The 56,151-nt window shown below is 65.8% G+C and carries 59 protein-coding genes (1 of these 59 cut by a window edge); 31 read left to right on the forward strand and 28 right to left on the reverse strand.

All coding sequences use genetic code 11. From position 1 onward, the window contains the following. Positions 1–185: 185 nt before the first annotated feature. From A5764_RS05895 to A5764_RS05905, 3 genes are all read right to left on the reverse strand, one after another. Positions 186–1,664 carry an alkaline phosphatase family protein gene (locus tag A5764_RS05895; RefSeq protein WP_067109992.1) on the reverse strand — a complete coding sequence of 493 codons (1,479 nt, stop codon included), beginning with the start codon at positions 1,662–1,664 and terminating at the stop codon, positions 186–188. A 40-nt stretch (positions 1,665–1,704) separates the two neighbouring features. After that, positions 1,705–2,628 carry a histidine phosphatase family protein gene (locus A5764_RS05900; protein WP_231989620.1) on the reverse strand — a complete coding sequence of 308 codons (924 nt, stop codon included), beginning with the start codon at positions 2,626–2,628 and terminating at the stop codon, positions 1,705–1,707. A gap of 70 nt (positions 2,629–2,698) precedes the next feature. Further along, on the reverse strand, positions 2,699–3,061 hold the full coding sequence (locus A5764_RS05905; RefSeq protein ID WP_067109997.1) for a hypothetical protein: 363 nt from the start codon (positions 3,059–3,061) through the stop codon (positions 2,699–2,701). 95 nt (positions 3,062–3,156) lie between these two features. Between A5764_RS05905 and A5764_RS05910 the strand changes: the two genes are divergently transcribed. The 3 genes from A5764_RS05910 (at position 3,157) to A5764_RS05920 (ending at position 5,252) form a co-directional block, all read left to right on the forward strand. Continuing rightward, a complete protein-coding gene (locus A5764_RS05910) occupies positions 3,157–3,834 on the forward strand; it encodes a TetR/AcrR family transcriptional regulator (protein WP_231989621.1) in 678 nt (225 codons plus the stop codon). Between the two features lie 92 nt (positions 3,835–3,926). Continuing rightward, on the forward strand, positions 3,927–4,673 hold the full coding sequence (locus A5764_RS05915) for an MBL fold metallo-hydrolase (protein WP_067110002.1): 747 nt from the start codon (positions 3,927–3,929) through the stop codon (positions 4,671–4,673). A 60-nt stretch (positions 4,674–4,733) separates the two neighbouring features. Beyond that, positions 4,734–5,252 (forward strand): phenolic acid decarboxylase, encoded by a 519-nt coding sequence (locus A5764_RS05920; RefSeq protein ID WP_067110005.1) that lies wholly within the window; start codon positions 4,734–4,736, stop codon positions 5,250–5,252. 27 nt (positions 5,253–5,279) lie between these two features. Here the strand turns inward: A5764_RS05920 and A5764_RS05925 are convergent, their stop codons facing one another. After that, positions 5,280–5,834: a TetR/AcrR family transcriptional regulator gene (locus tag A5764_RS05925; protein ID WP_067110227.1), complete on the reverse strand. Its 555-nt coding sequence runs from the start codon at positions 5,832–5,834 to the stop codon at positions 5,280–5,282. 117 nt (positions 5,835–5,951) lie between these two features. Between A5764_RS05925 and A5764_RS05930 the strand changes: the two genes are divergently transcribed. The 3 genes from A5764_RS05930 to A5764_RS05940 are packed head-to-tail and all read left to right on the forward strand — an operon-like array spanning position 5,952 to position 9,489. Next, the gene (locus A5764_RS05930; protein ID WP_082951520.1) at positions 5,952–7,379 is read left to right on the forward strand and encodes an AarF/ABC1/UbiB kinase family protein; all 1,428 of its coding nucleotides are present in this window, start codon (positions 5,952–5,954) and stop codon (positions 7,377–7,379) included. After that, positions 7,366–8,550 (forward strand): cytochrome P450, encoded by a 1,185-nt coding sequence (locus A5764_RS05935; protein ID WP_067110008.1) that lies wholly within the window; start codon positions 7,366–7,368, stop codon positions 8,548–8,550. Before A5764_RS05930 ends, A5764_RS05935 begins: the two co-directional genes overlap by 14 nt. A 27-nt stretch (positions 8,551–8,577) precedes the next feature. After that, positions 8,578–9,489, forward strand: a complete 912-nt coding sequence (locus A5764_RS05940; RefSeq protein ID WP_067110233.1) for an NAD(P)-dependent oxidoreductase — start codon at positions 8,578–8,580, stop codon at positions 9,487–9,489. 213 nt (positions 9,490–9,702) lie between these two features. Here the strand turns inward: A5764_RS05940 and A5764_RS05945 are convergent, their stop codons facing one another. Both A5764_RS05945 and A5764_RS05950 read right to left on the reverse strand, forming a co-directional pair. After that, complete coding sequence (locus A5764_RS05945) at positions 9,703–10,788, reverse strand: GGDEF domain-containing protein (RefSeq protein ID WP_067110011.1); 1,086 nt, start codon at positions 10,786–10,788, stop codon at positions 9,703–9,705. A 443-nt stretch (positions 10,789–11,231) separates the two neighbouring features. Then, positions 11,232–12,083: a LysR family transcriptional regulator gene (locus A5764_RS05950; protein ID WP_067110014.1), complete on the reverse strand. Its 852-nt coding sequence runs from the start codon at positions 12,081–12,083 to the stop codon at positions 11,232–11,234. Between the two features lie 170 nt (positions 12,084–12,253). On the opposite strand from A5764_RS05950, the gene A5764_RS05955 reads away from it, so the two are divergent. After that, entirely contained in the window at positions 12,254–13,213 is a 960-nt protein-coding gene (locus A5764_RS05955) for a DMT family transporter (protein ID WP_082951533.1), read from the forward strand. A 52-nt stretch (positions 13,214–13,265) separates the two neighbouring features. After that, a complete protein-coding gene (locus A5764_RS05960) occupies positions 13,266–14,759 on the forward strand; it encodes an NAD(P)/FAD-dependent oxidoreductase (protein WP_067110017.1) in 1,494 nt (497 codons plus the stop codon). A 32-nt stretch (positions 14,760–14,791) separates the two neighbouring features. On the opposite strand, the gene A5764_RS05965 is transcribed toward A5764_RS05960, so the two are convergent. After that, positions 14,792–15,481, reverse strand: a complete 690-nt coding sequence (locus A5764_RS05965; protein ID WP_067110020.1) for a class I SAM-dependent methyltransferase — start codon at positions 15,479–15,481, stop codon at positions 14,792–14,794. Between the two features lie 107 nt (positions 15,482–15,588). Between A5764_RS05965 and A5764_RS05970 the strand changes: the two genes are divergently transcribed. Next, positions 15,589–16,035 (forward strand): SRPBCC family protein, encoded by a 447-nt coding sequence (locus A5764_RS05970; protein WP_067110236.1) that lies wholly within the window; start codon positions 15,589–15,591, stop codon positions 16,033–16,035. Continuing rightward, positions 16,019–16,606 carry a TetR/AcrR family transcriptional regulator gene (locus A5764_RS05975; protein WP_067110022.1) on the forward strand — a complete coding sequence of 196 codons (588 nt, stop codon included), beginning with the start codon at positions 16,019–16,021 and terminating at the stop codon, positions 16,604–16,606. The genes A5764_RS05970 and A5764_RS05975 overlap by 17 nt, the downstream gene beginning before the upstream one ends. On the opposite strand, the gene A5764_RS05980 is transcribed toward A5764_RS05975, so the two are convergent. Next, the gene (locus A5764_RS05980) at positions 16,603–17,433 is read right to left on the reverse strand and encodes an LLM class F420-dependent oxidoreductase (RefSeq protein WP_067110025.1); all 831 of its coding nucleotides are present in this window, start codon (positions 17,431–17,433) and stop codon (positions 16,603–16,605) included. The two genes, A5764_RS05975 and A5764_RS05980, sit on opposite strands and share 4 nt — an antisense overlap. 217 nt (positions 17,434–17,650) lie before the next feature. Between A5764_RS05980 and A5764_RS05985 the strand changes: the two genes are divergently transcribed. Further along, positions 17,651–19,114 (forward strand): hypothetical protein, encoded by a 1,464-nt coding sequence (locus A5764_RS05985; RefSeq protein WP_067110028.1) that lies wholly within the window; start codon positions 17,651–17,653, stop codon positions 19,112–19,114. Between the two features lie 50 nt (positions 19,115–19,164). On the opposite strand, the gene A5764_RS05990 is transcribed toward A5764_RS05985, so the two are convergent. From A5764_RS05990 to A5764_RS06005, 4 genes are all read right to left on the reverse strand, one after another. After that, positions 19,165–20,013 carry an oxaloacetate decarboxylase gene (locus A5764_RS05990; protein WP_067110031.1) on the reverse strand — a complete coding sequence of 283 codons (849 nt, stop codon included), beginning with the start codon at positions 20,011–20,013 and terminating at the stop codon, positions 19,165–19,167. Positions 20,014–20,069: 56 nt separating this feature from the next. Next, positions 20,070–21,167, reverse strand: coding sequence for a diguanylate cyclase (locus tag A5764_RS05995; protein WP_197501216.1), 1,098 nt, complete (start codon positions 21,165–21,167; stop codon positions 20,070–20,072). Between the two features lie 231 nt (positions 21,168–21,398). Next, entirely contained in the window at positions 21,399–22,238 is an 840-nt protein-coding gene (locus A5764_RS06000; protein WP_067110037.1) for a mycofactocin-coupled SDR family oxidoreductase, read from the reverse strand. Between the two features lie 141 nt (positions 22,239–22,379). Further along, a complete protein-coding gene (locus A5764_RS06005) occupies positions 22,380–22,937 on the reverse strand; it encodes a TetR/AcrR family transcriptional regulator (RefSeq protein WP_231989629.1) in 558 nt (185 codons plus the stop codon). 221 nt (positions 22,938–23,158) lie between these two features. Here A5764_RS06005 and A5764_RS06010 point away from each other — a divergent pair, with 221 nt between their 5' ends. Further along, positions 23,159–24,439 carry a cytochrome P450 gene (locus tag A5764_RS06010; protein WP_067110043.1) on the forward strand — a complete coding sequence of 427 codons (1,281 nt, stop codon included), beginning with the start codon at positions 23,159–23,161 and terminating at the stop codon, positions 24,437–24,439. On the opposite strand, the gene A5764_RS06015 is transcribed toward A5764_RS06010, so the two are convergent. After that, entirely contained in the window at positions 24,373–25,656 is a 1,284-nt protein-coding gene (locus tag A5764_RS06015; protein WP_082951522.1) for an MFS transporter, read from the reverse strand. The genes A5764_RS06010 and A5764_RS06015 overlap by 67 nt on opposite strands. A 434-nt stretch (positions 25,657–26,090) precedes the next feature. On the opposite strand from A5764_RS06015, the gene A5764_RS06020 reads away from it, so the two are divergent. Further along, entirely contained in the window at positions 26,091–26,516 is a 426-nt protein-coding gene (locus A5764_RS06020) for a nitroreductase family deazaflavin-dependent oxidoreductase (RefSeq protein WP_067110045.1), read from the forward strand. A gap of 277 nt (positions 26,517–26,793) precedes the next feature. Here the strand turns inward: A5764_RS06020 and A5764_RS06030 are convergent, their stop codons facing one another. Beyond that, positions 26,794–27,684 carry a LysR family transcriptional regulator gene (locus A5764_RS06030; protein ID WP_067110239.1) on the reverse strand — a complete coding sequence of 297 codons (891 nt, stop codon included), beginning with the start codon at positions 27,682–27,684 and terminating at the stop codon, positions 26,794–26,796. A 90-nt stretch (positions 27,685–27,774) separates the two neighbouring features. On the opposite strand from A5764_RS06030, the gene A5764_RS06035 reads away from it, so the two are divergent. Beyond that, positions 27,775–29,010, forward strand: coding sequence for an MFS transporter (locus A5764_RS06035; protein ID WP_067110051.1), 1,236 nt, complete (start codon positions 27,775–27,777; stop codon positions 29,008–29,010). Between the two features lie 14 nt (positions 29,011–29,024). Here A5764_RS06035 and A5764_RS28760 read toward each other — a convergent pair whose 3' ends face one another. Next, on the reverse strand, positions 29,025–29,192 hold the full coding sequence (locus tag A5764_RS28760; RefSeq protein ID WP_197501217.1) for a hypothetical protein: 168 nt from the start codon (positions 29,190–29,192) through the stop codon (positions 29,025–29,027). 228 nt (positions 29,193–29,420) lie between these two features. Here A5764_RS28760 and A5764_RS06040 point away from each other — a divergent pair, with 228 nt between their 5' ends. Then, entirely contained in the window at positions 29,421–30,134 is a 714-nt protein-coding gene (locus A5764_RS06040) for a hemolysin III family protein (RefSeq protein ID WP_067110242.1), read from the forward strand. A 19-nt stretch (positions 30,135–30,153) separates the two neighbouring features. Here A5764_RS06040 and A5764_RS06045 read toward each other — a convergent pair whose 3' ends face one another. Further along, complete coding sequence (locus A5764_RS06045; protein ID WP_067110054.1) at positions 30,154–31,011, reverse strand: LLM class F420-dependent oxidoreductase; 858 nt, start codon at positions 31,009–31,011, stop codon at positions 30,154–30,156. A 105-nt stretch (positions 31,012–31,116) separates the two neighbouring features. Here A5764_RS06045 and A5764_RS06050 point away from each other — a divergent pair, with 105 nt between their 5' ends. Then, positions 31,117–32,082, forward strand: a complete 966-nt coding sequence (locus tag A5764_RS06050; protein WP_067110057.1) for a 2-hydroxyacid dehydrogenase — start codon at positions 31,117–31,119, stop codon at positions 32,080–32,082. 174 nt (positions 32,083–32,256) lie between these two features. Then, positions 32,257–32,385: a hypothetical protein gene (locus A5764_RS29665; RefSeq protein ID WP_255361062.1), complete on the forward strand. Its 129-nt coding sequence runs from the start codon at positions 32,257–32,259 to the stop codon at positions 32,383–32,385. 135 nt (positions 32,386–32,520) lie between these two features. Here A5764_RS29665 and A5764_RS06055 read toward each other — a convergent pair whose 3' ends face one another. Next, positions 32,521–33,060, reverse strand: coding sequence for a GNAT family N-acetyltransferase (locus tag A5764_RS06055; RefSeq protein WP_067110060.1), 540 nt, complete (start codon positions 33,058–33,060; stop codon positions 32,521–32,523). A gap of 60 nt (positions 33,061–33,120) precedes the next feature. Further along, complete coding sequence (locus tag A5764_RS06060; RefSeq protein WP_231989622.1) at positions 33,121–33,912, reverse strand: PaaX family transcriptional regulator C-terminal domain-containing protein; 792 nt, start codon at positions 33,910–33,912, stop codon at positions 33,121–33,123. 154 nt (positions 33,913–34,066) lie between these two features. Here A5764_RS06060 and A5764_RS06065 point away from each other — a divergent pair, with 154 nt between their 5' ends. The 4 genes from A5764_RS06065 to A5764_RS06080 all read left to right on the forward strand — a co-directional run bounded on the left by A5764_RS06065 (position 34,067) and on the right by A5764_RS06080 (position 38,058). Further along, the gene (locus A5764_RS06065) at positions 34,067–35,278 is read left to right on the forward strand and encodes an SRPBCC family protein (protein WP_067110062.1); all 1,212 of its coding nucleotides are present in this window, start codon (positions 34,067–34,069) and stop codon (positions 35,276–35,278) included. Continuing rightward, the gene (locus tag A5764_RS06070) at positions 35,268–36,167 is read left to right on the forward strand and encodes a crotonase/enoyl-CoA hydratase family protein (RefSeq protein ID WP_067110065.1); all 900 of its coding nucleotides are present in this window, start codon (positions 35,268–35,270) and stop codon (positions 36,165–36,167) included. Before A5764_RS06065 ends, A5764_RS06070 begins: the two co-directional genes overlap by 11 nt. 43 nt (positions 36,168–36,210) lie before the next feature. Continuing rightward, positions 36,211–37,494 (forward strand): acyl-CoA dehydrogenase family protein, encoded by a 1,284-nt coding sequence (locus tag A5764_RS06075; protein WP_067110068.1) that lies wholly within the window; start codon positions 36,211–36,213, stop codon positions 37,492–37,494. Positions 37,495–37,611: 117 nt separating this feature from the next. Continuing rightward, positions 37,612–38,058: an ATP-binding protein gene (locus tag A5764_RS06080; protein ID WP_067110070.1), complete on the forward strand. Its 447-nt coding sequence runs from the start codon at positions 37,612–37,614 to the stop codon at positions 38,056–38,058. Positions 38,059–38,062: 4 nt separating this feature from the next. On the opposite strand, the gene A5764_RS06085 is transcribed toward A5764_RS06080, so the two are convergent. Beyond that, the gene (locus A5764_RS06085; protein WP_067110073.1) at positions 38,063–39,421 is read right to left on the reverse strand and encodes a wax ester/triacylglycerol synthase family O-acyltransferase; all 1,359 of its coding nucleotides are present in this window, start codon (positions 39,419–39,421) and stop codon (positions 38,063–38,065) included. Positions 39,422–39,641: 220 nt separating this feature from the next. Between A5764_RS06085 and A5764_RS06090 the strand changes: the two genes are divergently transcribed. Then, on the forward strand, positions 39,642–40,526 hold the full coding sequence (locus A5764_RS06090; protein WP_067110076.1) for a cyclopropane mycolic acid synthase family methyltransferase: 885 nt from the start codon (positions 39,642–39,644) through the stop codon (positions 40,524–40,526). A 143-nt stretch (positions 40,527–40,669) separates the two neighbouring features. Further along, positions 40,670–41,185: a hypothetical protein gene (locus A5764_RS06095; RefSeq protein ID WP_067110079.1), complete on the forward strand. Its 516-nt coding sequence runs from the start codon at positions 40,670–40,672 to the stop codon at positions 41,183–41,185. An 8-nt stretch (positions 41,186–41,193) separates the two neighbouring features. On the opposite strand, the gene A5764_RS06100 is transcribed toward A5764_RS06095, so the two are convergent. The 5 genes from A5764_RS06100 to A5764_RS06120 all read right to left on the reverse strand — a co-directional run bounded on the left by A5764_RS06100 (position 41,194) and on the right by A5764_RS06120 (position 44,090). Next, positions 41,194–42,087, reverse strand: a complete 894-nt coding sequence (locus A5764_RS06100; protein WP_067110081.1) for a hypothetical protein — start codon at positions 42,085–42,087, stop codon at positions 41,194–41,196. 26 nt (positions 42,088–42,113) lie between these two features. Next, positions 42,114–42,689 (reverse strand): hemerythrin domain-containing protein, encoded by a 576-nt coding sequence (locus tag A5764_RS06105; protein ID WP_067110085.1) that lies wholly within the window; start codon positions 42,687–42,689, stop codon positions 42,114–42,116. Positions 42,690–42,743: 54 nt separating this feature from the next. After that, on the reverse strand, positions 42,744–43,529 hold the full coding sequence (locus A5764_RS06110; RefSeq protein ID WP_067110088.1) for a PIG-L deacetylase family protein: 786 nt from the start codon (positions 43,527–43,529) through the stop codon (positions 42,744–42,746). A 31-nt stretch (positions 43,530–43,560) separates the two neighbouring features. Next, positions 43,561–43,812, reverse strand: coding sequence for a hypothetical protein (locus A5764_RS06115; protein ID WP_067110091.1), 252 nt, complete (start codon positions 43,810–43,812; stop codon positions 43,561–43,563). Positions 43,813–43,874: 62 nt separating this feature from the next. Continuing rightward, entirely contained in the window at positions 43,875–44,090 is a 216-nt protein-coding gene (locus tag A5764_RS06120) for an acyl carrier protein (protein WP_067110094.1), read from the reverse strand. A gap of 243 nt (positions 44,091–44,333) precedes the next feature. Here A5764_RS06120 and A5764_RS06125 point away from each other — a divergent pair, with 243 nt between their 5' ends. Then, positions 44,334–47,246 carry an aminotransferase class I/II-fold pyridoxal phosphate-dependent enzyme gene (locus A5764_RS06125; RefSeq protein WP_067110096.1) on the forward strand — a complete coding sequence of 971 codons (2,913 nt, stop codon included), beginning with the start codon at positions 44,334–44,336 and terminating at the stop codon, positions 47,244–47,246. Positions 47,247–47,274: 28 nt separating this feature from the next. Here A5764_RS06125 and A5764_RS06130 read toward each other — a convergent pair whose 3' ends face one another. After that, complete coding sequence (locus tag A5764_RS06130; RefSeq protein ID WP_067110249.1) at positions 47,275–47,838, reverse strand: PadR family transcriptional regulator; 564 nt, start codon at positions 47,836–47,838, stop codon at positions 47,275–47,277. Between the two features lie 121 nt (positions 47,839–47,959). On the opposite strand from A5764_RS06130, the gene A5764_RS06135 reads away from it, so the two are divergent. Both A5764_RS06135 and A5764_RS06140 read left to right on the forward strand, forming a co-directional pair. Next, the gene (locus A5764_RS06135) at positions 47,960–48,382 is read left to right on the forward strand and encodes a nuclear transport factor 2 family protein (protein WP_067110099.1); all 423 of its coding nucleotides are present in this window, start codon (positions 47,960–47,962) and stop codon (positions 48,380–48,382) included. Positions 48,383–48,394: 12 nt separating this feature from the next. Beyond that, positions 48,395–49,432, forward strand: a complete 1,038-nt coding sequence (locus A5764_RS06140) for an LLM class F420-dependent oxidoreductase (RefSeq protein WP_067110101.1) — start codon at positions 48,395–48,397, stop codon at positions 49,430–49,432. A gap of 38 nt (positions 49,433–49,470) precedes the next feature. Here the strand turns inward: A5764_RS06140 and A5764_RS06145 are convergent, their stop codons facing one another. Further along, entirely contained in the window at positions 49,471–50,718 is a 1,248-nt protein-coding gene (locus A5764_RS06145; RefSeq protein ID WP_231989623.1) for an MFS transporter, read from the reverse strand. A 233-nt stretch (positions 50,719–50,951) separates the two neighbouring features. On the opposite strand from A5764_RS06145, the gene A5764_RS06150 reads away from it, so the two are divergent. The 5 genes from A5764_RS06150 (at position 50,952) to A5764_RS06170 (ending at position 54,357) form a co-directional block, all read left to right on the forward strand. Further along, positions 50,952–51,230: a hypothetical protein gene (locus tag A5764_RS06150; RefSeq protein WP_067110105.1), complete on the forward strand. Its 279-nt coding sequence runs from the start codon at positions 50,952–50,954 to the stop codon at positions 51,228–51,230. Positions 51,231–51,343: 113 nt separating this feature from the next. Further along, positions 51,344–52,129 carry an ABC transporter ATP-binding protein gene (locus A5764_RS06155; RefSeq protein ID WP_082951526.1) on the forward strand — a complete coding sequence of 262 codons (786 nt, stop codon included), beginning with the start codon at positions 51,344–51,346 and terminating at the stop codon, positions 52,127–52,129. Next, a complete protein-coding gene (locus A5764_RS06160) occupies positions 52,123–53,091 on the forward strand; it encodes an aliphatic sulfonate ABC transporter substrate-binding protein (RefSeq protein ID WP_231989624.1) in 969 nt (322 codons plus the stop codon). Before A5764_RS06155 ends, A5764_RS06160 begins: the two co-directional genes overlap by 7 nt. Before the next feature lie 59 nt (positions 53,092–53,150). After that, entirely contained in the window at positions 53,151–53,861 is a 711-nt protein-coding gene (locus A5764_RS06165; RefSeq protein WP_082951535.1) for an ABC transporter permease, read from the forward strand. A gap of 127 nt (positions 53,862–53,988) precedes the next feature. Continuing rightward, positions 53,989–54,357, forward strand: coding sequence for a nuclear transport factor 2 family protein (locus A5764_RS06170; protein WP_067110111.1), 369 nt, complete (start codon positions 53,989–53,991; stop codon positions 54,355–54,357). Between the two features lie 48 nt (positions 54,358–54,405). Here A5764_RS06170 and A5764_RS06175 read toward each other — a convergent pair whose 3' ends face one another. Beyond that, positions 54,406–55,362 (reverse strand): FAD-binding oxidoreductase, encoded by a 957-nt coding sequence (locus A5764_RS06175; RefSeq protein WP_067110114.1) that lies wholly within the window; start codon positions 55,360–55,362, stop codon positions 54,406–54,408. Between the two features lie 19 nt (positions 55,363–55,381). After that, positions 55,382–56,151: the 3' portion of a GNAT family N-acetyltransferase gene (locus A5764_RS06180; RefSeq protein ID WP_067110118.1), read on the reverse strand. Its footprint extends 448 nt past the window's final position; 770 of the gene's 1,218 nt are visible here — the last part of the coding sequence; its start codon lies beyond the right edge, outside the window — the gene reads right to left on this strand; its stop codon occupies positions 55,382–55,384.

Below are 56,151 nucleotides of genomic sequence, written 5' to 3' on the forward strand. Positions count from 1 at the left end.
GACCGCTATCTGTCACGCCGACACGCGAGATCGCGGACACCGGCGGGGCGGCCACACCGAAATCCCCTCGCCTCAGCTCTCACGCACTGAGATACACGTGCACCTCCCGGCGCATCGTATGGCCGCGGACATCGTTGCGACACAATTGGAATCGTCCTTGCGTGAGGTGATGCTGCTAGGGTTGGTCAGGTGTTGGTGAGCGGTTTTCCCGCAGCTTCCCACGCCTGCAGCCGGTCCTGAATGAAGGCATATTGTTTGGCCGCGGTGGGCAGAGCGGCGACGGTCTGCTCCGGGTTCTCGATCGGTTGGGACGGTACGGGCAGCTTGGCTGCGGCGATGGCCTTGGCTTCGAGGAACGAACTGGGCGCCTCACCGATCGGAGCGGACCCGGCCTGCAGCACTGGATCGGCCGCCGTCGGCGGAGTGACGCCCTTCAATGGGTCGTCGCCGCGAGGCTCGGCCAGGGTGAGCACGGGCCCCAGGTGCGGCGCGATGGCGTCCCGCTCGCCGAGCGGGCCGAGCTTGAAGCGGGCTCGCAGGGTCGCAATGATCGACGTGTGGTCGTAAGGCTGGCCGTCGGCGGGGGCCCGGAAGACGGTTTCGGCAGGAATCAGGGGGGAGACGATGACCGCCGGTACCCGCACTCCGAAGCGGGTGAAGTCGAAGAAGTCCGGTCCCCTGGTGATGTCGTCGGGTGGGGTGGCCCCCGTTTCGGGGGGCACGTGGTCGTAGTTTCCTCCGTGCTCGTCGTAGGTGATGATGAGCAAGCTCTTCTCCCAGACGGCCTGGTTGCTGCGCAGTGCCGTGTAGACGTCGTAGATGAGTTTCTCGCCCACGGCCAGATTTGAGACCGGATGCTGGTCGTTCTCTAGCTGAAAGTTGTGTTTGTCGTGATAGTGGGCCCATTCCGGCTCGATGTAGCTGAAGGCTGCTAATTGTCCGCTGGCGGCGTCGCTCTGGAACTTGTCGAACCCTGACTCCACCTTGCAGCCGGGACCGGGCTGGACGGTATCGGGATAGTCGTTGGCCGTCAGGGGCCGCTTGGAGTAGCCGTAGATCGTCCAGGTCAGGCGGGCCTCGGCGAGCTTTCCGAACACCGAGGGCGTGTTGAACGCAGGTGTGTCGCGGGCCGAGTTGTCGATGTAGCCCAGCGACGTGCCGGCAACGGCGAAGGCCCGATTGGGGAAGGTCTGCGTCGGAACCGATGCGAACCAGCGGTCACAAACGGCAAAGCCCTTGGCCAACCCGCAGAGCACGGGCAGCGTCTCGGGCGAGTACATGCCCATGACGGACGAAGGTTTGGCACCGACGAGCTTGGGGTCGCGCGGATGGGCGGGATGGGCGAGTTCGCGAGCGAAGCTGGTGACGAAGCCGTCGTTGGCCGCTCTCCCGTCGGCGGGCGCGGTGTCGGAACTAAACAGCTGTGCGTTGGTCGCCTTGAACCCTTCGGCGGGGTTCGCCAGCGGGTAGTAGTAGGCGTTTTCTTTGTTCGGTGCGACCGGATAGACGGACACGGCGGTGCCGGCAAGGTCGCGGTTAGATTCCGTGCCGTCCAGTCCATCAAAGTCACCGGATTTGGGGTAGAGGTATCCGAGCATGTGGTCGAACGAACGGTTCTCCAGCATGAGGAGGATTACGTGGTCGATCGACTGCAGTCCAGCCATCAGTGCGCCTTTCGTCCCGTTGATTCTCAGTTGCTCGCAGTTACGCAGGGATTGGTGTCCCGTTCCAATCGACTAGGGTCCACCCGTCCGTGGGGTTTCCGGTCAGCACCACGTGCGCGGTGTTGGGTAGCGGATTGTCGGCGAGGTGCGGGTCGGCGTTCTTGGCGGTCATCAGGACCCAGAACGTGATGGCTTCGCCGTGGGTGAACACGACCGGGTTGGTTTTGCCGCTGTCGTAGATGGCTTTGACCGCGTCGTTGAACCGCGACTCGAATTCGTTGCCGGTGATCGATCCTGGGATGCGCGCGGCCCGATCGCCGTGCAGCCACACCCCCGGCGCGGGGTAGCGCGGCGCCGTGGCCTGGTTCTGTCCTTCGTTGGTGCCAGCTTCGATTTCTCGCAGTCCGGGCAGCACGGTGACGGGCTCGCCAAGTGCTTGGGCAAGTGGTGCGGCCGTTTGTTGGGTTCGGATCATCGTTGACGCGTAGATCCCGTCATACCTGTTGGGGCTGAGTTGATTTGCCACAGCAATGGCCTGTGCATCGCCGATTGCGGTGACGTCGGGGCCGGGAACGGAGGTGTCGATGACACCGGTGGCGTTGGCGGTGGATTCCCCATGGCGTATGAGAGTCAAGATGATGGTGTGGTGGTTGGTGGCGTGCGCAATCGGTGACGGGCCGAGCGGCGAGATGATCACCATAACCGCCGCGAGCGGGATGCCAACGCGAACCACAACATGGCTCGCTTTGTAGTTCCTCGCAACAACCGGCATGCCACTCTCTCCGCTGGCCATGATGTCACAGCGACATCGACCAATCGCCCAAAGCGCCGCGACGACTGCTGTTGGCCTGCAGGCGATTATCCGACCTGGAAAAGACAGTCGCGCATCACATTTTGTCGAACAATAGGCGAACACCGTCCCCGTCAACTCACCGCTAACCGGCAGCACATCTCGTCCAGCCATGGCTCATCGAGCATCGAAGCCGTGCTGTCCCGGCGGTTGCGCCCCAAGAGTCCTGGTTCTCAAAACTCGATCAACTGACTGCGTCGGCTCGACGCCAGGCGAGCAACAAGCTCGCGGCCGCCAGAATCGCCAGCAGCGGGTGCACGATCCGGTCGCGCATGTCGACCGGCACCACCCCAAGCAGGTCGGCGCCGTGGAACGCCTCCAGCCCAGTCGCCACCGCGTACACCGCTCCGACCGTCGCGGCGGCCGGCCACGCCGCACGCGGCTCCGCGGCACCGATCATCAGCAGCACCACCAACGTCAACTGCCAAACCGCCCGCCACCCGTCACCGGGCAGTCCGAAATTTCCACCGGCCGCCAATGTCGACACGGCCCGCACCGCCAGAAACATCCCGACCACGACGCAATACCAGCGCGGCGCACGAACCACGCGAACCCAACCTCCATGCATCCGACACTCCCGCATTTGCGACCGCAACCGTTACTGCCACCATGGCAGTAACAATCGGTGACTATACTGCCACCGTGGCAGTAACGGAAGGTGTTGTCGGCCCAGCCCATCCTCCGACACCGCGACGGCGCCGCGCGCCCGCCGACGCGCACCGCGAAATCATCGACGCCGCAAAGGAATTGCTCGAGCACCACCCCGCGCACGCGGTGTCGGTCGCCGCCGTCATGGCTCGCACGACGCTGTCACGAAAATCGTTCTACGTCTACTTCCGCGACCGAAGCGAACTTCTGGAGGCCCTGGTGCGACCGTTGCGCGCCGACGCCGATGCCGCGCTGCAGCGATGGCGCACTGCTGACGATCCCGTCGCTGCCGGGCGGAAAGCCTTGTCCAGCGCAGCGCGCACCTACCGGCGCCACAGCGCGATCCTGCGGGCGGTTTTCTGGTCGTCGGAGGACGACCCCGACATCGAGGCGGCACGGGCCGGACTGATCGATCCAGTGGTCGCAGTCGCAGAGACCATCATCGACCGCTTGGCGCCCGATCTTCCCGACCCGCACGAGACGGCCCTCGCCCTGGTCACCATGAACATCCACCGGATGCTCACCCTCACACCGGAAAGCAGCGACGCCGACCTCGACACACTCGTCACCACACTGGCGACCATCTGGGAACGGACCATCAACACGGCAGCCGATGCAAAGAAGCCGCCACTGCGCCGAGATGAGTCACGACGCCGATCGCGCAGTGGCTGAATCGTCGATCGCTCTGCGCACCTTGCCGAAGGCTGCGTCGTGTCTTTCGATCGAGACTAGGGCCGGAGCGCCGGCGGACATAGGCTGCGTGTGTGGGCCTGGTAGTCGAGGCGATGCACGAGATCGGTGTCACCCAGCTTTCGCGATGGATCTTCAATTGCTATGTCATCCACAACGACGGTGCCCTAGTTGTCGTCGATGCCGGGTTACCGTCTGCGGCAACGGATCTGACCCCAATCATAGACCGGCTCGGCGGACGCGTTGCGGCGATCGTGGCCACCCATGGACACAGCGATCACCTTGGCGGTGCCGCCGGCCTTGCGGCGAAGTACGAAGCGCCCATCCACCTGCCGGCGGTGACGATGAAGTACTTAACGGGAGAGCGGCCCCGTACACCGAGTGTGGCCCGTGTCGCCCGCATTTGGCCGACCCTGGTCGACCAGCCGATGGACCGCATCGGGGTGGGGGGACTGCTGACGGGCGCCCGGGCTGCTGGCTATGGAACTCCGGCGGGCATGCGTTGGCCGGGGCCAACGCCGGCCGGCACACTCACTGACGGTGAGCCATTGCCCGGTGCAGGCGAGTGGCAGATCGTCGCCACACCCGGCCACACCGACGACAGCATCGCGTTTTGGAATCCGGCAAGCCGCACACTGCTGTCGGGGGACGCCGTTTTGACCGCGCGCGGTTGCGCCTGGCATACACCGGAGACGGTTGACACGCCCGCCGCGCAACGCACCCGTGAGCGGCTGCAGAAGTTGCCGGTTGCCCACCTCCTGCCCGGCCACGGCCGGGCCGTGCACGCCGACACCACGGTCTGGGAGCGACAACGCCGGTAAGGTCTTTCGCGGCCTGATCGATCTCCTTTCTCGACCGCACAGTGAACGGAAACTTCCACCATGACTAACGTCGACAATCCGGTTCCGCCGCAAGACTTGTCGGGCATCGTCGGGCACCGGTTCATCTACACCTACGCCAACGGGTGGCGCTACGAGATGTATGTCAAGAACGACCGCACCATCGACTATCGGATCCATTCGGGTCATGTCGGTGGACGATGGGTCAAGGGCCAAGAAGTCGACCTGGTGCAGCTCGACGATGACAGCTTCAAGATTTCGTGGACTGAGCCGACGGGCACGTCGGTGGCCGTCAACGTCATGCCCGGCAAGCGGCGCATACACGGCGTGATCTTCTTCCCACAGTGGATTCGCGAGCACGGTGAGCGCACGGTGTGCTTCCAGAACGATCACCTCGACGAGATGCGCGCCCACCGTGACGAGGGGCCGACCTATCCGATCTACGTCGTGCCCGAATTCGCCTACATCACGCTGTTCGAACGCGTCGGCGCCGACGACGAGTCGGTGATCGATGTGGCGCCCGGCGAGCTTCCATCCGGATGGGCCGACCGCACGAACTGACACTGCGCCGGCACAGGAGTGACCGGATCAGTGGACTGATTCGATTCGGTCTGCCAGCATGGCGGTCCAGTCGGCGACGTATTGCTCGTCGGATGTGCCTATCTGGGGGTTGTGAAACACGACGCGGGTTGCCTGTTTTCCGAGTAGGGCGTTGATGCCGACGACGGCAATCCGTTTGGCCTCGGGGCGTTTGAGCTTGGGCGCGCAGCCCGTGATCCAGTCGGCGAGTTCGCTGTAGAGCCCGTCAAGCAGTGCGGCGTAGGCATCGTTGAGACGCTTCGAGTCGGCAGCGGGGGTGCGGGCCGCGACTTGGAGGAATTCGCTTTCCCGGTCGAGGACGCTCATCAGGTACCGGCAGAGCAGCGTGAGTTCCGTCCGCAGGTCGCCCTGCCCGGCGAACAGGGCGCTGATGTCATGCATGGCGCGGCGCCGGTCGAGTTGGCGGTCGATCCCCGCACTGAGAAGCGCTTCCTTGGACTTGAAGTGGTTGTAGAGCGCACCGCAACCGGGAACCAGGCCGGCGGCTTTTTCGATTTGGTTGATGCTGGTCGCCCGGTACCCCTGTTCGCTGAACAGCCGCATGGCTTCGCTGACCAGCCGTTCCTTTGTCGAGATCTGCACCCTTGACCGCCTATAAGTAAGTACATATATTTCGTAGTAGGCCACTATACCAAGACGGCCGGGCCCGAGGAGGTCACGATGGCAGATATGGATCGGCCAGTGCCCCACGGCCGGATGCGCCGCACGATGCCGATGGCGGGCTTCACCGCCCGCGCAGCCGGCGGCCGCATGCTGGCCGGTCTGCGCGAAAGGGCCGGTGACACAGGCGCGGTGCAGCGTTTTCATGAACGCACGGCCGAACGCTACGTCGAGTTGCTCGGCCACTCCAAGGGCGTGCTGATGAAGGCGGGACAACTGGCCTCGATGGTCGACGCGGCCGCGGTTGGTGCCGGAGAGCTGTCGCCCTATCAAAAAGCGCTGACGCGATTGCAGGCTGATGCGCCGCCGATGGATTCGGTGCTGGCGCTGGAAGTCTTGGAGGCGGACCTTGGCCGGCCCGCCGGCACGGTGTTCGCCGAGTTCGCCACGGCGCCGATGGCGGCGGCGTCCATCGGGCAAGTGCATCGGGCCGTCCTGCATGACGGCCGCCAGGTTGCGGTCAAGATCCAGTATCCCGGTGTGGCGGAGGCGATCCGGGACGACCTGTCCAACACCGAGTTATTGGCGACCGTCTTCCGGTTCGCCTCGGGTGCGGCCGGGGCGCTGGGCATGGCGCTGCCCGACATCGAGCGCGCCGCCGGCGAGATCACCGCCCGCATCTCCGAGGAAGTCGATTATTGGCGAGAGGCCGCCAATATCACCGCGTTCAGCGAGCTGTATCGCGGGCACCCGTTCATCCGTGTGCCCGAGGTGGTGCGCGAGGCGTCGGCCGGTCAGGTGCTGACGATGACGTACATGTATGGATTGGATTGGGCGGCAGCACAAGACGCTGATCAGAACCTCAAGAACATCTGGGCCGAGGTGATCGCCCGGTTCATCACCGGCTCCTACCGGCACGCCAACCTATTCCACGCCGATCCGCACCCGGGCAACTACCGCTTCGGTGAGGACGGCACGGTCGGATTCGTCGACTTCGGATGTGTCAAAGTCCTCTCCGAGCTGCAGCGCCGCCAGATCGTGGACATGTTGCGCGCCGCCATGACTCGGCGCAAAGACGACCTACGTGAGCTGATGATCGAAAGTGGCTTCCTTACCGCCGATTCCACGCTCAGCCCCGGCGAGACATATCAGTGGTGGGAGGGGATCATCTACGAGTTGCTGGCGCCGCAGCCGGTCACCTACACCGAGCAGGCCTCCGAGCGCGCCATTCAATTCCTGCTCGACGTGCGCTCGGCCGATCACCCCATGCGGAGAATGTCGGTGCCGGCCGACTTCGTCTTCTTCTCGCGGCTCAACTTGTCCATGAACGCTATCTTCACCGCACTGCGGGCCACGATCCATGCCCGGGCGATGCTCGACGACATGGACGGCGTGGCGACTCCGGTCACGGACCTGGGCCGCCGACACGTTGCGTGGGTCCGCGACCGCGGCCTGCCGTTCGGGATGGACCGTCATGATGACGACTGACGTCACAGGCGCCCGCCTGCCCTGGGACGCGGCCAACCCCTACCCCTTCTATGAGGCGCGCCGCGCCGAGGGAGACGTCGTTTGGGACGACACCGCCCAAGCCTGGCTCGTCCTGGGCTACGAGGCCGCCCGGCAGGTGCTCGGCGGCGCCGGATGGACCAGCGACCCACTGGCCAACCCGCTAGCACGCGCGTCCCTGGACGCCGCTGGTCAGGAATTCACCAGGAGCTCAATGCTTTTCGCCGACGGGCCCGATCATCAACGCCTGCGCGGATCGGTTCGTGACGTGTTCACCAGATCATTCGTCGCAAACCTCACCGCAGGCATCGACACGATCGCCACGACGCTGATCGACCGGCAGCCGGCCGACACAGAGTTCGACTTCATGTCCGACATCGCTCTACCGCTGCCCATCGCGGTGATCGGCGCCTGGCTCGACCTCGAACCCGGCAGCGCCCAACTCCTGCGCGAGGTGTCGCCGGTGATCATCCGCATGCTGGGCACGCTCGCCGACCACGACGAAATCACTGCCGGAGCGGCCGCCTCGGCCACGCTGATGGCAGAATTCCTCCCGATGGCCGCCGACCGGCGCACCCACCCGGGAGACGACCTGCTCAGTTTCATCGCCGCCGATCCCGGGCTTTCGCTCGAAGAGGTCGTCATGACCGCCATCCTCATCGCCGTCGCCGGCCACGAAACGACCGCCAATCTCCTTGGGGCCGGACTGATCAGGCTGCTGACACCCGGTACGGACGCAACCTGCATCGCCGACCACATCGACACCACCGATCCCGCGATGGTGACCGAACTGCTCCGAATTGACGGACCGGTGCAGTCCACTTCGCGCACCGCGACCGCCGACCAGTTCGTCGGAGGTGTTGAAATCCATACGGGCCAAAGCGCTCTCGTCGCTGTTGCGGCCGCCAACCGCGACCCCGCCGTGTTCACCGAACCCGCTCGATTCAGGCTCGACCGCAACGCGCCCGCACCCTTGGCCTTCGGTTACGGGGCGCATTACTGCCTGGGCGCCGCTCTGGCGCGACTCGAGTTCTCCATCGCCCTATCCAAAGTTCTTGCCAGGCAACCAGTTCTGGCGGGGCCGGTGAACTGGCGTGACACCCCCGCAATCCGCGGGCCGCTGACCGTCCCGGTGGTCTTCGGCGGCCCATAGCTCGACGGCGTGAAGGGAAAGCGAAGCGTGCGCGTATTCGTCACCGGCGGCACCGGCGCCCTCGGTAGCCGCGCGGTGCCCGCACTCATCAATGCGGGACACACCGTCTCCGCCCTGGCACGCAACGAAGCCAAAGCTCGCGTGCTGCGGGACCAAGGCGCAGCACCGGTGCTGGTATCGCTGTTTGATCGTGAAGGGCTCACCGCGGCGTTTGCCGGTCACGATGCGGTGGTGAACCTGGCCTCGGCCCTGCCGTCGCCGCAACGCTTCGTATTCAAGTCGGCGTGGACCGAATGCCAGCGCATCCGCACCGAGGGATCGGCTGCCGTGACCGATGCGGCGCTTGCGGCGGCGGTTTCGCGGGTAGTGCAGGAATCGGTCGCCATGATCTATCGCGACGGGGCTGACCGATGGATCGACGAGGAGTGGCCGACCGACCACTACCCCATCGCCGCCGGTAACCACTCCGCCGAGGGGAATGCGCGCCGGTTCCACGACGCTGGCGGCACGGCAGTGGTCCTGCGGTTCGGGATCTTCTATGGCCACGGAGCCGCGCACAGCGAGCAGATCATGGCAATGGCGCGGCGCCACATCGGATTCCGAGCCGGCCCGCCGGACAGTTACGTATCGTCCATCCAGCTGGCCGATGCCGCCAACGCGGTCGTAGCGGCCCTTGAGTGTGCCGGGGGCACCTACAACGTGGTCGACGACGAGCCCGTCACCGCACGCGAGAACGCGCTGGCGATGGCCGATGCCGTCGGCGCCAAACCTTGGATCAGCGGGCCCGGCCGGCTCGCGTTGGCGGCGGGGGAGCGCACCACTTCCATGACCCGGTCGTTGCGCGTTCGCAACACCAGGTTCCGCTCGGCGACCAACTGGAAACCCCTGTACCCCAGCGTGCGCGAGGGTTATCTGGCGATGGCCAACACCAACGACTGAGCATTGGCGGGCCAAGAACCACCCGATGGCCGCCATAACTGATCCGGACCACAGTCCAGCTAGGTGGCGGGCGCACCCTCAGCGGGTTGTACACCCTCGCCAGAAGGAAATACCGAACGTTCCCGCCGACGCCGCACTGCTCGCGCTGGCCCTCGTCGTGGCATGGGGCCGGCTTGGACCGTATTCCTTTACCTGGTGACCGAGCAATCGCCCTCAGCGGACGGGTGGTACCGGAAGGTCGGCATGCCGAACCTGGTTCCCGCCAGCACGTTTCGCGTCGTACATCGCCGCATCGGCGGCTTCCACGAGGCCTTCGATAATCTGGCGGTTGAGAACCTCGTCTTCGGACACCAGTCGGATGCCGCTGACACCCAAGCTGGCTGTCACGCCCCACGGTGTAGCCGCGATTGCCAGGCGCATCGCCTCGGCTCTTTGCAGTGCTTGCTGGTCCCCGATGGTCTCTGCGACCAGGAACTCCTCGCCACCGACCCGGGCGATCAGCGTTCCACCGCTGCTGATCCGCCGCAGGTTGTCGGCCACTGCCACCAGGATGCGGTCGCCGGTGGCATGGCCGTAGGTGTCGTTGATGCCCTTGAAATTGTCGAGGTCGACCATCAAGACACTGAGACACAGCGGTCGCTCCTCGATAGTGAGCAGCCTGGACGCCGACCGATAAAAGCCTCGGCGATTGCGCAAGCCAGTGAGCGGATCGGTCGAGGACTTCAGGGCATCTACCGATAACCAGTGAACGAGTATCTGTCCGCAGAACGGTACCGCCAGAATTCCCGCGCTGAGCACCATCAGCTTTGCCGCCGCCATCGATGCGTCACCGGCCGCCGCGATCCTGGCTGCGCACACGACCGCCGTACTTAAGGCGGTGCCCAGGGTAAAGACCAGCAGGCGGGCGGAATGAAAGAACGCAACGTAACCCGCGAGACCACCGAAAGCTGCACACCCCAACATGCCGCTGCGCGGGTCGATCTCAATCAGGCTGAGCACGGCGATGCCCACTGTTCCCGTTACCGAAAAAACCCGGGATTGAATCCGCGTCGGCCAGCACACCAGCCACACCAGTGCGATTCCCGTCAGGATGACCGCGAACGCCACGGCCGCGGCGCGCTGCGCGGTCGTTTGCGGACCCGACGGGCTGGCCAGCATCAGCAACGTCGCCGCAGCCAGAGTTGTCAGGATGGCGACCAGCAAGGAGCGAACAAACGGCTTCAGACCTCGCGCGGCGAGGTAGTCCGACAACCAGTCGTAGTGGTCGGGTTGATGCCACCACACGCCGATCCAGTCCATTTCCCGACGCCCCTGGACCCCTCCTCGACGGCACGGAGGAACGGCGCGACCGGCCGAACCTTCGTCGTATGCTACTGATCACCTACAGGGAGGGGAACATTTCATTTGCAGGGCGCTGAACGGACTGACGGCGTCGCTGTGCGCGCAGCATACTTTGGGTTCCAACCAATTCAGCGGCCCTCCGAAACCTCAACGGCCACAAGATAACGGGACCGCGCCGTCGATACCTCCGTCGAGACGTATCGCAGGCGTATCGTTCGGCCTGCCCAGCACACGTCGCCTGACAGCTAGCCGGGAACCTTCGGCTCGCGATGACTGTTCAGCTCCTGCCTCCGCCCGCCAAGCGTCGAAAACCCAAGCCCGGCAGTCGATTACAGCGATCCGCTGCCCAACCGGCTGACGCGTGGAGGCGCAGCGGCGCCGCGAACGCTAGAAAGCTCGGTTCAGCTTTCGGCGGCCAGCACGTCACGCACCGCGTCGTCCACGGTGCTCAGCAGGTCAGGATCGATGCCGGCGCGGCCGCGAACCAATACCGACGCCTGGTTGGCGGGTGGCAGCCCCTCGGCCGGGCAGAGACCGTCAGGAAGCTTTCCGATCATCGGCAGCAGCGCCACGCCCAGCCCTGACCGCGTGGCCGCGTAGAGCCCCGACAGATCCCCGCACTCGGCGACGATCTCGTAGTCGATGTGGTGATCCTCCAGGATTGCGAAGGCCGGCTCGCGCAAGGTGCACGGCTCAGAGAAAATCACCAGTGGCAGCGGGTTGTGCGTCGAAGCGGAGAACGTGCGCGCGGAAATCCATTGCAACCGAACCAGTCCTGACGCATTCGCGCGATCCAAGCCGGCCCCGTCCAGCATGATCGCCAAGTCGAGGAGGCCGCGTTCGATCGCGTCGGCCAGTGACACGTTGCGGTCAAGCCGGAAGCGCAGCCGCCGGTCGGGAAGTCGGTCACGCAGCGCGCTGGTCAGGCCGGCCAGCATCACGTCTGCGCCGTGCTCGGTGGCCCCGATCGTCAACAGCGCCCGTTCGGTCGCACCAAGATCGTCAAGCGCCGTGTCATGCGCCGCCAATATCGTCCGCGCATGCCGAAGCACTTTTTGACCGACTTCGGTGAACACGATGCCGCGACCCGAGCGCTCGACCACCGGCTCGCCGACCACACCCTCGACCTTGCGCAGATGCTGGCTGACCGCGGACTGGCTGAGGTGGAGCGCCGCGGCGGCACGGTGAAACCCGCCACAATCGGCGACCGCGACGAGGCTGCGCAGCGCTGGGATATCGAGCACTTGGGCCACGCCAGCACCATAGTCTGATTAGCAAAAACGATCAATTGGCCGGCTTGGGTGCTGGTAGTCGCCTCAACCTCGAGTCGATTGATAAGCGCTCGCAATCGCTGGCGATCGTCAATAATCGTTGGACTGCAGGAGTTGATTCGGCCAGCATGGGCTACATGGACCTGCCGCGGATGCCACTGACAACTGCTTCGGCGGTGACATTCTTCTACGCGCTCGGCTACCCGATCGGTGCCATGGCGGTGGCCGCGATGACACCAATGGCCGCGCTGGTGTTGCGCTTCAGCCTGGCCGCATTGATTCTGACCGCCTGGACCCTGCTGGCCAAAGCGCCCTGGCCGCGGGGAGCGCAGTTGGGCCACGTGGTGGTTGCCGGTCTGCTGATCCAAGCCGTGCAGTTCTGTTGCCTCTACGAGGCCCTTCAACTCGGGTCGCCGGCGGTCCTCGGCGCGGTGGCGATCGCGATGAATCCGGTAGCGACGGCGATCCTTGCTGCGGTGTTCCTGCGCGAGCCACTCGGTCTGCAACGAGTGGTCGCGCTTGTGCTCGGCGTCGTCGCGGTGCTCGCGGCGTGCGCCACCAGGTTGATGAACACCCACGGTGTGGACCCCGTGATGGTGCTGCTTGTGGTTGCCCTCCTTGGACTTTCGGCCGGCGGCGTTTACCAGCAGCGGTTCTGCGCGGGTGTCGACTTCCGGGCGATGAGCGCGACGCAGAACGCGGTCGCGCTGATTCCCGCAGCGGCGCTTGCACTACTGACGCCTTTCAGCGTGCATGACGCCGCGAAGGCGACCATCGCAGTCGGCGGCATCGTGCTGTTGAACGCGACGCTGGCGGTAAGCCTCTACGTGCGCGCCATCAATACCCACGGCGCTGCGGCGGTGGCGATGCTTTTTGCCGTCATTCCCGCGGTCGCGGCGGTGCTGGCGTGGCTGATGCTGGGCCAGCGCCCCGATGCAGGTGTGGCGGTCGGCCTGCTCGTCGGAGGGCTCGCATGCTGGCTCAATAGCAGGGCCTCAAGCCGGCGCCGTCGGGCGAAGGTCACCGCGGAACCGACGGTCGCGACCGCTGAGGATGCAGCGTTTGCCGAGCCGAAGCGGGGCGCGGTCGACACGATCAGTTGTTCTACCTAACCCGCTCGCGTCGAGGCGCGACCGGGACAGTAACTCGTGCGAAAGTTGCGGGGTGACCGGAAGCGTCGCCGTGGTCGGTGCCGGACCGAGTGGACTGGTGGCAGCCCGATGGCTGGCGTCGCAGGGGTTCGAGCCCACGCTCTTCGAGCAGGGGTCGACGCTGGGCGGGCAGTGGGCGGCTCTGGACGGTTCTAGCGGCATCTGGCCGAGCATGCACACCAACAGCAGTCGCACCATGACCACCTTTAGCGACCTCGAGCACGACAACGACCGTGTCTACCAACCGAACTGCGAAATCCTCAACTATCTGCATCGCTATGCCGACGCATTTGGGCTGACGCCACGTATCCGGCTGCGCAACCGGGTCGAATTGATCCGACGCGACGGGTCGCGGTGGCTCGTGACGCACGGTGACGGGGACGAGCGCTTCGAGCGAGTGGTGGTGGCGAGTGGCAGGTTCAACCAGCCGGCCATCCCTGCCGTCGACGGGCTGGACACGTTCCGTGGCTCGGCAGGAGCCATGTCGACGTTTCATTATCGGGATGGCATGGCCTACCGCGGCAAGCGCGTTCTGGTTGCCGGCTCTGCAATCAGCGCGCTCGAGATCGCGTCGGAACTGGCTCAGCTCGGTGCGGCGCGCGTCGTCGTGACGCAGCGCCGACAACGGTACGTCGTCCCCAAATTCGTCGCCGGTGTCCCCACCGATCAAGTGCTCTACACGCGATACGGCGCCCTCGCCGACGAATCCCTTCCGGCGGAGGAGATCGATCGGCAGCTGAAAGAGATCGTGGTCGGTGCGGCAGGTAGGCCGGAACACTACGGCGCGCCGCCGGCCGACCCGTCCCTTTTCTCGGCCGGCGTGACTCTCAGTCAGCACTACCTGCCGCTGGTGGCGGAGGGCCGGATTACGGTGCGGCCGTGGATGACGTCCGTCTCGGGGACGACGGTGACTTTTGCCGACGATCACGCCGAGGAATTCGACGGGATTGTGTTCGGGACCGGTTTCACGTTGCGTCTGCCGTTTCTGAGCGCAGACATCCGGGCGACCCTGGACCTTGACGCGGCGCACATGGACGCCGACCGCTATACCTTTCACCCCGGCCTTCCCGGACTGGCCTTCATGGGTATGTGGGACCAGTCGGGCGGATACTTTGTGCCGCTTGAACTTCAGGCCAGGTGGATCGCTTACACATGGGCCGGTGCCATCCCGGCTCTAGACGAGGGCGACCAGCGGCGGGCAATCGTTGCTTATCGCGCTCGTCGTGGAGCCTCACAGAAATCGCGGTTGAACCTGGTGGCTATCGCCTTCGCGCGCGCCGCCGGCGTCGAGCCGTGCCTGGACAACTGGCCGCACTTGCGCCGGGCGCTGTTGTTCGGTCCGCTGACACCGAGTTGTTTTCGGCTCGAGGGGCCCGACGCGCTGCCCGACGCGCCGGAACGGTTCGCGCGCGAGGCAGCGGCATTCGGCGCCATCACCTCGAACGACATGACCGAGCGCGAACAGAACTACTGGTCGCTGCTCCACGGCCGCAATGCGGTTGGGTAGAACCCGACATCGTCGTGGAGTTAGTGGCCTTGTCAGCCGAGATGGGCGGACAGCAGCCAGGCCCCCACCGACTTACGGCCGTCTGCCTCATCGCGGATGTCGGCGCCGGCGAAACCCTCGAACTCCGCCAAAAGGTTCTCGGGCACGTTGGCGTGAATGCGTGCCGGCCGGATCTCGTCGACCACCCAGTACTTCGACACCACCTCCCGTAGCTCGTCCTCGGTGACGGGGTTGACCGGCCCGTCGTCCGGCATGCTGCCGCGGTCGAAGACCAGCACGAAGTAGGAGGCTCCCGGTGCGGCGGCGCGCGCGATCGACTGCTGGTAGCCGTCGCGCAGTTCGATGGGCATCGAGTGGAACAGGGTGCTGTCGACAATGGTGCCGAAGCGACCGTCATAGCCGGTGAAGGCGCTGATGTCCGCGACGTCGAAGGTGGCGTTGGTCAGGCCCCGCCTGGTCGCCTCCTCCCGCGCCAGCGCGATGGCGGTCGGCGACTGGTCCAGTCCCACGGTGGTGAAACCGCGCTCGGCAAGGTACAGCGATACCGCCGCCTCGCCGCAGCCGGCGTCGAGCACGTCGCCGTGAAACTTTCCGGCCGCGATCAGGGCAGCGATCTCCGGTTGCGGTTCCCCGATGCTCCATGGCGGCCGGCCGCCTTGGCTGATGTCGGGCGCCTCGCCCCGGTAGGCGGATTCGAACATCTCTTTCGTCGGCTGAGTCATGCTCCAGAGCATATCAACGAGGTTGATAAGATATCAACCTGATTTACATTCGCTGGCGTGCCTCGTCGCCTTTCGTGGCGGCGGGTTTTTCGTGTACCATCTGGTACATGATTACCGAAAGCAGCGTGGCGATCGACGCGCCGGCGTCCCTGGTGTGGGAGGTCTTCACCGACGTCGAGCGTTGGCCCGAGTGGACCGCCTCGGTCACCGAGCTCGTCGGCCTCGACGGGCCTGAACTCGCCGTAGGCAAGCGTTTCCAGATCAAACAACCCAAGCTGCCTACGCTCGTGTGGCAGGTCACCGACCTGGAACCGGGCGTTTCCTGGTCCTGGGCGCAACGGTCTGCCGGGGGCTCGACGCGCGCTCACCACACGCTGAGTCCGCTCTCCGAAGGCGGCACGCTGGTGCGGCAGACGCTGGACCCGCGTGGTCCGATCGGCGCGATCGTGGGTCGGCTCATGCGCGGCACGACGCGGCGCTACCTGGCGATGGAGGCCCAAGGCCTGAAGGCCCGCAGCGAGGAGCTGCGCCACTCGCATGGCCCGGCCTCCTGATCTCAAGCGGCGCCAGCAGTTGCTCGCCGCGCTCGTCGACGAGTTCGCCGCGGGGGGCATCGGGGACCGCTCGCTGCGTGACGTGGCCGCGGCGGTGGGCACCAGCCACCGCATGCTGCTCCACCACTTCGCCTCGCGCGACGAGCTGCTCCTAGCGATCGTCGATGAGGTCGAGCGCCGCCAGATGACGCTATTGTCCGAACTGCCCACCGAGCCTGCCGAGGCGATGGTCGCCATGTGGGCCAACCTGTGCAGGCCGGAGCTACGTCCGTTCGAGCGCCTGTTCTTCGAGTGCTACGCCCGCGGCGCGCAGGGCGAGCAGCCGTTCGTCCGCATGGTGCCGGGCGCCGTCGATGCGTGGCTGGCCGAGATCGACAGGGCGACCGGCGGGACCGCCGATGCTGCGCTGGCGCGGCTGGGACTCGCTGTCACGCGCGGGCTGCTCCTCGACCTGGTGGCCACGGACGACGACGCGGGCGTCGCGGCGGCGGTCCAGGCCTTTGTGGACCTCATCCGGCGAGCCGGTGTGCCCGCGCCGACGATCGTCCCCGGCGCGGCGACGCGTCACTAGCTGCGGTACCGACTGACCGAGGCGGCGTATTCGTCGAGCACTTTCAGCGATTCGTCGCGTGGCCGCGTGGGCAACAGCAGCGCCACCTGGTCGAAACCCAGGTCTTCGACGGCGCGCCAGTACCCGTGGTCGTCGGGCGTGCCGAACATCGCCAGGGGGACGTCGTGGCCGGCGCCGTCGCGCAACTGGCCGACGCGTTTGGCGAGCTCTTCGACGGGGAGCGGGTTGGATATCCAGCCCGCGTCGTGCCGAATTACCCGCTTGACCGTGGCATCGGAGTTGCCGCCGATGAAGATGGGCGGATGCGGTTGCCGCACCGGCTTGGGGCGACTGTACGACGGCGGGAAGTCAACATATTTGCCGTGATACTCGGCGGGCTCGGCGGTCCAGATCGCCTTGATGGCCTCGATGCGCTCATCCAGCAGCGCCCCGCGTGTCTTTGGGTCGGTGCCATGGTCGCGCATCTCCTCGAGATTCCACCCGGCGCCCACGCCGAACACGAACCGGCCGCCCGAAATCAGGTCGATGCTCGCGGCTTCCTTGGCGGTGGTGATCGGGTCACGCTGAATGAGCAGCGCGATCCCGGTGAACAGCTCGATCTTTGACGTGACCGCCGCCGCGGCGGCCAGCGTGACGAACGGGTCGAGTGTGCGGTAGTAGATCGACGGCAGTTCGCCCCCTAGGGGATATGGCGTTTCTCGGCTGGCCGGGATGTGAGTGTGTTCAGCGATCACCAGCGACTCAAATCCCCGCTCTTCGATCGCACGTGCCAGCGACACCGTGTCGATGCTGTCGTCGTTGACGAACGTGGAGATCCCGAACTTCATGCGCTACCCCTGTCTTTCCCTGTCTGTCGGCTTCGGGTGGCCAAACACCCCCGAACAACCCGTTATTCCGCCGCATGGGGGCGGTGGCGCGGCCGCCGACAAGTCGGGGCGACCGAGGATTGGCGCCAGAGCCTGGGCAGGCACCGTGTGGTTCGATCGGTATCAGCAGGTTGCGCTTGTTCTCGGCCACCGAAGGAAAACAACGCTAAGGAGAAAAGTGACAGCACGGCTCGGCGGGTTCTTCGTGGTCCCGTTCTTCTTGGCGCTGACGGTACTGCTGGCTCCGTCTGTATCGGCGGACACCTACACGGACCAGGTAGTGAGCCGGTTCGACGCCCAGACCCATGTGGTGGCCGACTCGGCCGCGAATCCGCCGCTGCAGAACCCCGACAGACTGAACCGGCAGATCCTCACCAGCCGGTGGACATGGAGCCCGGCACCTCCCGTCTGGGTGGCGGCGGTGGCCCCCAGCCAGACCGGCGTGACGACGGCGGACGCTCTCCACAACGCCTTCCTCGGCCGCGATCCCGGGTTCAGCGGAGTCGTCCTGGTGATCGACTCCAAGGGCTACCACGTGCGCGCCTACAACGTTCCGAAGGTGATCGCGGACAGCGTCGACCCGTTCATGAGTCAGGCGGCCCGCGACCACCGCAACGACCCGTACGGCGCGACCAGTGCGTTCGTCACCAAGCTCGCCGACGTGAGCGTGGCATCCGGTGGGCCGGCGACCACCTCGCCCGTTGCGAACGCCAAGCACACCAGCGGGACGTCGCTGTGGGCAGCGCTGGTCATCATCGGCATCCTTCTTGCGGTGCCTGGCCTGATTTGGTTCCTTGTGCGTCGGAATCGCAAGCGGCGCAAGGACGCCGACGCGCGCGACCAGGTCAAGCAGGAACTGATCGCCGCCGAGTCCGATGCCAGCGACCTCGCGAACGCGGTGTTGAACAACAGCAGCATCGACGTCAGCGCCGAGTCTTTGAAGGCCAACTCGAGCCTGTACGACGCCCGCAAGGCATACGAGGCGGGTGATTACACCGCCGCGCAAGCGCACCTCGCCGTGGTGCGGTCGACTGCTGCCAAAGCCAACCGCAAGCTCAACCCGCATGAGTCGGGCGGCTACCCGCCGAGACAGCCCCAGCCGGATGTGGATGCGGTGACATCGGTGCCGGAAGGGGAACGCAAGCAGGCGACGGTGCGGGCGAAGGACCCCGACAGCGGTAACTACGTGACAATCAACAACAACAACTACAGCACCACGCAGCAGCCGGGCTACGCGAACTACTATCCGGGTGGCTACCACAACGGAGTCTTCTTCTACCCGGGCTTCTATCCGTACCCGTTCTGGGGTCCGGGCTGGGGCTGGGCGCTCACCGACGTGCTGTTGATGGATGCGTTGCTCGACGACCATTGGGGCGGCAGCTACGAGCGCGGCTTCGAGGATGGTCGAGATTCGGCGTGGGCAGATTCCAACGTCGCCGACAGCGGTCAAAGCCCCAGTTACGACAGCCAGCAGGGCGATGTCGGCTTCGACGGAAACTACGAGTACTCCGGCGGCGGCGACACCGGGTTCGGCGGCAGCGACTACTCCGGCGGTAATGATTCCGGCGGCGGCAGCTTCGATTTCGGCGGATCGGACTTCGGCGGCGGATTCGACTCGGGCGGCGGAGATTCCGGATTCTAAACATATTGAGCGGCAACGTGATTCGGCCGCTCATCCGGCTCGGTGCTGGCTTAGCGACCTGTGGCGCGCGGATCGATGAGTTCGTTGAAGTCGCCCACGGTATAGATGTCGTCGGCATAGTGGAACGACCCGTCGTCAAGCACTTCCCGTGCGGCGCGAACGACGGCGGTCAGGGCGGCGCGGCAAAAGGAGGTACCGATCGTCACCCTGCGTACGCCCAACTCCTTGAGCTCGCCGAGGGTTAAGCCGGCCGGCCCGAAACCGGCAACGTAGTTGACGGGTTTGGTGACGCTGGTGCAGGCCAGGCGAAGCGCTGCGGCGTCCGGAAGGCCTGGCGCGTAAAGCACATCGGCCCCGGCGTCTTCGAACGCTTGCAGCCTGGACACCGTGTCGTCGAGATCGGGACGGGCGCGAATGAAATTTTCCGCACGCGCCGTCAAGGTGAAGGGATAGGGCAGCGCCCGCGCGGCGTCGACAGCCGCCTGCACTCGCTCGACGGCCAGCCCACGGGGAAGGATCGGGTCGTCCTGCCGGTAGGTTGCGTCTTCTATCGAGGCCCCGGCCAAACCGATCTGGCCGGCAAGCCGCACCGTCTGCGCGACCGCCTCGGGTGATTCTCCGAAGCCGTTCTCCAGGTCCGCGGTCACCGGCAGGGGAGTTGCGTCGACGATGCTGCGGACATGCTCGAGCGTTTCCTCTCTGCTGACCGCGCCATCACCGTCACGCCGGCCCAAGGAGAACGCCAGACCTGCGCTAGTGGTTGCCAATCCGGGAAACCCCAGGTTGGCGAATAGGCGGGCGGTACCGATGTCCCACGGATTGGGCAGCACCAGCACCTCACCGCTTGCGTGGAGCTCTCGGAATCGTTTGCCCCGCCGGGCCCATTCACTGTTATCCACATCCGCTCCCGTCTCCTGTCTGCAAGCCGGTATAGCACCGGCCACCGACAGGCGGGTTAAAGGTGATGAGCCTGGTTGCCGCCGCGGCGTTTGGCGATGTACATCGCGGTGTCCGCCACGTCGACGATCTTTTCGATGAAGCCGGCGATGTCGGGGATGCCCAGTGAGGGCAGCTCGGCGGTCGCGGTGCCGATGCTGGCCGTCACCTGGTGGGGAAGGGTTGCGATGGCCGAGCGCAGTTGCGCAGAGGTGGAGTCGGCGTTCGGCGATGGGCTCATGACGGCGATGAGGAATTCCTCGCCGCCCGCGCGGCAGAGCACCGATGTCGGCGCCGTACGCTGGCGCAGCACATCGGCGACGGCGGTCAGCGCCCGGTCGCCGGCGGCGTGCCCGAAGGTGTCGTTAACGCGTTTGAACGCATCGAGGTCGAGCATGACCACGATCAGGTGGGTATCCGCCGCGCGCGGGTCGGCGAGTCGACGGGTGAGAGCGGCGGTGAAGCCGCGGCGGTTCAGCAGCCCGGTCAGTGCGTCTTGGTCCGCGCGTACCGCGTAGGTTCCCATAGCTCGTGACATCCCGCGCATGACCAGGGGCGTTGACAAGTTGAGAATGGAAATCACCCACAGCGCAGCCAGCGCCGTGCCAATGTCGGCCTCAAAAGCCAGATGCGCCGAGACCACGGCGGCAACCGGGATCGCCACAGCAACGTTGAAGACCAGAAGTCTGTTGCTATGGAACAGCGCGATATACCCGCCATTGGTCGCCATGGCGCAGCAACCCAACGCTGCCAAGGTGACCGTGGGCTGGGCCAAGCTCCAGCCGGCGATGCACAACGCGCCGACAACTCCGAAAGTCTGGGATTGAAGTCGGTTCGGCCAGCGGGTCAACCAGAAGACGCTCACTCCGAGAATGAAGATCGCCGCCGTCGCGTCAAGGATCACAATCTCGGCGGTCGGATGGCGGGTGCTCAGGAAGGAGGTCACCGGGACAAGCACCGTCATCGAGCTGACGACGGCCAGGGTCCACTGTGCTGAGCGAATTATTCCGCGCTCGCGCAGGATGTCCGTGATCCAGTCGAACTGATCCGGCTGACCCAGCCACGACTTGAACCAGGACACGCTCCACACACCCCCTCTCCGGCGATAGCTCACCATCAAACAGGGATCAGCGAAACAAAATGTCCGAATGGACGAATCCATCACGGGCCCGGCCGGAAATCCTGGGTTGACCGGTCGGCCCGGCAATGATTTAGGAAATGCGGGGGCGGTTCGATGGGCGACCGTGCTTCGTGGTGACGTTTGCTCCAAAACTTCGGCAGGAGAAGAGGTCTCGCGCTCAGCTGCCGAGCAGCCCTCGGGTGCACGTACGGCAGAACGGCCCCTGCGCTACTTGAGCATGCTCCCCGCGTCAACGGTGACGGGAAGACCTGTGACGTAACGGGATTCATCCGATGCCAGGAACAGCACCGCGTTGCTGATGTCCACCGGCTCCACCCAGCCGATCGGCAGAACGTGCATGAACTGCGCGGCGACCTTGAGGTCGTCGGGACCCGGGCTTTCGAGATCGGGCCGAAATAGCTTCATCGTCCCCTCGTTCATGAACATCGGGGTGTTCACGTTGGTCGGGTGAACGGAGTTGACGCGGATGAAGTGCCGGCCAAGTTCGACGGCGAAGGTGCGCATCAGGCCCACGACACCGTGTTTCGCGGCGATGTAATGACCGGTGTGCGGGTAGGCCTTGAGTCCGCCGACTGAGCTGGTCAGGATGATCGATCCGCCTTCGCCCTGGGAAATCAGGTGTGGGACACCGGATTTGACGGTTTTCCAGACTCCCGAGAGGTTGACGTCGATCATATCGCGCCAGTCGTCCTCCGACGTCTTGTCAAGGGTCTGCCCGCCGTTGCCGATTCCTGCGTTTGCGCAAATGATGTCCAGGCGGCCGAGCTGCCCGACACCGCTGTCCACAGCCGCTTTCAGAGCTTCATAATCACGAACATCGACCTCGGCCGTCACGATGCGGCGGTTCAAGCCTTTTATGATGTCGGCGGTCTCGGCGAGGTCATCCGGTGTCGACGGCGGGATCTCGGTGTTGCTGCTGACCGGCTTGCAGATGTCGACCGCGATGATGTCGGCGCCCTCTTGCGCCAGGCGCACCGCGTGGCTGCGTCCCTGGCCGCGTGCCGCGCCGGTGATGAACGCAACCTTGCCCTCAACTCGTCCACCCATGATTGCACCTCACTCGATTTTGTCGATCGATCAGGAAGGGTGGCACTAATCCGGTGCGGTGTCAACAGGCGGCTCCCCAATCGACCGAGTGGTACGCGGCCGGACGGAAGGTCACCACGCACTCGAAGGTCGCGAGCGGGGCTAACTGGGCTGCTTCGGCGTGGGCGGCGGAGCAGCCTTCAGGAGGTTCATCTGGCGTTCCACCAAGGCGCGCAATTCGTCGTGCCCCTGGGTGACGCCGACGGCGCTCTCGTTGCACAGGCTGCGGGCGGTCTGCGCGATCAGCATCGAGATCGCCACCGGCGGATACTCGTCGAGATCGATGCCGCGGGTGCGCAGCACCATCGTGACGGCCGCCGTCTCGATGTCGCGTACGCGCTCGGCGTACGACTTCAATTCGGAGCCAATTGCCTTGCGATGGTTGGCCAATGCCATGAATTCTGCATTCAGGGCCGTTAGCGCTGTATCGCTGTTCACCAGCCACAGCGCTTGCAGTGGGTCGTCATCGGCCAGCAAGGCGCGCATGCGCCCCAACGCCGCGTCGGCGCCGGCGCGGAGGACCGCCACAAACAGGTCGTCCATCGTCGGAAAGTAGTAATAGACCAGGGCCTGTTTGACGCCCGCTTCGGCGGCCACCCGGCGCGACGTCGCCGCGGCATAGCCTTCCTCGCGCATGATCCGGGCCGTTGCCTCGATCAGCTTGCTGCGGGCACCCGCTTCTCCGTTCTTCTTCCGCGGAGTCGCCGTCGGGTTCCGCGGCCCTGGGCCGCTTGACCGGCCCGCGCGGTCCGTGGTAGGCATACCGCATCCTACCAATTTGGTCGATCGATCAAATCGGTAGTCGCAAACATGAGCCGATCGATGCGCACGCCCCATGCGTCGAGATAGCTCCTCGCGGGCCCCGGGAAAGGATCTGGACCGTGACCGATCTCGCTGACGTCGACTACTTCACCGACGCCCAGATCGCGCAGGACCCGTATGCGTACTGGGACTATCTGCGCCACCAGGGACCGGTGTTCCGCGAACCGCACTACGGAGTCGTGGCCGTCACCGGTTATCAGGAAGTGCACGCCGCCTTCAAAGACTTTGATTCGTTCTCGGCGGTCAACGCGATAGGCGGCCCTTTCCCGCCGCTACCGTTCACGCCAGAAGGTGACGACATCAGCGACCAGATCGAAGCGCATCGCCACCAGTTCCCGATCTTCGAGCACATGGTCGTGATGGACCCGCCGGAGCACGACAAGGCGCGATCCCTGCTGGGGCGCCTGCTGACCCCTCGCCGGCTACAGGAGAACAAGGCCTACATCTGGCAATTGGCCGACCGCCAGCTCGATGAGTTCATCGACAACGGCCGCTGTGAATTTCTCGGCGAGTACGCCAAGCCCTTCGCGACCTTGGCGATCGCCGATCTCCTCGGGGTCCCCGACGAGGATCGTGCGCAGATCCGCCGCAACCTGGGCGCCGGTACCGGTCCGGGCAGCAGGGTCGGCGCCCTGGATCACGAGCCCGTGGGCAGCAACCCGTTGCAATATCTCGACGATCTCTTCAGCGGCTACATCGCCGAGCGGCGACGGCGGCCTCGCGAGGATGTGCTCACCGGCCTGGCCACCGCGACCTACCCTGATGGCTCGACACCACCGCTGATGGAGGTGGTCAGGCCGGCCACGTTCTTGTTCGCCGCCGGACAAGAAACCGTGACGAAGCTGCTGAGCTCGGCGGTTCAGGTGTTCGGCGACCAGCCCGCGCTACAGGAGCGGCTGCGCGGTGACCGACGCCTCATCGGTCCGTTCATCGAAGAGGCACTGCGCATGCAGAGTCCGACCAAGGTCGACTTCCGGTTGGCGCGCAAGACCACGACGCTGGGTGGAGTACACATCCCAGCCGGCACCGTACTCATGCTGTGCCTGGGTGCGGCCAATCGCGATCCGCGGAAGTTTGAACACCCCAACGAATTCCGGATGGATCGCAAAAACGTACGAGAGCACCTCGCCTTCGGGCGCGGCATCCACACCTGCGCGGGCGCCCCGCTAGCGCGGGTGGAAGGACACATCACCATCAACCGCTTGCTCGATCGGACGCGCGGGATCGTCGTCAGTGAGGCCGAGCACGGCCCGCCGTGCAACCGCAACTACCGCTACGCGCCCACGTTCTTGCTGCGGGGGCTTACCGAACTGCACATCGAGTTCACCCCGGGGGGCTGATCACGACGGATCGCGTCGTCGGCGGGCGGAATCTCGCGGCTCGGCACCAACGGCGCGGCCGCCAACGGGAACAACCCGCAAAGCGCCCACGCCGCAGGATATTCGGCCGCCATGATCAGCGCACCGAAGAGCGGCGGACCCGCAGCCGCCATCAGCCGCTGGGTGGTGTTCTGCACCCCTAGCGCGCGCCCACTCCAAAACGGCCCGGCGACCTCGGTGATGGCGGTGGCCTCCAGCCCGTTGTCGAGCACCGCGATCACCGATACGGCGACCATCAGCAACACCACATATCCCGAACCGGTGCTGTCGCTCAGGGCAAGCAGGAACAGGGCAACGGCGGCGGCGATGGCGATGGTGCGGACCGGCCGCAAGCGCGAGCCGACGCGATCCGACCAGCGGCCGACCGCGATTCGGCCCAGCGCTCCGAGCAGCTGCGACAGGGTGACCAAACCGCCGGCGGCCGCCACCGACCAGCCGCGGTGATTGATCAGCCAGACGAGCATGAAGGTCACCGTTACCGTCTGCGGCATCATCAGCAGGCCGGCTACCGCATGGACTCGCCACAGCACAGACGACCCGCGATAGGGACTGGCCAGTTCCTCGGCGGTGGCGGCCGTGCGCGCTTTGCGCGGCGGATCGACGATGCCGATCGCGCTGGCCACCGCGGCCACAGTGCACATCAGCGCCAGGAACATCAGCCCCCGGTGTGGGCCGCGTTCGGACAGCTCCGGTATCACCAGCGCGCCTAGGGCGATACCCAACGGTTGCGCCGTCTGACGAATTCCCATCGCCAGGCCACGTTGGTGGGGAGGGAACCAGGCGGACACCAGCCGGCCGCCGGCGGCGTTGCAGCTGGCCGCGGCCATACCGCCGAGGAAGAGATAGACCCCGATCATCGCCATCGAGTGGGCCGACGCGGCGGCGTAGGCCGCGGCCGCGGTGAGTGCCGACCCCACCGCCAGCACCGCCCGCTCGCCAACGCGGTCGAGCACGTAGCCCCACAGAACCAGCGTGACGACCATGCCCCAACTCGGCATCGAAGACAACAGGGTGGCTTCGGTCAGCGGGATGCCGCGACGAGCCTGCAGCGAGGGAATCAGGAACGCGACACCGTTGATGACAAGAAAAGAGGTGGCCGTTACGCCCAGCGAGATAATCATGATCGACCACCGCGCGCCCGCCCCCAGCCCGAACGTGACGTCCGATTCCCTTAGCATCCAACCATGTTGGCACAGGAATGTTTGGGCAGGAGGCGTCGCGATCGCGCCTCGAGCGCTGTAACTTATTGAAGATTAAGGCAATTCCTAGCTGGCGCCCAGCATCTTTGCGTAGGGACGCGTGGCGCGACCCGCGAGATAGGTTGGCAATCTTCGTATTTCGTTCCACAAGGTGTTGGCGCGGCGTTTGCGCGGACGCCGACGATCCGACGCGATTCATAGCTGAAACATAGAGAATTCTCAGGCCACGGTCGCGCCGTGAAATGGCAACAGCGAAACGCCTTGAACTTCAATCGAAGTGACCTGAAACGGCTGCGACGCACCAAAGCCGGAGCCCGGCGTCTTTTGGTGACCTCGCTGGGGCGACGATTACACCGGCGGAGTACGCGGGTACACCACTACCCTGCGCCGAGCAAAACAGCCGAGGAGGCCTCGTGACCGATGACGATTTCAACCGCCGCAACATCGACGAATTCCGCGCCAACCACGGCCGGATCGGAGGGCAGTTCGAGGGTGCGCCGGTCCTGTTGCTCCACAGCAAGGGCGCGCGCAGCGGCGACGAACGGGTGAACCCGATGATGTACCTTGCCGACGGCGACCGATACTTGGTCTTCGCCTCGGCGGCCGGGGCCGACCGCAACCCCGCCTGGTATTGGAACCTGGTCGCCAATCCCGACGCCAGCGTCGAGGTGGGCGACGAGCACCTGGACGTGCATGCCGTCGAGCTGAAGGGCGCCGAACGCGACGAGAAGTACGCCGAGCAAGCCAGGCGGTACCCCGGGTTCGCCGACTACGAGCGCAAGACGAGCCGCACGATTCCCGTCCTCGCTCTGATACCCAGCGGCCAACACGGTGGCTGACACCTGTACCACCCCGGAAAGGTGATTCGACCAGCGACGAAGCGGGTATTTGGACGGGGTCGCAGTCGAGCAGGGGGAGATGGACATGGCAGTTGAACATGGTCATGCGCGATGCCCGCGCTGCATGGCGTGGGCCGAGTATCGGTTTTTGGAGCGCGGCCATGACAAGCTCGAGTACCAGGTGCAATGCGGTGCCTGCGGCAACCTGCACTCCGAGGTGACCGTAGTATCGACTGCCGGGACGGTGGCTGCCTGAGCAGCACGTGCCTGGTCGCGCTCACGCGTTCACGCCGTCTAATCGCTGGACGGTCGCGGCGGAGGCGATGAAGTCTCGGGCCGGGCGAGACAGGGGCCGAGCGGAATTCCAGATCATCCCGACGTCGCGGTAGGCGTCTGCGTCGGCGAGCGGCAGCATGACGACCTGTCCATACTGGCCGCCGTCGAAGGGCATCAAGCTGATTCCCAGACCCGCCGCCACCAGGCCGGCGGTGGTGGTCAGGTTGGCCGATTCCAGGACGATCCGCGGTTCGAACTGCGCCGCGGCGCAGAGTTCGTCGAGAAGCTGACGCATGCCGAAACCGGAATGCATGGCGACAAACCGCTCGTCCGTGAGTTGTGTCATCGAGACCGCCGCGACGCCCGAAAGGCGGTGGCCGCTGGAAACGGCAATGCCGAGCCGCTGACGGAAAAGACTGCGCCAGGCCAACATTGACCTCGCCGGCCGCGGTGAAACCAGTCCCACGTCGACGGACCCGGACGACACCAGATCGCCGATCGATTCCGCGGCGCCTTCCTTCAAGGTAAACGCCACTCGCGGTGTTGTTTTCGTGAAATCCGCGATCAGGCGTGGAACCACCGTGGCCCCGAACGAGCGCAGGAACCCGAGCCGAATCTCACCCACGGCGGGGTTGGCCAGGTCATCGATGGCGCGCCGGGCCGAGTCGAGCTCGAGCTGAGCCCGACGCGCGTGCTGGTAGAAGATGCGGCCGTAGGCGTTGAGTGAGAGCCGCTTGCCGCGGCGATCGAACAATGCGGCTCCCAGTCGCCGTTCCAGGCGCGCCAGCATCCGGGTGAGGGTGGGCTGCGCGATATGGAGTTGTTCGGCCGTCGCCGTGACGTGTTGCAGCTCGGCGAGTGTGATGAACCACTCGTAGTCTCCGTCTGGCACGCCCACCAGCACAGCTTATGTCGCAACTGCATGACAATCGCATTGATAATTCATTTCAGTTGCGTCGCCGCGCCGCCCACCATCGGACCTATGGCTCAGATCGCCCCGCCGCGGACCCCGCACCAGGCCGGCAGCAGCGGATACCGGCGGGTGACCGCGGCCGTATGCAGCGCGGGGTTGGCGAGTTTCGCGTCGATGTACTGCACGCAGGCGCTACTGCCGGAAATGTCGGCGTACTACCGCATCTCCCCGGCTGCGGCGGCGCTCACGGTCTCGGTCACCACGGCGATGCTGGCGCTGTCGATCGTCCCGGCCAGCGTGCTTTCCGAGCGCTTCGGGCGCATCACCGTGATGGGCACGTCGGCGGTGGCCTCCAGCGCCATCGGGTTGTTACTTCCGTTCAGCCCGACCCTCGGCATTCTGCTCGTGGGGCGGGCGCTGCACGGCATCGCGCTGGCGGGGATACCGGCGGTCGCCATGGCGTATCTGGCCGAGGAGGTGCACGCCTCGTCGCTCGGTTCTGCGATGGGACGGTATATCGCCGGGACGACGCTGGGTGGCTTGGCGGGGCGGATCGTCCCGTCGCTGGTGGTCGATATCAGCAGTTGGCAGGTCGCGCTGCTCGTGTGCTCGGTCACGAGCCTGGCAGGCACGGTCGCCTTCGCCGTGCTGGTGCCCCGGTCTCGGTGCTTCACTCCGAAGAAGGCGGGCGTGCGGGCCACGGTGTACAGGCTTGGGGCGCACCTGCGGAACCCGGTATTACTCAAGCTCTTCGCCTTAGGATTCGCGCTGATGGGCGGGTTCGTCACCGTGTACAACTACCTGGGGTTTCGGCTGGTCGCGCGGCCCTTCGGCTTGGCGTCGTCGATCGTCGGCCTGTTATTCCTGCTGTATCTGGCGGGCACCGTGTCCTCGACCGTCGCGGGACGGTTGGCCGACCGCAGGGGCCGCGCGTTCGTGCTGGGTGGCGCGTTACCCATCACGGTGATCGGACTGCTGATGACCGTGCCGCAATCGCTGGTCGCGATCGTGCTCGGGGTCGGGGTGTTTACCGGTGGCTTTTTCGCCGCGCACACCGTGGCCAGCAGCTGGGTGGGCGCCGCGGCAGGCCACGATCGCGGCGAGGCTTCGGGGTTGTACCTGTTCAGCTACTACCTGGGCGGCTCGACGGCAGGCGCCCTCGGCGGTCTGGTCTACAGCATCGGAGGCTGGGCAGCGACGGCGACGTTCGTGGGTGCGCTGCTGCTGGCCGCCCTGCTGCTGGTGGCCTCGCTGATGCGGCGGACGTCGAACGACGGAATTGCCTACACGCCGGCCCGCGCCTGACCGGCGGCACCGATCTAACGGGTGGTCTCGTCGGCGACGTCGTGCCGGGACTGGTGCAAACCCGGCGCGTCCCGCTCGTCGTCCTGGTGCTCCAGTTTCTCCTGCAGTTCGCGCTGCTCCTCGGTCGCTTTCCGCGCGTCCTCGGGCGCCGCTGGTGGGTCGATGTTTACTTGCGGATCCACGCGAGATGCCCTCCGTGCGTCTGATGGTTCAGTCTCAGGATCTCCGGAATCACGCGCTTCGAAACCTGATTAACCCGGGAACGGCGTACAGGCCATTCACAGGTTTGACCTAGCTGCCGCCTAGGCAGCGGCGGAATGCTGTAGCCGGGATCGAAATCTCTTGGAGCGAAAGCACTTACGGCGTCCGCATGCGAGGGGGGAACTTTGACCTATCAACCCGAGCTCGCCTTGCAGGGCAAGCCTTTCGCACCGGTCGCCGCAGTCGACGACGGGGGACAGTTCGTCGGCGGCGCCGTCGGTGTGTCGACCAAGCCTCGGCTCCGCGGTTGGATCCACCAGTACTGCGCCATCGCGGCCCTCATTGCGGGCGCCCCACTGGTGGCGGTGTCGTGGGCGGAGGCATCCAAGCGGGCGGGGCACTCCACGCTGACATACACCCTGGCGATCGTGGCGATGTTCGCCGTGAGCGCCACATATCACCGTGTCCACTGGGAGTCGGCGGTCTTCCGGAATTGGATGAGGCGCCTGGACCACTCGATGATCTTCGTCCTCATCGCCGGAACCTATACACCCTTCGTCAGGTTGAACATGCCCCGCGGAACGGGACACATGGTGCTCGCGCTTATCTGGGGTGGCGCGCTGGCCGGGATCGCGCTGACGCTGTTCTGGCCGACGGCCCCGCGCTGGCTCAACGTGACGCTCTATCTGCTGCTGGGCTGGGTGGCGGTCTGGTACACGCGGATGATCATGCACAACGCCGGTATGACCGCGACGGTGCTGCTGGCTGTGGGCGGCGCGCTGTACAGCCTCGGTGCGGTGTTCTATGGGCTGCGCTGGCCCGACCCCTGGCCGACGACGTTCGGCTATCACGAGATTTTTCACGCCTGCACAGCGATTGCGGCCATCTGCCAATACATCGCCATCTGGTTCGCGGTCTTCTAGAACCGGTTGGCCGAGCTACCTATTTCAGGTCGGCGGCGACTCGCTCCAATGCGGTCAGATGATCGTCGACGGTCGCTAGCCCCGCCTTCATGGTGTTGACCGACAGATGGGTGGCCCCGGCGGCCTGCCAGGCGGCGATGTCGGCGGCGGCCTTGTCCGGGTCACCGGTCCAGCTCACGCGCCCTTCCATGCCGAGGGCATCGGCGTCCCGGCCCGCGGCCACCGCCGCGCGCTGCACCTGCTGACGCGCGTGGTCGAGACCGGGTCCGGGCTCCATCATCGGGAACCAGCCGTCGCCGAGCCGCCCGGCGCGGTCGTAGGCGCGGTCGGAAGCCGCCCCGAACCAGACCGGGATCGGCCGCTGGACCGGCATCGGGGCAAGGCCCGCACCGGTCACAGTGTGGTAATTGCCGTCGAAGGTGACCGACGGTTCGGTCCACAGCTTGCGCATGACCTCGACCTGCTCCTCCGAGCGCCTGCCGCGGTTGGTGAACGTCTCGCCGAGAGCCTCGTATTCGACGGCGTTCCAGCCCAGCCCGACACCGAGCCGAAACTGCCCGTCGGTGAGAAGATCCACCTCGGCGGCCTGCTTGGCCACCAGCACCGCCTGCCGCTGCGGCAAAATGATGACGCCGGTGACCAGTTCGAGCGAGGTCACCGCGGCCAGGTAGCCGAACATGACGAACGGCTCATGAAATGTCGAACCGATGTCGTAGACGCCGCGCCAGCCCCGGTGTACCGCCGGGTCGGCGCCCAGGACGTGGTCGTAGGCGAGGATGTGGGTGAACCCGAGTTCCTCGACGCGCTGCCCATAAGCCCGTACGGCCGCGGGATCGCCACCAAGCTCGGTCTGCGGGAACACGACACCAATGCGCATCCAACATTCAACGGCGCGGCACGATCTTTGCTTCCCTTGTATTGCACGGCTTTTGACCTGGAGGCCATCGCGACGCTTTCGCGGTGGACAGGACATGATGGACGCGTGACGGTGACGAAGACCGACGCCGTGCTGCGGATCGGCGGGCTGGAACCTACATTTGCCGACGAGCTGGCCGCGCGTTACGAAATCCCTGCGCTTCCCGACGGTGCCCAGCGCGCCCGCTTTCTTGCCGAGCACGCTGCCGACATTCGCGTGGTGGTGACCTCGGGCCACCCGGGCGTCGACTCCGAAACCATGACGGCACTGCCCAACCTGGAGGCGATCGTCAACAGCGGGGCCGGGGTGGATGCGATCGACCTCGAGGCGGCGAAGCGCCGCGGTATCGGCGTGAGCAACACCCCGGACGTCCTGTCGGACACCGTTGCCGACACCGCCCTGGGTCTGATCCTGATGACGCTGCGCCGCTTCGGCGCCGCCGACCGCTACGTGCGTGACGGTCGGTGGGCCCGCGACGGACAGTTTCCTTACGCCAGGGACGTCAGCGGCCTCCAGGTAGGGATCCTCGGCCTGGGCCGCATCGGTTCGGCCATCGCCACCAGGCTGCTCGGATTCGACTGTGCCATCGCGTATCACAACCGTCACCGCATCGACGGGTCGCCATACCGCTATGCGGAATCACCGGTGGAGTTGGCCGAGTCGGTCGACGTGCTGGTGGTCGCGACGACGGGTGACCACGGCACTCGCAAGCTGGTCGACCGCGCCGTCCTCGAGGCGTTGGGCCCCGACGGTTACCTGATCAACATTGCCCGAGGCAGCGTCGTGGACGAGGACGCTCTGGTGGAATCGCTGGCGGTCGGCGCGCTGGCCGGAGCAGGGCTCGATGTCTTCGTCAACGAGCCGAACGTGCCCGCCGAGCTGCTCGACCTGGACAACGTGGTGCTGTTTCCGCACATTGGCAGCGCGACGGCCAGGACTCGCCGCGCGATGGCGCTGCTGGCGATCCGCAACCTCGAGAGTTTCCTCGACAACGGTGAGTTGGTAACGCCCGTACTTCGACCGCGTAGCTGACAAACCGGTGCGGGTCCTGCTGGCCGGTACACCCTTGCGTAACTCGCTATTGAACTCTTGTTGACCAACCCGATATATCCCTATGGCCGAACTGGCGCCGGCAGTAGGCTCAGTAAGTCACCCAGTGTCGCCTCGCCGGGAGGGGACAGGTGACCGATCCCCTTAGGAGAACCCATGTCGATGAATGGTGGCGGTGCTGGCGGCGGTCGGTTGTCCGGCGGCGGCGCGGGCGGCGGCAAAGAGGTGGGCGGCGGGGCCGGCGGCGGCCGCGCAGTCGGCGGCGGCGGGGCCGGCGGCCGCTGACCTGGCTGCCAGCCATCAGATGAGCCCTGTCAAGCAGTAACGGGCTCACGCCATCGTGGCCGTGAAGGCTGCTGTGGCAGGGGCATTGAAAGGGCGTTGAAAGGGCATTGAAACGTTGGAGCGCGTCCGGCCGGATCAGATGATCTGGCCGGGCGGCCCATCCTCGACCGCACCGAGCAGGTCGAGTTGCATCCACGCGACGTCGTGCCAGCGGTCGTGCTTCCATTCGACGCGGCGGTATAGGCCGGCATCGGAGAATCCGAAGGATCGATGGAATTCGTTGCTCGCCTCGTTGGGCTGGGTGATGCCGGCGAACGCTTGGCGGTAGCCGCGCTCGGTGAGCCGGCGCAGTAGCTGCGAGTAAAGCTTGCGGCCGCAACCGGCGCGCTGATGGCCGACGTGGACGTAGATTCCGGTCTCGGTCGACCACTGGTACGAAGCCAGGCGAATCAATGTGTGCCCATAGGCGAAACCGATGATCCGGCCATCGAGCTCCGAAACGAGCCATTCGTGGACTTCGCGGGCCGCGGCGATGCGTGCGGCCATCTCGCCCACGGTCGGAACTTCGATCTCCCAACTGATCGCCGTGTCCTCGACATAGGGACGGTAAATCGCCACGCACGCGGCCGCGTCGTCCGTCGAGGCCGCACGCACACGACCGGTGTTCGCTTGCATGCCAGCAGTCTTCCAGTCGGTGACCTGAGATCGGGCCTGAGTGCGCGATGATTGTGGCATTCAGCCCGATCTGAAGGCGCCGTTCATCCGCCGTTTGAACGCGTCATCGAAACGCCGGTAGGTCGCGCGCAGCTGATTTCCGGGCCAATCCGCCGGGATGAGCGCGTCCGGGAGCAACGGATCAAGCTGAAGGTGGCGAACGACCGCGATGGACAACGCGAACTGAAAGCTGAAGGCAGCGCCGCTGTCAGCCCGTCGTCCGGTCGTGTCGAGCTCGGAATGCATGGCGGCGAGGAGACGGTTCGCGTCGTCTGCCCATTCATCCAGGGAGAACAGCGATCTCACGGTGTCCTCGGCGATGTCGGTGGCGGCGCCGTGGAAGTGAACACACTGGCGGTCCAGGACCGCCCTCATCGTCGGAAGTCGTTGTGGGTCAAGGTTATCGGGGCGTATCCAGATACCCTCGCGAAGCTCGGCCAAGTGCAGCGCCGTTGCGGCTTTGCGCAAGTCGAGGCGGTCGGCCGCCGATCGCCGTTCCGCCGACACGACCGCCAGTTCCCACGTCCCATCCCATTCGCGCGTGGCCACATCCGGGATGCGCGACGCCTCGTCGACGCGCTGGCGCCTTTCCAGCAAGTGGCCCGCCAGCGCGTAGGTGCCGCCGTCGCTGGTCAGTTCGCCGTTGGAGGCCATGCGCCACAGGCACGTGCGGGCGGCACCTCCGCTGATGCCGAACAGCGACGCCACCGCAACGAGCTCGGCAACCGCGAGCTGGGGTCGGTCGGCGCCCAGTAGCGCGCTCGCCAGGACCGATCGCGCGCTCAGCGGGCGGTCGCCGATGAGGTCTGCCACCTGGCCTCGGGCTGGGGGCCGTTGTTGTCGTGATCGGGACGCTGGGGACACGGTTGTATCTTCGCCGATCGGCACCGGGCCCATGGCGGCAACACGCACATCCATATCACAAACCGATTGACGCATGACACATGAAGTGTGATACTCCCACAGTATGGGCACTCCGACAAGACCGCTGATTGCCGAGGACGTCGACATCGTCCGGCGCATCCTTTCCCATATCGAGGCGGGTACGACCGACGAAGGGCAAGCGTGGCGCGAACCGGTCCAGAACTATGTCGACCCAAGCCGATTCGCCGACGAGCTGCGGGTGCTGCGCGCATTCCCGAGCGGGTACCTACCGTCGGCGGCCATCCCCCACCGGGGCGACCATGTCGAACGCGCCACCTGTGGGGTGCCGCTGTTCGCGGTGCGTGGTCGCGACGGCCGGGCACGCGTATTCCGCAACGCTTGCCGGCACCGCGGTCTGGCCCTCGTCGAGGGCGCGGGTTGCTCACACGCGCTCGTGTGCCGCTACCACGGTTGGACGTATGGGCTGGACGGGTCGCTCTCACACGTCCCGCACGCCGAGGCCTTCCCCGACCTCGACGCGTCCGCCCGAGGTTTGGTGGAGGTCGAAAGCCGTGAGGTGGACGGCCTGATCGTCATCGGCCCGCTCGATCCGGCCGCAACCGGTTCGTGGCGGCGCCACGTGGATGCCGCGATGGCGCAGCTCTCCGACGGCAGCCCCTGGCGCGACAAGCTTTTGCCGGCCGAGAAGCTGCTGCTCGTGGAAGCCATTGCCCGCCCCATGAATTGGAAGATCCTCGTCGAGCAGTTCCTAGAGGGCTATCACATCCGGTCGACTCACAAAGACACGTTCTTCCCGCTCCAATATGACGACCTCAACATCGTGGAAGCATTCGGACCCAATAGCCGGATTGCCTTCCCCTACCGCAATATTGAGAGTCTACGCAACCGTCCCGAATCGACGTGGACCGCTGACCGGCGGGTGACCTATGTATATCACTTGTTCCCCAACGTGATGGTCGCGACGTTCCCCGATCAGGTCCTGCTGGTGGTGATCGACCCCGTCGACATCGCGAGCTCCATGGTGACCATCTATTCCATGACTACTCCGGAGGTCGCGCAGAGCGTGTCGGCCAAGGGCGCGGACAAGGCTGCCAACGGCGCGCGCAGTCTGCTCGACGCGGGCGCGTTGGAGGACAACGAAATGTCGGAAGGCGTGCAGCGCGGTCTGTTCGCCGGCGCAAACACCTTCCTGGAGTTCGGCCGTCATGAAAGTGCGATCGGTCGCTTTCACGCCGCGCTCGACGAGCGCCTGGCCCTCGTCGAGGCACCGACGGGTTCCGCCAGTGTCGGATGATGTAATCCTGTACGCAAAGTCCGGGTCGGTCGTCACGATCACGCTGAACCGGCCCGAGCAGCTCAACACAATTCGTCCAGAGCTTGTTCTTGGGCTGGACAACGCGTTGCGCCAAGCCAACCTGGACGGCGACGTCAAGGTGATCGTCTTGGAGGGCGCCGGCGACAGCTTCTGCGCCGGAGCCGACTTCTCCGCCGGGCTGGAACACTTCGTTTCTTTCCGCGAAAGCGGTTACGACCCCGGCATGGACATGTTCGCGGCCACCAACTCCTACTTGAGCGCCTTCCCGCGATTCATGGGATTATGGCGCGGGCTCAAACCGACCATCGCCAAGGTGCATGGCTACTGCCTCGGTGCGGGTTCGGATCTCGCGCTGTGTGCCGACCTGGTGATCGCCTCCGACGACGCGAGGTTCGGCACGCCGTACGCGCGGGTGTGGGGATGCCACATGACCGGGATGTGGGTGTATCGACTCGGACTGGCCAAGGCCAAGTACTACGCGTTGACCGGCGAGTCGCTCAGCGGCAAGCAAGCCGCCGAAGCCGACCTGATCAATTTCTCCTGCCCGCTCGAGGAGCTCGACGAGCGCGTCGCCGCCCTGGCCGAAAAGCTGGCCACGATCCCGCTGACTCAGCTCGCGGCGATGAAGCTCATCGTCAATCAGGCCTACGACAACATGGGGCTGCAGAGCACTCAGACCCTTGGTCCTATCCTTGACGGAATCATGCGTAACACGCCGGAAGGGCGGGCGTTCGTGCGCCTGGCTGCCGAGGAGGGCGTCCCGCGGGCGGTCGCCGAACGCGACGCGCCGTTCGGTGACTACAGCCAGGCGGGCCCGGAGGCCAAGCCGCGCAAACGTAGTGAGCTCGCAAGCAGGGGAAGCCTCTAGACAGTCAAGATAATCCGACCGCCGTGGCAGAACGGAGACCAACGTGGCGTGGGACTTCTCGACCGATCCGGATTTCCAGGAAAAGCTCGACTGGGTCGAGGCGTTCTGCCGGGAGGAAATCGAGCCGCTGCAGTTTGTCTTTCCCCACGCGATCCGCTCGCCCGATCCGACCGTCAAGGCCTACGTCCGCGGCCTGCAGCAACAGATCAAGGACCAGGGGCTGTGGGCGATCTTCCTCGATGAGGAACTGGGCGGCCCGGGGTTCGGCCAGCTCAAGCTGGCGCTCCTGAACGAGGTGATCGGCCGTTACCCGTCGGCGCCGCAAGTGTTCGGCGCGGCCGCCCCCGACACCGGCAACATGGAGATGCTCGCCGCCTACGGCACCGAGGAGCAAAAGCGGCGCTGGCTGCGGCCCCTGCTCGACCAGGACATGTTCTCGGCCTACTCGATGACCGAGCCGCAGGGCGGATCGGACCCCAACCTGTTCAAGACCCACGCCGTGCGCGACGGCGACGAGTGGGTCATCAACGGAGAGAAGTGGTTCACGTCGGCGGGCCGCGTGGCCGACATCCTCTTCGTGATGTGCACGAACGGCATGTTCGTCGTGCCACGCAAGACCCCGGGCGTGGAGATCCAGCCCGAGCCCCGCAACCACAACCACATCATCTACCGGGACGTCCGCGTTCCGCTCGACCACCTGCTCGGCCCGGAGGACGGGGCGAAAACCCTGGCCCAACGCCGCCTGGGCGGCGGACGCATCCACCACGCCATGCGCACCATCGCCCAATGCAAGCTCGCCTTCGACATGATGTGCGAGCGGGCGCTGTCGCGAGAATCGCACGGCAAAACCATCGCCGAGCACCAGATGGTGCAGGAGAAGATCGCCGATTCGTACGCCGCGATCCGCATGCTGCGGCTGCTGGTGCTCGAAACCGCGTGGAAAATCGACAATTCCAGCACCAAGGACGCCCGTACCGAGATCGCGACCGTCAAGTTCACGATGGCCAAGGTGCTGCGCGAGGTGTCGTTTCACGCCCTGCACATTCTTGGGTCACTCGGCACGACGGACCTCACCCCGCTGCAGGCGATGTATGCGGGTGCGCCGACGATGGGCCTCGCCGACGGCGCCGACGAGGTGCACAAGGCCACCGTGGCCCGCCGCGTGCTACGCGACTACCGGCCGCAGGAGCACCCCTACTGGCCGACGGAGTACATCCCCGCCAAGCGCGAGGCGGCGTGGGCGAAATTCGAGCCGAAGTTCCAAGCCGATCCGAACCTGCGCGCCTCGGCAGAGGCCTACAAGAAGTATTTCGCCAACCGCCGCTGATCCGCTCGATGCGCCACATTCGTTTTGGCGATTGGATTTTGAACATGCACCCAGCTGTGTCCGAAGCGAGACGCCGAACGTGTTATCGCCCCGGGCACAACTGGGTATGCCGCCTTCATGATTGCCGAAGCGCCTGCGGCCACCAACCCCCTTCAGTTGACCTGCGCCGGTGTCGCCGACGCCGCGACCGCGACGGAGTTACGCCGTGTCCTGCAGCGGTGGCTGCAAGAGGTGACCGAAGCGCCGGCTGACATTCGCGATGACATCGTCTTGGGCGTCAACGAAGCGCTGGCCAATTGCGTCGAGCACGCCTACCGCGCCCACCGCATGGTCGGCACCATGAGACTTCACGCCAGCCACGATCCCGCCGCCCAATCGATCTGCGTGTGCGTCAGCGACCGCGGAACCTGGCACCGCCCGGCGGCGCGCAGGCTCTGTGAGCCCCGGGCCTCCCGCGGCATCATGTTGATGCACGCGCTCGCCGACCACTGCACCATCAACGCGCGTCCCGACGGCACGACCGTCTGCCTGGACTACGCCACCCGCCCCGATCGTCTGGGATGACGCGTCACACGCCGACCGCGCGCTCCAGATCCTTCAGCGACGTCTCCAGGTGGCCCAGCATCCGCTGCAGGTGCGGGACGCTGCGACGGCAGCCGACGATTCCGAAGTCGAGGTTGTTGGCGTTGTTGGTCACGGTGATGTTGACCGCTTGGCCCTCGAGTGCGATGGACAGGGGATAGTTGCCGTCCACGCGCGCGCCGCGCCAATACAGCGGCTCGGATCGGCCGGTCGAGACATTCGAGATGACGATGTTGAATGGCGGCGAGGCGGTCGAGAGGTAGCCGGGGAGCAATCCGAAGAAAAGCCCGCCGATGTTGAATGCCGACAACGCCAGCTGCTGAACCGGTGGCAGCTGCTGGAAGATTTCCTTGGTGTCGCGGATCGACGTGCTGATGATCTCGAGCCGCTTCCCCGGGTCGTCGAGGTCGGTCGCCAGGTTGCACAAAAAGGTCCCGACCATGTTGCCGCCGCCGTCATCGTCGCTCTTGCGGAGATTGACCGGCACCATCGCGGTCAACGGGGCTTCCGGCAGGGCGTTCTGCTCGATCAGGTAGGCGCGCAGCGCCCCGGACGACATGGCCAGCACCACGTCGTTGACCGTGACCCCGGCGGCCGATTTGACCGCCTTGATGCGGTCCAAGGACCAGGACTGCGCGGCGACCCGCCGGGCACCGCCGATTCGCACGTTGAACATGCTGCGCGGCGCCCGAAACGGGAGGGTCAGTTGTTGTTCGAGCAGCGCGGCTCGCGCCAGCTTCAACGACGACGGCGCCAACGCGAGCGCCGAGCCCGCGGTGCGGCCGGCCCGCTCGAACAGCGACGGACGTTTCCGTGCCTCGCTGCGTTTGCGTGGGCCGAGGCTCCAGGGAACGCGCACCTCGTCATCGTCAGGATCGGACGTGAATGCGCGCTGCATCAACCGCAGCGCCGAGACGCCGTCCATCAGGGAGTGATGGTATTTCGTGTAGACCGCGTACCGCCCGTCCTCCAGACCCTCGACCAGGTGTGCTTCCCACAACGGGCGGTGTCTGTCCAGCAGGCTGCCGTGCAATCGGGAAGTCAGCTCCAGCAGGTCACGGACCCGTCCCGGCTCAGGCAGGGCTGAGCGGCGTAGGTGGTAATCGAGTTCGACGTCCTTGTCGAACGACCACGCGACGTTGGTGACGCCGCCGAAGAACGCCGGGTGCTTGCGGAACGTCGGCTGCACATCCGTGCACTCGAGCATCGCCTGGTAGGACTCGCGGACGAAATGAGGTCCCGCGTCCTCGGGCGGCTCGAAGAGCTGTAGCGATCCCACGTGCATCGGATGTTCACGTGACTCGCCGATCAGAAACAGTGCATCCGTCGGCGATATCGGTTCCATGGTTGCCCCCATTCCTTGCGGCCGTGCCGTCCGGCCGGCACGTCTTCTATCTCCCTTTAGCCACAGCCGGGGCCCGCTACACGCGAATGAGCGCTCCGAAATTCGGGAGCGGCCTGGTCGGGGCCGCGGGCCGGCCGGATACACTGGTGGGCCATCAAGTATCGAGCGGCTTCGATCGCACGCCGCTGAACCCATAAAGACCAACGTCAGAGGTAGTGCCTTGCCCGAAAATCCCAGCGAAACCGTCAGCTTGGAGCCGCATTTCGACGACGTGCAGGCGCACTACGACCTCTCCGACGAGTTCTTCAAGCTTTTCCTGGATCCCACGCGGACGTATAGCTGCGCTTACTTCGAACGCGATGACATGACCCTCGAAGAGGCACAGGTCGCGAAGATCGACCTCTCGCTGGGCAAGCTCGGGCTACAACCCGGCATGACGTTGCTGGACATCGGCTGCGGGTGGGGCACCACGATCGTGCGTGCGCTCGAGCAGTACGACGTCAACGTGGTGGGGCTGACGCTGAGCCGCAACCAGCAGGCTCACGTCCAACAACGGCTCGACAAGCACCCTTCGCCGCGAAGCAAGCGTGTGCTGCTGCAGGGCTGGGAGCAGTTCGATGAGAAGGTGGACCGCATCGTGTCGATCGGCGCCTTCGAACACTTCGGACGCGACCGCTACAACGACTTCTTCAAGATGGCCTACGAGGCGCTGCCGGCAGACGGCGTCATGCTGCTGCACACCATCATCAAGCCCAGCGATGCGGAATTCGCCGAGCGCGCACTGCCCATCACCATGACCAAGATCCGGTTCATGAAGTTCATCATGGACGAGATCTTCCCGGGTGGAGACCTGCCCAACGCCAGGTCCGTCGAAGAGCACGCCGAGCGTGCCGGCTTCGCCGTCAAGCGGGTCCAGCAGCTGCGGCCGCATTACGCCCGCACCCTCGACACGTGGGCGGCCGCGCTCGAGGCGCAGCGCGACGAGGCCATCGCGATTCAGTCCCAAGAGGTGTACGACCGGTACATGAAGTACTTGACCGGTTGCGCCGATCTGTTCCGCGAGGGCTACACCGACGTCGCGCAATTCACCCTGGCCAAGGGCTGACGACCGGGAACCGACCGCCGGCTGGAATGGGCCGCGCTTTCCGGCCGGTTTACCGATCGAACCCTGCGGGTAACACCACGAGCAACGACCTGATTCGGTAGGCGCCGACGTCCGTCGGCGCAAAGCCGCAGGAAGGACTGACCGTGGGCGCCAAGCACCGCATGACCGAAGCGCTGGAGCAAAGACAGCCGCTGGCCCGTCGCGGCGCGCGGCGCAGGATGTCCGGCCTGTCGACGGCATGTGAGATCGTCTCCGCCTCGATGCTGTGTGCGGCGAGCTTGACGGCGCTAGTCGCCTACGTCGAACCCGAAAAGCCAACGGTTCAAACGACCCTGGGGCCGCCGGTCTCGCAGCCGGTGCGCCAAGAGGGCACCGTGATCGCCGTGTCGGCGGACTCGGTGACCGCGCGCAGCGCCAACGGCTATACCCAGACCTACCGCGTGACTCCGAACACCACCGTCATTTCCCGCGGCGTCGGCCAACCCGCCTCCGCCGCTTCGCATTTCACCGTCAACGACCAGGTAGACATTGTCGGGACCATCCAGGACGGCACGGCGCTGGCCACCGCCGTCGCCGACCGCGGCGAGTCCAACGGCGACGGAGCGCCGATGGATTACATTGCGGCCCAATCGGTCAGCGGCGCACCGGGGAGCACCTGAGCGCTTGGCTAGGGGTTCCCCAAATGCGCGCTGGCATCGTCTAAATCGTCACGGCGCAGAGCCATCGGAGTGACGGCGGGCACATCGCCGCCGGCGACCACGGCCCGCGTGATCGGAGTCAGCGCCTGGAACAGCGTCTCCACCTCGTCGTCGCTGAGCGCGTCGAGCGCCGACAGGCCGAGCGCGTCGGTGTTCGATTCGATGCGGTCCTTCAATTCCCGGCCGGCCTCGGTCAGCGATCCGTTGCCGTCGAGCAACCCCCGCTCGGCCAGCCGTTGCTCGTGGAGCCGCCACGCCGCGTCGTCGTAATCGCGGGTGCGGGCGATGTAGTCGCGCGGAATCCGGTCCGCCGCCGCGTGCAGCACGTTGGACTCCCGACCCGAGACGCCGGCGGCGGCCAGGACGGCCACGTGCGCGTCGCCGCGCTGTTCGCGCAACAGCGTCGCCGCATGCCACAGCGCCGCCAGCGGTTCGTCCGGCCAGGGCAGCGCCAGATTCGCGGCGAACAACGGTCGCCCATCGAGTGGCGCCCCGCGTGCCGCCTTGCCCGCCAATTCGCCTGCCAGAGCGACGTTTTCATCCGCCTCGATGCCGTAGCGGCGCAGCGCCGCGACCGCGGATTCCTGCCGGGCGCGCAACGCGGCTTCGGGTCCGGCGACCTGCCAGGCCGCCGGCAGTGCCTTGGCGACGCGTTCGGGGGCGAAGTTGTAGAAGATCGCGGCGACCACCTCACGTGGCACCATGCCCAGGGGCGCCGATCGGGCGGCGAAGTAGCCCATCCAGAAGCCCCGGTAACCCAGCCCGTCCAACGCCGCCCGCGCCTCCGGCGCGAAATACGTCACCGCATGCACCGGCTCGAATCGATCGAAGAAGCGTCGCGCCAAACCCGGTTCTCTTCGCACGCTCGAAGTTAACCACCCGCCGCGGCTCATTGGCCTTTCAGGCTGCCGATGTGGAGCGAAAAGTCGGTGCGCTTGGACGGTGCCGGGGTCTCCACGTCCTCCACGTAGCGCTCGGGGTCGCGGTCGACGATCGGCAATCCCTTGGTGGTGGGATGCTGGGTCATGAATTCGCCGTACTGCCGGCCGAGTGCCTCGCGAAGCCCGATGGGGGCGTGGCGGCGGAAGTCCGACAGCCCTTCGCGTTCCTCTTCGCCCATGTGGTCGTCGTTGGCCACTCGGGTGCGGCCGACCGCCGCCCACCATTCGTCGGTGCCGGTCCGTGCCGCGTTGGCGGCGCGGACCCCGTCACGGATGTCGTTGTGGTCGCCGATGGCATCGAGCGTCTCGCCTTCGGGGTCGTCGGCGCCGCGCTTCAGCAGTTGTGGGTAGAAGATCTTCTCTTCGATGTAGGCGTGTACGTCGAGCTTCTCGGCGAGCGGACGCCACACCCGTTCGAGTGCGGAGAGGTCGACCGGTGTCTGCGCCTCCAAGTAGTCCAACCTGGCGAACTGTTCGCGGAACCAGTTGTGATCGGCGAGGATCAACTCGGTGATGTCAGCCATTCCGACTCCCCGCCTTTCCTGACCCCTCCGCCCGGTGGCTTCATCTTAGGTGCCTCATCGAGCGGGTGGATCGAAGATGTTGTGGGCCAACGTCCCCGGCGGCGCCGCCGGATCGACGAACCATTCGTAGCTGAAGATCAGGCCGAACACCTGGGGTGGCAGCCTCAGCAGGGCCCCGAACAGGCGCGCGTTGAGTCCGGTACCGATCTGCGAACGATGGGCGGCGAGAGCGTCTCGCTTTTGCCGAGCGAACCGACGGACGTTGATCCGGTGGGTGATGGTCGCCCGCGGCGTGTAGGCGGTGCGAACCACGTCGAGGTCGTAGGGTGCCGGCAACCTCAGCAGGCGACAAACCTCAGCGACGCGGCGCAACAATTCGCGCGGCATCGTCACCTCGAGCACCCGCGGCGTCCCGGCCAATTCGGCGGCCCGCTTGCCGACGCGGTGCACCTGCACATGATCGCGGTGACCGTAGCCGCCGTTGCTCTGATAGCTGAGTAGTACCTGCGCGTCTTCGGACCGAAGCACCACGGCGAGCCGCCCCGCCGCCTCGTCGACGTCGGCCCGGGCGAATCTGATCCGGCCGACAGGATCGGGGTAGAAGGCAGGCCCATAGCCGCTATCGGCGTAGCCCAGGCATTCGACCCGGTGTGCCCCGAGAATGCTTGTGCTCAAGCGCAGTTCACCAAGCCGAGTGTTGTCCGGTTCGTTGCCCGCGCGCCCGTCCGTCGCGGTGACGACGACCACGCGGTGTCCCTGCGCGGCCGCCGATGCGAGCGTGCCGCCGGTGAGGATCACCTCGTCGTCGGGGTGGGCGTGGAAGGCGACGACGGTGGCCATGGCTTGCAGTATGCCCCGCCGGCCTCGGCGCCTAGCTGTCCGAGTGCGGGGTGGGACTCTGCGGGGATTCCCACTTCGACTCCAGCGACCGCTTGACCGTGGCGCCGGCCGGCAGGTTCAACTGAAACGTTTCACCGTCGCCTTCGACGGTGATGAGGTAGCCCTCGTCGGCAGGCTCTTTGAACACCACTTTGTATGGCTGTTCACCGGAGCCGCGATCGACGGCGATGATGTCGCCGGCGGCGACGTCCTCGATTCGGTCGTGACCGGAAACTTCAGACATACCGTCGACGGTAGCCGAAGGCCGGCCGCGACCACCCGGCACGGTTCCCAGCCCTCTGGGGCTTACTTGGTCAGATGCCCCAGTAATTCATGGCACCGTTGCGCGCGCTTCGAATCCTCGGCCATGACTTCCTCGAAGAAGGACGCGACGTCGTCGAGACCCGCGTTCTTGGCGTCGCGCACATACTGCCCATAGTCGTGCCCGGCCTTCAACGAGTGGTACTGCACCGAAACAAGATCGAAAGTGACGTCGTCGAAGCCGGTTTCCCCCGTCGCCATTGTTTCCTCCTTAGTTGTCCTTAGTCGTCACAACATCGACGTCCGTGGGCCTACCCGCGAGTGGCGCCGTTAAACGGGTGGCACAGCAAAGGCGGCCAGGCACTCGTTACCGTCGTCTATACGTGCCGTCATCCGACGGACGTGCGGTGTTTGTCTCTCGGTAACCGGGGGGCGGGCTCGGTCTGCGAACCTTGACCGACGCTCCGGGACGGAGAAGTCGCCACGACCCGCGAAAGGGCGACCATGACAGAACACTTGCGCGCTTACAACAGCCTGTGGCAGGTCCGCAGCGACTCGTGGTGCCACCTGGAAGAGGCCGCCGACCGGCTGACGCGCCCCACCACCACCGGAGCGCTGAAAGAAAAGTACGCGACTACCTGCCAGGAATTGCTCACCCGCCTGAGCACGCTGGAGCCCTATTGGGCCTACCCGGGCTCGCCCCAATTCGCGCGAGTTCAGCGAACTTTCGCTGCGGGCAGCTACGACAAGTTCTCGCAGGCGGTCGCGCAGATCAACCGCGCCCTGACCACCGAGTCGTACCGCTCGGGGGACGTGGACAACGCCGGCGCCGACGAGCTGGACATGTTTCCGTCGGATCCGCGCCAACTCCTCGAGCACCAACCGGCGTCGCAGCGCGACCGCCCGTACTTTGAGGTGCTTGTCGTCGAGAAGATGAGCGAAGACCAGGAACGGGCGCTGCGCAACGAGGTGCGCAAATGGCGCCGCCCGGACGACGAATTCGTCTACGAGCTCGTGGTGGTCGCCAGCGGGGACGAGGCCCTCATCGCCGCGCGGCTAAACGTCAACCTGCAGGCGGTGGTGATCCGGCGACGCTTCTCGCACCAATCGACCCGGGACCTGTCGACGCTGGCGGAGTTTGTCGACAACGACGTCTCGCACGAGTTGGCCGACCACCAATCGCCCGAGGAACGCGCGCAGATCCTCGCGGTTTCCCTGGCCAAGCTGCGGCCCGAACTCGACCTCTTTCTCATGACCGAGATCGCGGTGGAGGAAATCGCCGGGCGGCTCGGCCAGTACTTCCGCCGGGTTTTTCACGCCCGCGAAGGCATGCTCGAGCTGCACCTGTCGATCCTGCAGGGAGTCGCGGCACGCTACCGCACCCCCTTCTTCAGCGCGCTCAAGCAGTACAGTCACCGGCCCACGGGCGTTTTCCACGCCCTGCCGATTTCGCAGGGCAAGTCGATCGTCAACTCACACTGGATCAAGGACATGGTCGGCTTCTACGGGCTGGACGTGTTCATGGCCGAGACCTCGGCCACCTGCGGCGGCCTTGACTCGCTGCTAGAGCCGACCGGGCCGCTGCGGGAGTCACAGCAGCTCGCCGCGGAGGCCTACGGGTCCCGTCACACCTACTTCGTCACCAACGGAACGTCGACGGCGAACAAGATCGTCACCCAGGCGCTGGTGGCGCCCGGCGACATCGTGCTGCTCGACCGCAACTGCCACCAGTCCCATCACTACGGGATGATGCTCGCCGGCGCGAATGTCGTGTATTTGGAGGCGTATCCGCTCAACGACTACTCGATGTACGGCGCGGTTCCCTTGCGCGAGATCAAGTCGAAACTGTTGGCGCTGAAACGCGCCGGCAAGCTCGACCGCGTTAAGATGATGTCGTTGACCAACTGCACCTTCGACGGGATCGTCTACGACGTCGAGCGCGTCATGGAGGAGTGCCTGGCCATCAAGCCCGACCTCGTGTTCCTGTGGGACGAAGCCTGGTTCGCATTCGCCCGTTTCCACCCGGTCTATCGGACGCGCACGGCGATGGCGTCGGCGCGCGCCCTGCGCGAGCGGCTGCAGGACCCCGACTACAAGCGCCGCTTCGAGGAGCACCTGGCCACCAATGGTGCCGAAACACCCAGCGACGACGAGCTTTTGGAGCGCCGCCTCATCCCAGATCCGGCGAGAGCCCGGGTACGCGTGTACGCCACCCAGTCGACGCACAAGACGCTGACCGCCCTGCGGCAGGGGTCGATGATCCACGTCTTCGACCAGGACTTCGACCAGAAAGTCGCCGAGCCGTTCCACGAGGCGTACATGGCGCACACCTCGACCTCGCCCAACTATCAGATCCTGGCGTCCCTGGACCTGGGTCGCCGGCAGGTGGCGCTGGAGGGCGTCGAATTGGTCCAGCGGCAAATCGAAAACGCGATGCAGCTCCGCGACGCGATCGACAACCATCCGCTGCTCAGCAAATACATGCGGTGCCTTCGGACTTCGGACTTGATCCCGGAAAGCTTCCGGCCGTCCGCGATCGCCCAGCCGCTGCGCTCCGGACTGCGCAACATGATGGCCGCCTGGGATCAGGATCAGTTCGTTCTCGACCCGTCGAGAATCACGTTGTTCATCGGCCAGACCGGCTACGACGGAGACACGTTCAAACGCCAACAACTGATGGACCGCTATGGAATTCAGATCAACAAGACATCGCGCAACAGCGTGCTGTTCATGACGAACATCGGAACCACGCGCAGCTCCGTCGCTTTCCTGGTCGAGGTTCTGGTCAACATCGCCCGCGAGCTGGACCAAAACATTTCCGAGATGAGTCTCGGCGAGCGGGAGCACTTCCAGAAGGCCGTTTATCGGCTCACCGAAATGTCATTGCCGCTACCGGATTTCAGCGGCTTCCACCCGGCATTCCTGGACCACAGCGGCAGCGAGCCGACACCGGAAGGCGATGTCCGCCGGGGCTTCTACCTCTCCTACGACGACACCAATTGCGAGTACCTCACCGGCGAGCAGATCGACGAACGGCTGGACGCCGGAATCGACGTGGTCTCGGCGACCTACGTCACGCCCTACCCGCCGGGATTCCCCGTGCTGGTGCCCGGCCAGGTGTTCAGCCGCGGCATCCTGCAGTTCATGCGGGATCTCGACACACCCGAAATCCACGGCTATGTACCGAGCTTCGGCTACCGCGTCTACACACAGAAGGCCATCGAGATCGCCAGCGAGTCCGCCGGACTGCCGTCCAACGGTCATCGCGCTTCCGCGCCGACAGTGGATAAGGCGCCGAAGAAGAAATCGGCCAAGCGCGGCGGGTCGAACGGCGAGGGAAACGTTCCCGAGGTCGGTCAGGACGAGCTGATCGGTCAGCAGTATCCCGGTGACGCGGTGGACACTCCGTCGTCGTAAGTACCCCAGGCGTCCACCCGTGGGGGCTTCATGCGTGCGACGGCAGGCGGTCCTCGATGATCGCCAGCGCGCGCTCGGCCCAGCGAATGTTCTCCTGTTCGAACGATATTCCGCGCAGCAGCGTCAGGTAAGGGCCCACCCGGTCGGTCTGGGCCAGGTATTCGTCCTCGTCGCGGCCCCCGAGCAGCCGGTCCCGTAATCGTTCGTAGCGCTGCGATTTGGCGTTGGCCCGATGCAGTAGTTCGAGGATGAATCCGCGGACGGCCTGCGCGTCGCCCGCGTCGGCGGCCTGGACCTTGACCAGCAGGTCATCGCGCATCACCGACCGCTTCGGCGGCCTGGCGGTGAACTGCCGGATGGCGTCGCGGCCCGCCTCGGTCAGCGAGAACATGCGCTTGTTGGGCCGACGCTCCTGGTGAACCACGCGGGCCTGGATGAGACCTTGCTCAGCGAGCCGGTCGAGTTCGCGATACAGCTGTTGGGGGGTGGCCATCCAGAAGTTCGCGACCGAGGCGTCGAACCCCTTGGCCAGGTCGTATCCGGAGGCCTCACCCTCGAGGAGCGCGGCCAACACCGCGTCACGCAGCGACACGGCCGCCAGTATAGCCACGCCTATACGCAATAAAGTGATTAATCGCACATCGACATAGGCCCCCGCTGGCTCTAGCGTCAGACCCACCTACTCAACAAGTTGTCTAGTGCGAGGTTTTCCGATGCATCCCTTCCGTAAGGCGGTCGAGGCGCGCGACGAGGCGGCCATCCAGGCGATGCTGGCCGACACCGTGGTGTTCACCAGCCCGGTCGCGTTCAAGCCGTACGTCGGCAAGCCGATCACCGCGGCGATCCTGCGCGGCGTGTTGCGGGTCTTCGAGGACTTTCACTACATCCGTGAGATCGCCGATGGCAACGGTCGCGACCATGCGTTCGTCTTCGAGACCGGCATAGCCGGGGTGCCGGGCGTAAAGGTCACCGGTTGCGACTTCCTGCACTTCAACGACGACGGGCTGATCGACGACTTCATGGTGATGGTGCGGCCGCTATCGGGCGCGACCGCGCTGTCCGAGGCGATGGGCGCCCAGTTCGACTTGATCCGGCAAGAGGCCGTCGAACTGGCCAACCAGTTCGCCACCGCGTAGAGGTAGGCGAACATGCGGATCGGATTGGCAATCAATTACGCCGGCGGGTTCAAGGAGGTCGCCGCCGAGGTGGCCGACCTGGAACGCGCCGGGTTGGACATCGTCTTTGTCCCCGAGGCGTATTCGTTCGATGCGGTGAGCGCGCTGGGCTACCTGGCGGCGAGCACGGAACGCGTTCAGCTGGCCTCGGGCATTCTCCAGCTCTACACCCGCACGCCCACCCTGACCGCGATGACCGCCGCCGGCCTCGATTACGTCTCTGATGGTCGGTTCACGCTCGGCTTGGGCGCCTCCGGGCCGCAAGTCATCGAGGGTTTCCATGGTGTGCCCTATGACGCCCCGATCGCACGCACCCGCGAGGTCATCAACATCTGCCGTCGGGTGTGGCGCCGCGAGACCCTGCGCCACCAGGGCAAGCACTACACCATCCCGCTGCCAGACGGGCAGGGCAGCGGACTGGGAAAACCACTCAAACTCATCAATCAGCCTGTGCGGGAAAGCATCCCGATACTGATCGCCGCGCTGGGACCCAAGAACGTCGAGCTGGCCGCCGAGATGGCCGAGGGCTGGCAGCCGATATTTTACTTGCCCGAGAAGGCGCGCGACGTGTGGGGAAAGGCGCTGGCCGCCGGCCAGGCCAAGCGCGACCCCGCACTGGGCGAACTCGACGTGTGCGCCGGACCCGTCCTGGCCATCGGCGAAAACGTCGAGCCCTTACGCGAATTCGTCAAACCGCACCTGGCGCTCTACATCGGCGGAATGGGCGCCAAGGGCAAGAACTTCTACCACACCCTGGCCACCCGGTATGGTTACGGCCCGCAAGCAGATCGGATTCAAGAGCTCTACCTGGACGGCGACAAGGACGGCGCCGCCAAGGTCGTGCCCGACGAACTCGTGCGCGATATCAACCTGATCGGTACGCGCGAGTTCGTCAAGGAACGCCTGGCGGCGTTCCGCGAATCGGGCGTGACCACCCTGAACGTGGCGCCCATCGCCGGTACGCCCGCCGAGCGCGTCAAGCTGATCGAGACGCTGCGCGAGCTGCTCTGACTGCACGACGCTCGCAAGCGGGCGTCTTAAACCCCGAATCAGCGCTGCCGGCGGCCTTCTCGCTTGAGCCGCACCGCTCGACTCACCGCGGCCGCCAACGCCAGCACCGACATCACGGCGAGAATCGCCGTCGAGACCGTCGACCCCACCGTCGCCAGTATCAGCGGAAGGCCGAATCCGACGTAGGTCACGACGTAGAACACCCCGACGAGCGCACCGCGCAGGCGTTGCGGCGCTGCGGTTTCCAGGTCGATCAGGCCGGCGCGCAAGCAGAGGCCGGAGGCGCAGCCCAGAACCAGGAACAGCGGCAGCCCCAACTCCAGCGTCATGGTCGGCGGCGCCAACGCGGTGAGGGCGTAACCGAGCGCCGCCAGCAGTGCACCGGCCGTGCCGGCTTGCCGCCCCCACTTGCCCGCGCGGGCGACTATTTGGATGATCCCGCTGACGCCATTGACGATCAGCGTCGCCGTGCCCGCGGCCATCGGGGCGGCGAGTCCGGTGTGCAGCCGGGTAGGGATGGTGACGAATCCCAATGTCGCAGAGGCGAACACCCACGGCGCGAGCGGCATGGCCCAACCCAACGCCCAGGCGGTGCCTTGCCGCACCGGCGTCGACCGCTCCGGGGCTTGCGCAGTTGCCGGCGCGGCCACATCGGTGCGGCGGCCGGCCACCAACGTGACAACGATCGCCGCCACGACAATTGCGGCGGCGATGCCGAACGACACCCCGATGCCGGGTTGTCCGGCCCGCGCGATCAGCCCACCAGCGAATGGGCCGACGGCGAAACCGGCGATCAGCACGGCACCAGCGGTCGCCGCTCCGGCGGGACCTTTCAGATCGGAGGCCCATGCGGTGCAGGAGGTCATCGCGAGCCCCACCCCGACCCCTACTATCAGGCGCCCCACCAGCAGAACGTCGGCTTGTTGGGAGAGCAGCATCGCCACCGTCCCGACCAGAGCGGTCGTCGAACCCGCCAAGGCCACCGACTGGCGCCCGAGCGCATCCGAGGTGCGCCCGCCGATGAGCAGGCCGGGAATCAGCCCCAGCGCATAGATTCCGAAGATCGCGTCGAGCGTGGTCGCGCTGAGGTGCTGGCGATCGCTGATCAAAGGCATCAGCGCGACGAAGTGGTTGGCGACCCACCCCGTTGACACCATGAGCAGCAACACGCTGAGGTACAGGGTTTGCGTTCCGCCGGACCCGCGCCGGTCGTCCCGCTCCCGCGCTGCGCCGGGTTCGCCTGGCGGCTGGCGTATCAGGCCGGTTGCGTCATTCGACCAGATCACTGACTTCCTCTCCCCGGGGTGCCGACGTCGGCCGACTGACCAACGTCAAAAGACGATGCGGCCTTAGGGGCTTATTCCCGCTTGTTCGCAACATGCACCGCCCGGTCGAGGTGCCGCGGGTCGTTCGACGGGCGCCTGCAAACAAGCGGTGCAGCGGTGCAATTCGCCGCCGAGGTTTCAAAACAGCCGATTTGGTGTACGTATACGACTACTCCGATCCAGGAAGGCAAACGATGAAGCTAACTTCAGCCGCCATGATCGCGATCGTCGTGCTGCTGTCCAGCGCATGTTCACCCTCGCAGATCATCAACACCGGCGGCGACACCAAGTGCAAGGACTTCACCACGCAGGACGAAAAGAAGCAGAACGATGAAGTCGGCAAGATGCTCAAGGACAAGAACGGCACCGATCCGACCAACGTGGAGATCTCGGCCACCCGGCTGTCGGCGATGACGTACTGCCAGACGTTGGGCAAGCCGGACACCAAGATCTCCGAGGCTCCACACGGCTGACGCCTGACGTCGGCGTGCCGCGGGTTTTAATCATGATCAACCCAAACCTGGTGGCTGGCTGCGACGATTCCTAGGCTGCGCGGGTGATGTCGACCAGTCCCGCGCCGGCATGCGTGTCAATTCGTCATGTCAACCGAACGTTCGGGACACACACCGTGCTGCGTGGCGTCGACATCGAGATCGAGCCGGGCCAGGTGGTCGCGCTGCTCGGCTCGTCGGGCAGCGGGAAGTCGACGCTGTTGCGGCTGGTGGCCGGCCTCGACCGCCCGAGCGGTGGCCGCATTGAGATCGACGGCAAGGTCGTCCGGGGAATCGACCCTCGCTGTGCGATGGTCTTCCAGGAACCACGACTGTTGCCGTGGCGGTCCCTGGCCGCCAACGTCGAGTTCGGTCTGCCGCCCGGGATCGCGCGGTCGAAAGGGTCGGCGGCGGTGCAACATTGGCTGGATGTCGTCGGCCTCCACGAGTTCGCCAAGCACTACCCGCATCAAGTGTCCGGTGGTATGGCACAACGGGCGGGCCTCGCCCGTGCCCTCGCGAGGCAACCCAGCGTGCTGCTACTCGACGAGCCGCTGGCGGCGCTGGACGCGCTGACCCGATTGCGGATGCAGGACCTGCTGGACACGGTGCAGCAAGAGGCCGGCACCACCACACTGCTGGTGACCCACGACGTCGACGAGGCGGTCATTCTCGCCGACCGAGTGCTGATCCTGCGGGCCGATGCGACCGGCACGTCCGGCATCGCCGCCACCTTTGACGTCTTGATTCCCAAACCCCGCGATCGCGGTGATCCGCGCATCACGGCGCTGCGTGATCAGTTGCTGGACGAACTCGGCGTGCCCCGGCGCAGCGGTGCCGGCTCGCACCTTGGGATCGACGAGGAGGCCCCGATATGGTGAAACCGCGCTATCTAGCGATGTTTTCGATGGTGGTCGCGGTGACCGCCGTGTCTGCCTGCGGCACCCACCCCGGCGCGGCGGCGGCAAAAGACATCCGGCTGGACTACGCCTACTACAACCCTTTGAGTTTGGTGGTGCGCGATCAGCGCCTCTTGGAAAACCGCGGTTACAACGTCACCTGGGTACTGTCGGCAGGCAGCAACAAGGCCAACGAGGGCCTGCGCTCCAAGGGGCTCGATTTCGGGTCCACCGCCGGGTCGGCCGCGTTGGTTGCGCGGGCCAACGGCACACCGATCAAGATCATCGACGTCTACAGCAAGCCGGAATGGACGGCTCTGGTGGTCGGCAAGGATTCGCCCATCCACTCGGTGGCCGACCTGAAGGGCAAGAAGATCGCGGTCACCAAGGGAACCGACCCCTATTTCTTCCTGTTGCAATCGCTTGCCACGGCCCGTCTTTCGCCCAGCAACGTGGAAATCATCAATTTGCAGCACGCCGACGGCAAAACCGCCCTGGAGCGCGGCGACGTGGATGCCTGGTCCGGTTTGGACCCCTTCATGGCCCAGACCGTTCAGCAGCAGGGCTCCCGGTTGCTGTACCGCAACCCCGATTTCAATTCCTACGGCGTGCTGAACGTCCGCGAGGACTTCAGCGCCGCGCATCCCGATCTCGTCCAGTCCGTGGTCAACAGCTATGAGGAGGCCCGGAAATGGGCGAAGGCGCATCCCGACCAATTGGCGGTGTTGCTGGCCTCGCAGGCGAAGGTGACGCCGAGCGTCGCCCAAGAGGAGTTGCAGCGAACGGCTCTGGACATCTCACCGGCGCCGGGGGACCCGCAGCGAGCGGTCTTGACGAACGTCTTGCCGATCGCGGTCGCCGACGCCGACATCAAGTCCGACGAAGCGGGCCACACCGCGCTCGGCACGATAATCGAGCCGAAGTACGCCCAGCAGACTCACTGAGGGGCGCCGCCGCGCGACTGACGAAGCTGCCGCTGGCGGTTGCGGGCCTGGTTGTCCCGCTGCTGCTGCTGGCGATCTGGCAACTGGTCACTGCCGCCGGGCTGTTCTCGGCCAGCCAGTTGCCACCCCCCGGCGACGTGGTTGGCGCGCTGGATGGTCTGCTCCGGCACGGCGAGCTGTGGACCCATCTGGAGGCGAGTCTGGGGCGGGTGGTGCTGGGTTATCTGGCCGGCGTCGGCGCCGCGCTGGCGCTGGGTTCGCTGATCGGGTTGGTGGTCACCGCGCGCCGGCTGCTCGCACCGACCGTCGCGGCGTTCCGCACCGTGCCCTCGTTGGCTTGGGTTCCGTTGCTGCTGTTGTGGTTTGGCATCGACGAGACGCCGAAGGTGATCCTGGTCGCCATCGGGGCGTTCTTCCCCATCTATACGACGACGGCATCGGCGCTGTCGCACGTCGATGCGCAACTGCTCGAGGTGGGGCGCGCCTACGGCCGACACGGCGCTTCGCTGCTGGCCACGGTGATGGCGCCTGCCGCGGCGCCCGAGCTGGTGAACGGGCTGAGGTTGGGTCTGGCGAACGCGTGGCTGTTCTTGGTCGCGGCGGAGCTGATCGCCTCCTCGAAGGGTCTCGGATTCCTGCTCATCGACAGCCAGAACACCGGCCGCACCGACGTGATGCTGCTGGCGATCATCGTGTTGGCAGGGTTGGGCAAACTCAGCGACGCGGTGTTGGGCGCTCTGGAGCGTCGGATGGTGCGCCGCCGCAGCTAGTGCTGCCGTTAGCCGCGGTAGCGAGGCTCCTCCATTACCTGACGGGTAATCGACTGGCCACCGATTCGCTGCGATGGTGTGACCGCGAGGGCGGAACGTCCGGCCCGCTAACGCTGAGAGGCACGATATGACAACCTATGACAACATCGCGCAGCGCTACATCGACGCATGGAACCTGACCGACCCGGCCGCGCGCCGCGAGGCCGTGGACGAGTTGTACACCGCCGATGCCCGCTACATCGATCCCGTGGCCGTCGCCGAGGGCAAGGAGGCGATCAGCGCGACCATCGGCGCTGTGCAGCAACAGTTTCCGGGCTTTCAATTCCGATTGGCCGGGCCGGTCGACGGCCATCACAATCAGGCTCGGTTCTGCTGGGAGCTGGGTCCGGTGGGAGAATCGGCGCCGATCGTCGGCTTCGATGTCGCGGTGACCGACGACGATGATCGCATCCGGTCGGTGTTCGGCTTCCTCGACAAGGTGCCCGCCACACCGTGATTCGACGCGCCGCGAGGGGCGCCTTGGGCGGGCGCCCCTCTGTGTCGGTTACGGACCAGTCAGCTGGGCAGGCAGTTCGTCTTCCAGCACGGCCTGAGCCAGCAGCTCTCCGAGCAGCGGCCCGAATTTCATGAGGTTGCTGCCGACGAACGCCACAACGCGGCCACGGCGCGCCGCCGTCCAGCCGTCGCCCCCGGAATCGAGCCACGGCGCTCGAACCGTGACGCAGTCGACCTGTCCCACGGGCGAGAGCGACGGGAACAGCGCGCGCACGGTGACAGGGTCCGGCACCTCCTGCCCGAAGGCCCAGCGGCCGGTGCTGCCGAGCGGCAACCCGTAACCCTCCGGCGCGGACAAACAGGCGGCGCCCGTGGCTGTGTTCTTTGAGGCGCCCTCGTAGGTGAAGCGGGTGTGCGGGGCGAATTGGACGCCGAGCGGGCCGAAGAGGACCGGCGTCTGGACTCCCGCGCAGATGAGCACCCGCTCGCCTCGCACCACAGAGCCGTCGGTGAGTGTCGCTGCGCCGTCGTCGGCGACGGATACGACCTCGCCGCGCTTGATGACGGCCCGTTGGGCGAGGGTGTCGAGCGCGCGGCGGATGCGCAGGCTCCCGCCGAGCGGATCGAACAGTCCGATTTCCCACGGTGGGGCCAGGAACGGGATCCGCGCCGCGATCTGCGAGCGGTCGAGCCAGGAGAACGCGGCACCGGCATCGCGCATTGCCGCGGCGGTTTCTTGGGGGGCCCCGACGGCGATGAACCCTTCGGACCCAAGCAGGCGCCCCGTCTCGAACTCGGCCTCCCAGCGCCGCCAGCCGTCGCGCGCCCGCATCGCGAGTTCGCACAGCGCCGGGCGCCGGTGCGCGATGCGGAAGATCCGCGCCAGGCCGGCGGATTGCTCGGCGAACGGCTGGCCGCGTTCGAGCACGATCGCTTGTTCACCGCGCCGCGACAGCTCGTAGGCCGCCGCGAGCCCGCATATCCCCGCTCCGACGATCACGATCACGGTTTCTTTGCCCCCCGGATCAGAAGAAGAAACCCGCGTGCGGCGCATCGGCTACCGCGAACAACCGATCGGCGATGGCCAGCGCCTCCGAATCCACGGCTCGGACCAGCCCGGCGCCGGCCAGGCTGCGCCAGGTCGCGCCACCGAGCAGAACCGCGCCGAGCCCTTCGACCCCGACGTGCAGTTCGGCTTGACGGTCCGTGGGGTGGGCGCCTTCGGCCGTGACGGTGAAGCTGGCCGAATTGTGTGCCAGCAGAGGGTCGTTCACAGCGATGGTGACCGCTCCGTCGCCTGTATATTGGCGCGCCGTCAACGCCCTTTCCGCGTCGATGACGCGCAGCCACGTCTCGTCACGCACGGCGGTCGTCCGCACGCTCCGCCGATCAACCACCAGCCAGGGCAGCGGGTCGTCGACTGGGAGCATCCAGAACACCACGCGATCAATGAGATCGAGTCGGAGCAGGAACCGCAGCAGGCCGAGATACGCGTCGGCGGCGGGCGCGAAGAAATCCTCGACCGCGATGGTGCGCTGGTCGCTGACGAACCACGCCTCGGTGTCGACGGGCCGGTAACGGGCGAATCCCGACTCGGACCCCGGCTCGCCGTACACCGCGACATACGAAGGCCCCGGGGAGGATTCGGTGCGCAACCGCAGGGCCTGCCACCACACCCCGGGTCGGTCGATCGTGCCCGGGCGGGACGGACGGTTCCCGGCGTAGATGCGGGGCAGGACATCCCAGGCCTCGGCCATGCCCACCAGCCGTACCGGGCCGCCGGTGCCGACCTCGG

Source organism: Mycobacterium sp. 852002-51057_SCH5723018, from assembly GCF_001667035.1.
Lineage (GTDB): Bacteria > Actinomycetota > Actinomycetes > Mycobacteriales > Mycobacteriaceae > Mycobacterium.

Bases quoted from the DNA above. Each gene is read 5' to 3' on its own strand.
- A5764_RS05980 (WP_067110025.1), bottom strand. From the start codon at position 17,433: ATGAAGTTCGGGATCTCCACGTTCGTCAACGACGACAGCATCGACACG.
- A5764_RS06110 (WP_067110088.1), bottom strand. From the start codon at position 43,529: ATGGCCACCGTCGTCGCCTTCCACGCCCACCCCGACGACGAGGTGATC.
- A5764_RS05965 (WP_067110020.1), bottom strand. From the start codon at position 15,481: ATGACTCAGCCGACGAAAGAGATGTTCGAATCCGCCTACCGGGGCGAG.
- A5764_RS06120 (WP_067110094.1), bottom strand. From the start codon at position 44,090: ATGGCGACGGGGGAAACCGGCTTCGACGACGTCACTTTCGATCTTGTT.
- A5764_RS06035 (WP_067110051.1), top strand. From the start codon at position 27,775: ATGGCTCAGATCGCCCCGCCGCGGACCCCGCACCAGGCCGGCAGCAGC.
- A5764_RS06115 (WP_067110091.1), bottom strand. From the start codon at position 43,812: ATGTCTGAAGTTTCCGGTCACGACCGAATCGAGGACGTCGCCGCCGGC.
- A5764_RS06125 (WP_067110096.1), top strand. From the start codon at position 44,334: ATGACAGAACACTTGCGCGCTTACAACAGCCTGTGGCAGGTCCGCAGC.
- A5764_RS06160 (WP_231989624.1), top strand. From the start codon at position 52,123: ATGGTGAAACCGCGCTATCTAGCGATGTTTTCGATGGTGGTCGCGGTG.
- A5764_RS05925 (WP_067110227.1), bottom strand. From the start codon at position 5,834: ATGCGGCTGTTCAGCGAACAGGGGTACCGGGCGACCAGCATCAACCAA.
- A5764_RS06065 (WP_067110062.1), top strand. From the start codon at position 34,067: ATGGGCACTCCGACAAGACCGCTGATTGCCGAGGACGTCGACATCGTC.
- A5764_RS05975 (WP_067110022.1), top strand. From the start codon at position 16,019: ATGGCCCGGCCTCCTGATCTCAAGCGGCGCCAGCAGTTGCTCGCCGCG.
- A5764_RS06140 (WP_067110101.1), top strand. From the start codon at position 48,395: ATGCGGATCGGATTGGCAATCAATTACGCCGGCGGGTTCAAGGAGGTC.
- A5764_RS29665 (WP_255361062.1), top strand. From the start codon at position 32,257: ATGTCGATGAATGGTGGCGGTGCTGGCGGCGGTCGGTTGTCCGGCGGC.
- A5764_RS06085 (WP_067110073.1), bottom strand. From the start codon at position 39,421: ATGGAACCGATATCGCCGACGGATGCACTGTTTCTGATCGGCGAGTCA.
- A5764_RS05900 (WP_231989620.1), bottom strand. From the start codon at position 2,628: ATGGCTGGACGAGATGTGCTGCCGGTTAGCGGTGAGTTGACGGGGACG.
- A5764_RS06135 (WP_067110099.1), top strand. From the start codon at position 47,960: ATGCATCCCTTCCGTAAGGCGGTCGAGGCGCGCGACGAGGCGGCCATC.
- A5764_RS05935 (WP_067110008.1), top strand. From the start codon at position 7,366: ATGATGACGACTGACGTCACAGGCGCCCGCCTGCCCTGGGACGCGGCC.
- A5764_RS06000 (WP_067110037.1), bottom strand. From the start codon at position 22,238: ATGGGTGGACGAGTTGAGGGCAAGGTTGCGTTCATCACCGGCGCGGCA.
- A5764_RS05945 (WP_067110011.1), bottom strand. From the start codon at position 10,788: ATGGACTGGATCGGCGTGTGGTGGCATCAACCCGACCACTACGACTGG.
- A5764_RS06015 (WP_082951522.1), bottom strand. From the start codon at position 25,656: ATGCTAAGGGAATCGGACGTCACGTTCGGGCTGGGGGCGGGCGCGCGG.
- A5764_RS06105 (WP_067110085.1), bottom strand. From the start codon at position 42,689: ATGGCTGACATCACCGAGTTGATCCTCGCCGATCACAACTGGTTCCGC.
- A5764_RS05970 (WP_067110236.1), top strand. From the start codon at position 15,589: ATGATTACCGAAAGCAGCGTGGCGATCGACGCGCCGGCGTCCCTGGTG.
- A5764_RS06170 (WP_067110111.1), top strand. From the start codon at position 53,989: ATGACAACCTATGACAACATCGCGCAGCGCTACATCGACGCATGGAAC.
- A5764_RS05895 (WP_067109992.1), bottom strand. From the start codon at position 1,664: ATGGCTGGACTGCAGTCGATCGACCACGTAATCCTCCTCATGCTGGAG.
- A5764_RS06150 (WP_067110105.1), top strand. From the start codon at position 50,952: ATGAAGCTAACTTCAGCCGCCATGATCGCGATCGTCGTGCTGCTGTCC.
- A5764_RS05920 (WP_067110005.1), top strand. From the start codon at position 4,734: ATGACTAACGTCGACAATCCGGTTCCGCCGCAAGACTTGTCGGGCATC.
- A5764_RS06055 (WP_067110060.1), bottom strand. From the start codon at position 33,060: ATGCAAGCGAACACCGGTCGTGTGCGTGCGGCCTCGACGGACGACGCG.
- A5764_RS05955 (WP_082951533.1), top strand. From the start codon at position 12,254: ATGCCACTGACAACTGCTTCGGCGGTGACATTCTTCTACGCGCTCGGC.
- A5764_RS05930 (WP_082951520.1), top strand. From the start codon at position 5,952: ATGGCAGATATGGATCGGCCAGTGCCCCACGGCCGGATGCGCCGCACG.
- A5764_RS05995 (WP_197501216.1), bottom strand. From the start codon at position 21,167: ATGGTGAGCTATCGCCGGAGAGGGGGTGTGTGGAGCGTGTCCTGGTTC.
- A5764_RS06080 (WP_067110070.1), top strand. From the start codon at position 37,612: ATGATTGCCGAAGCGCCTGCGGCCACCAACCCCCTTCAGTTGACCTGC.
- A5764_RS06045 (WP_067110054.1), bottom strand. From the start codon at position 31,011: ATGCGCATTGGTGTCGTGTTCCCGCAGACCGAGCTTGGTGGCGATCCC.